Genomic DNA, 55,348 nt, shown 5'->3' with positions numbered 1-55,348 from the left:
TGGGCTCGGCGGCGTGGGCGGGAAGGTGCAGCAGCGCGGCGGCACTCAACAGGGCGATCAGTCTCATGGCGGTTCCTCGTAGGTTGGAAAGGGGCGGGATTGCTCCAGGCAACTGTACGCCGCCGTAGCCGGGCGGGGATTGCGATGCCGCAAGTTCTGGCCGTGTGGCAACTGTGTACCTCTGTCTGCGTCAAGGAAAAATTTATTTCCATGCGTCAGTTGATTTGCGGCAATCGGAATGTTGGAGGGGGAGCTAGCATGCAATTCCCACCCCTCCTTTTATTGCGATAGGAACCTGTGATGACCACTACCCCGATAGCGTCCTGGAACAGCGCCGGCGCACTAGCGCCCAAGTTCAAGCCCTTCATCCGCCAGACCATAGCCAATTCGCGCCAATGGGAATGGATACCGCCCGACCTGCAGGAAGCGGTGCAGGTGGTGTCGCATGTGCTGCCGTTCCGCACCAACGAATACGTGATGGACCACCTGATCGACTGGAGCAACATCCCCGACGATCCGATCTACCGCCTGACCTTCCCGCACCGCGACATGCTGGCGCCGGACGACTACGCGCAGCTGCGCGAGCTGGTGCTGGGCCGCGCCAACCAGCAGGCGCTGACGGAGCTGGTGCGGCGCATCCGCATGCGCATGAATCCGCACCCGGCCGGGCAGATGACGCACAACGTGCCGCGCGTGAACGACGCGCCGCTCAAAGGCTTGCAGCACAAGTACAAGGAGACGGTGCTGTTCTTCCCCAGCGCCGGCCAGACCTGCCACGCCTACTGCACCTTCTGCTTCCGCTGGCCGCAGTTCGTCGGCATGGACGACATGAAGTTCGACGCCAAGGAATCGCACGAGCTGGCGTCCTATCTGCGCATGCATCCGGAAGTGACCGATGTGCTGATCACCGGCGGCGACCCGCTGATCATGAACACGCGCTCGCTGGAGGCCTACATCGAACCGCTGCTGGCGCCGGACCTGGCGCACATCCAGAACATCCGCATCGGCACCAAGTCGGTGGCGTACTGGCCGCAGCGCTTCGTCACCGACCGCGACGCCGACGACCTGCTGCGCCTGTTCGAACGGGTGGTCGACAGCGGCAAGAACATGGCCATCATGGGCCACTACAACCACGCGGTCGAGCTGCGGCCGGACATCGCGCAGCAGGCGGTCAAGCGCATCGTCGGCACCGGCGCCACCTTGCGCATGCAGGGCCCGCTGATCCGCCACATCAACGAAGACCCGCGCAGCTGGGCCGAGCTGTGGCAGACCGGCGTGCGGCTGGGCGCCATCCCCTACTACATGTTCGTCGAGCGCGACACCGGCCCGCGCGAGTACTTCCAGCTGCCGCTGGCGCGCGCGCACGAGATCTTCCAGCAGGCTTACCAGATGGTGTCCGGCCTGTCGCGCACGGTGCGCGGGCCGTCGATGAGCGCTTTCCCCGGCAAGGTGGTGATCGACGGTATCGCCAACATCGGCGGCGAGAAGGTGTTCGCCCTGCAGTTCCTGCAGGCGCGCAATGCGGACTGGGTGCGCAAGCCGTTCTACGCCAGGTTCGATCCGAAGGCGACCTGGATGGACGAGCTGAAGCCGGCCTTCGGCAAGGACAAGTTCTTCTTCGAAGAGGAGGGCGGCAGCCGCAGCGAATACGGCGCCGAGCCGCCGGGACAGCGCAAGGTGATTCCGCTGATCTCGGCGCGGCAGGACGAGGCGCTGCGCGGCGGCGGCACGGGCGGATCGGCTGCGGCGGCCGGCTGCGGCGCCCGCACTCCGGCCTAGGTGCCGCCATGTCCGGCCGCGCGGTGTTCCTGCTGGTGTTCCTGCCGTTCGCGCTGGGCCATTATCTATCGAGCCTGATCCGCACCGTGAACGCGACGCTGGCGCCGCAGCTGATGGCGGCGCTGGCGCTGACCCCCGGCCAGCTTGGCCTGCTGACCAGCGCCTTCTTCCTGGCGTTCGCGCTGGCGCAGCTGCCGGTCGGCATGGCGCTGGACCGCTGGGGCCCGGCGCGGGTGCAGCCGCCGATGCTGCTGCTGGCGGCGCTGGGTGCGCTGGCCTTCTCCGGCGGCCACGACTTCGCCCAACTGCTGGTGGCGCGCGCGCTGATCGGCCTGGGGCTGGGCGGCTGCTTCATGTCGGCGGTGAAGGCGCTGGCCACCTGGGTCGCGCCGGCGCGGCTGCCTTCGGTGCAGGGCTACCTGATCGCGGCCGGCGGCTTGGGCGCGGCGTCGGCCACGCTGCCGGTGCGGCTGGCGTTGCAGTACACGGACTGGCGCGGCCTGTTCGTCGGCCTGGCGGCGGCGGCGGTCGGCATCGGCCTGCTGATACGCGTGCTGGCGCCGGCCGCGCCGCCCGCCAGCATCCGGCCGGCCGCCGCCACGGCACCGTCGGCCGCGCTGGCGGTGCTGCGCGAAGTGATGCGCCATCCGGCCTTCCGCGAAGTGGCGCGGCTGGTGCTGGTGCCGCACATGGTGTTCTTCGGCATACAGGGCTTGTGGATCAGCCGCTGGCTGACCGACGTCGCCGGCTATACGGAGCAGGGCGTGGCTTATCTGCTGTACCTGGCCATGGCGGCGGTGATCTTCGGCGCCATCGCGGTCGGCATGCTGACCGAGTGGGCAGGGCGGCGCGGCATAGAGCCGATCCGCGTGGCGGCGGCCGGGGTGGCGCTGTTCGTGCTGGTGCAGCTGGGCTTTGTGCTCAACTGGCGGCCCAGCTACCAGCTGCTGTCGGTGCTGTTCACGCTGATCGGCACCATCACCGGCATCGAGTACGCCATCGTCGCGCAAAGCCTGCCGGCCACGCTGACGGGACGCGGCGCCACCTGCCTGAACCTGCTGATCTTCCTCGGCGCGTTCGCGGTGCAGGCGGGCTTCGGGCTGCTGGTGGGCTGCTGGCAGCCCAATGTGCTGCAGCAGTATCCGGCCCAGGCCTACCAGGTGGCGTTCGCGGTGCTGGTGCTGCTGCAGCTGCGGGGATTGTTGTTATTCGCGCGCGGACGCTGGGGCCGGGAGGCGCAATCCGGTAAAATCGAACACCAATCCGGCAGCCCGGCAACCAGCTCTTCGATCACACCATGACTTCTACACACTCGGTCTTCGTTTCCCTGCCATCCGCCTGGCAGGAGTGGATCATGGATAACCTGGACCGCGCCTGCAATCCGCTCGACATGGCCAACAGCATGGCCGGCTCCGGCCAGCACAGCATGGCGGTGGCGCGCGCCGCCATCGACGAGGCGCTGGCGATGCGCGCCGGCGCCGGTGCTGCTGCGCCGCAGGCCAGCGTGTTCGTGGCGCCGCAGCAGATGCCGTATATCGACCTCGAACGCAACCTGGTGGCGGCGCCCGACCGCGTGGCGGAAGTGCTGTTCGTGCTGAAGCAGCCGCAGATCATCCTGTTGGGGAATGTGCTCAGCGACGAGGAGTGCGACGCCATCATCGCCCATTGCGGCACGCGCTACACGCGCTCCACCGTCACCGGCGAGGCCGACGGATCGAGCATGGTGCACGAGGGCCGCACCAGCGAGATGGCCTTCATCCGGCGCGGCGAGGCCGAGGTGGCCGAGCGCATCGAACGGCGGCTGGCGGCGCTGGCGCACTGGCCGGCCGAGTGCAGCGAACCGTTCCAGCTGCAGAAGTACGACGCCACGCAGGAATACCGCCCGCACTACGACTGGCTGGACCCGGACAGCAGCGGCCACCGCAGCCACCTGGCGCGCGGCGGCCAGCGGCTGGCCACCTTCATCCTCTACCTGAGCGATGTGGAGCAGGGCGGCGGCACGGTGTTCCCCGGCCTGGGGCTGGAGGTGTATCCGAAGAAGGGCAGCGCGCTGTGGTTCCTCAACACCGACATCAACCACCAGCCGGACAAGCGCACGCTGCACGGCGGCGCTCCGGTGGTCAGTGGCACCAAGATCATCGCCAACAAATGGCTGCGGCAAGGGCGCTACGGTTAGAATGGCGGGCATCGGCATAAACATCGCCACCGCTTTTAACCAAGGAACCCCCATGAGACTCGTTCGTTACGGCCGTCCCGGCAAAGAAAAACCAGGCCTGATCGATGACGAAGGCAAGCTGCGCGACCTGTCCGGCGTGATCGCCGACATCGACGCGGCGCAGCTGGCGCCGAAGGCGCTGCGCAAGCTGGAGAAGATCCCGCACGCCTCGCTGCCGCTGGTGCGCGGCAATCCGCGCTACGGCGTGCCGGTCGCGCGCGTCGGCAAATTCATCGGCATCGGCCTCAATTATTCGGACCACGCGGCCGAGGCGGGCATGCCCATCCCGAAGGAGCCCATCGTCTTCATGAAGGCGATTTCCTGCCTGTCCGGCCCGGACGATCCCATCATGCTGCCGCAAGGCTCGAAGAAGACCGACTGGGAAGTGGAGCTGGGCGTGGTGATCGGCAGCCGCGCGCAGTACGTCAGCGAGGAGGATGCGCTCAAGTACGTGGCCGGCTATTGCGTGGTCAATGATGTGTCGGAGCGTTCGTTCCAGCTGGAGCGTGGCCCGCAGTGGGACAAGGGCAAGGGCTGCGACACCTTCGGCCCGGTCGGCCCGTGGCTGGTGACGCAGGAAGACATCTACGACGTGCAGCAGCTGGACCTGTACCTGGAGCTGAACGGCAAGCGCATGCAGACCGGCAGCACCGAGACGATGATTTTCTCGGTGGCGCAGATCGTCAGCTATCTGTCGAAGTTCATGACGCTGGAGCCGGGTGACGTGATCGCCACCGGCACGCCGCCGGGCGTGGGCCAGGGCCGCAAGCCGCAGCGCTTCCTCAAGAAAGGCGACGTCCTGCGGCTGGGCATCGCCGGTTTGGGCGAGCAGCAGCAGGACGTCATCGCCTGGACGGCGCCGAAATAATCAGGTCACGCTGGCCAGCGCCCGCGCCAGGGCGTCGGCCAGGCGGCTGGTGATCTCCGCCAGTTCCGCCTCGGTGGCGATGAAGGGCGGCGCCAGCAGGATATGGTCGCCGCGCCGGCCGTCGATGGTGCCGCCCATCGGATACACCATCAAGCCGCGCGCCATGGCCTGCTCCTTGACCGCCGCGTGCAGCTGGCCGGCCGGATCGAAGGGCTGCTTGCTGTCGCGGTCCCGCACCAGCTCCAGCGCCAGCAGCATGCCGCGCCCACGAATATCGCCCACATGCGGATGGTTGCCGAAGGCCTCGCGCAGCATGCGGCGGAAGGCGGCGCCGCGCACGGTGACTGCGCCCAGCAGACAATCCCTCTGTATCACCTTCTGCACCGCCAGCGCGGCCGCCGCCGCAACCGGATGGCCCATGTAGGTGTGGCCGTGCTGGAAGGCGCCGCTGCCCTCGCGCAGGCGCCGCACCACATGCTCGCGCGCCAGCACCGCGCCTATCGGTTGATAGCCCGCGCCCAGTCCCTTACCCAGCACCACCAGGTCCGGCAGCACGCCCTCCTGTTCGAAGGCGTACAGCGTACCGGTGCGGCCCATGCCGCACATGACTTCATCGAGTATCAGCAGCAGGCCGTATTGGTCGCACAAGCGGCGCACGCCACGGAAGTAGCCGGGCGTGGGCGGCAGCGCGCCGGCGGTCGCGCCGACCACGGTTTCGGCGACGAAGCCGATCAGGTTTTCCGGGCCTTGCTGGAGGATGGCCGCTTCCAGTTCGGCCAGCAGGGCGGCGGTGTAGTCTTCGGTGCTCTGGCCTTCTGCGCGGTCGCGGTATTCGTAGCAGGGGGCGACGCGCGGCACCTGGATCAGCAGCGGCTCGAACGGGCGGCGGCGCCATTCATTGCCGCCGATAGCCAGCGCGCCCAGGGTGTTGCCGTGATAGCTCTGGCGGCGCGCGATGAACAGGCTGCGCTTGGGCTGGCCCGCTTCGACGCAGTACTGGCGGGCCAGCTTGAGCGCGGTCTCCATCGCTTCCGAACCGCCCGAGACCAGGTAGACGTGATCGAGGTCGCCGGGGGCGTCGTTGGCCAGGCGGGTCGCCAGTTCCTCGGCGGCGTCGCAGCTGAAGAAGGCGGTGTGGGCGTAGGCGTTGCGGTCGATCTGGGCGTGCATGGCGGCCAGCACGTCGGGATGGGCGTGGCCCAGCGAGGAGACGGCGGCGCCGCCGCTGGCATCGAGATAGCTGCGGCCCTGGCTGTCGCGCACGGTCAGGCCGGCGGCGCTGACGGCCAGCGGCGGCGCGCGGCGGAGGTTGCGGTGGATGATGTGGCTCATGGCGTCCTTTCGGTCAGGGGTGACGAAGAGCAGACGATAGCCGCGATCGGCTTGTATTCTGTTGATCTATGCCGCACCATGAGCGAATAATTGAAAGGGATGCACACCATGACCGACCGTTTGGGAGCTATACCGTTTGCCGACATGAGCGCGGCGCAGCAGGTGGCCGCGCAAGCCGTGATCGACGGCCCGCGCGGAGCCTTGTACGGGCCGTTCGTGCCGCTGATTCGCAGCCCGGAGCTGATGGCGGCGGCGCAGCGCATGGGCGAGTACCTGCGCTACCGCAGCGCCATCGGCACGCGGCTGACGGAGCTGGCGATCCTGGTGACGGCGCGGCAGTGGAGCCAGCAGGTGGAATGGGCGATCCACGAGCCGATCGCGCGCCAGTACGGCATTGCGGACGACGTGATCGCGGCGGTGGCGGCGCGGCGCCGGCCCGAGGGCATGGCGGATGACGAGGCGCTGGTGCACGACTTCTGCGTGCAGCTGCACCGGCAGCAGCGGGTGGACGACGCCACCTATGCGGCGGCGCTGGCTGCCTTCGGCGAACACGGGGTGGTCGACCTGATGGGCATCAACGGCTACTACACCTTCCTGGCGATGGTGATGAACGCGGCGCAGACGGCGGTGCCAGCATCGCCGGCCGCGCCGCTGCCGGAATGACGATGGAGCGGAATCGGATGGACCCATTGAGCGACTATTTTCTGCGTCAGCAGGCGGCGCTGCCAGCCGATGGCCCAGGCTTCAGCGCGGTGGTGCTGCGCGATGGCGAGGTGACGTTCGAGCTGCATCACGGGCTGGCGTCGCTGGAGCTGGCGGTGCCGCTGTCGGCGCGTTCGGCGTACTATCTGGCGTCGGAGTCCAAGCAGTTCACGGCGGCGGCGGTGCTGGCGCTGGTGCGCGCCGGGAAGATCGGATTGGACGACGATGTCTGCGCGCTGCTGCCGGAGCTGGCCGAATTCGAGCAGCCGTTCGCCTTGCGCAGCCTGCTCAATCACAGCAGCGGCATACCGGACTACTTCCAGTTCCTGCGCTGCCAGCCGGGCCGACACGAGGCGGATTACTTCAACAATGCCGACATCCTGCGCATCATCGCGCGCATGGACACAGTCGAACGCGGTGCGGGCCACCGCTACAGCAACAGCAATTACATCCTGCTGGCGGCGCTGATCGAGCGCGTGAGCGGCATGCCGGCCGCGCGCTTCCTGCGCGAGACGCTGCTGCTGCCGCTGGGGATTACGCACATGGGCTTCGACGACGACCGCCAGAACGTGCTGCCGCACCGGGTCTTCAGCTACGAGGTCGATGCGGCGCGGCCGGGTGGCTACCGTCAGCACCTGGGCAACGCCAACACGGTGGGCGATGGCGGGGTGTATACCAGCACGCAGGAGCTGGTGCAGTGGGAGCGCGAATGGCACCGCCAGTGGGCGCAGCCGGACAGCCTGCTGCAAGCGATGCTGCAGCCGTCGCCGCTGGAAGACGGCTCGGTGCCGGACTATCGCTTCGGGCTGGAATGGGTGCAGCGCCAGGGACACGACGTGGTGTTCCATGGCGGCGGCCTGTGGGGTTTCAATACGCTGATCGTGCGCCTGCCGCAGCGGCGCATGTCGGTGATCCAGCTGGCCAATTCGGATGCCACGCAGCCGGATATGGAGCAGCTGGTCGCGGCGGCGTTGGCCTAGGCCAGTACTTTTTTCAGCCAGGCGCTGATGTGGACGACTTCTTCCTGACACAGCGAGTGCTGCATCGGGTAGTCGTGCCATTCGACGCTGTAGCCCAGTTGCTTGAGCAGGTCGCGCGACTGTTCGGCGCGGGCCACCGGGATCACCGGGTCCATGCGGCCGTGCACCATGAAGATCGGCGTGGCCAGGCTGGCCGGCGTGTGTTCGGCCGCGGCCTTGTCGGCGATCGGCACGTAGCCGGACAGGCACATCAGGCCTGCCAGTTTTTCCTTCTGGCGCATGCCGGTTTGCAGCGTCATCGCGCAGCCCTGCGAGAAGCCGGCCAGGATGATGCGCTCGGCCGGGATGCCGCGTGCTTTCTCGCGCTCGATCAGCGCTTCGACCTTGGCTTGCGAGGCGCGCAGGCCGGCTTCGTCTTCCTGGCGACCGAGGTCGGTGGCGACGATGTCGTACCACGCCCGCATCACGTAGCCGCCGTTGATGGTCACGGGCATGGTGTCGGCGTTGGGGAACACGAAGCGGATAGCCGGCAGGCCGCGCAAGTCCAGCTCGTGCAGCATGGGCACGAAGTCGTTGGCGTCGGCGCCCAGGCCGTGCATCCAGATGATGGCCACGCTCGGGTTGGCGCCGGTTTCTTTTTCGATGGTTTGCAGCAGGGTGCTCATGGGCGTCCTCAGGGTTGGGGGCGTAGCGCGGATTTGGGGCGGAAGGCCTTGCAGACGGCCGGATCGGTTTCCATGTAGGGACCGCCGATCAGGTCGACGCAATACGGCACGGCGGCGAAGATGCCGCCCACCAGCGTGGCGCCGTCGGCGTCCTTCAGGCCGCCCAGCGTTTCGGCGATGGCCTTGGGCTGGCCCGGCAGGTTCAGGATCAGCGCAGCGTGGTCGGCGATTTCGCGCAATACGGCGGTCTGGCGCGACAGGATGGCGGTCGGCACGAAGTGCAGGCTGATCTGGCGCATCTGTTCGCCGAAGCCGGGCATTTCGCGGGTGCCGACGGCGATGGTCGCCTCGGGCGTGACATCGCGCCGGGCCGGGCCGGTGCCGCCGGTGGTCAGCACCAGGTGGCAGCGGGCGGTGTCGACCAGCTCGGTCAGGGTGGCTTCGATCTGCGCCTGCTCGTCGGCGATCAGGCGGGTTTCAAGGCGATAGGGGGTGGTCAGGGCGCGCGCCAGCCAGTCCTGCAGGGCGGGTACGCCCAGGTCCTGGTAGACGCCGCCGCTGGCGCGGTCCGAGACCGATACCAAGCCGATGACCAGCGTGTCGCTGTTACTCGTCATCGGACTCGCTGTCTTCGTCTTGCTCGTCGCCGTCGGCGGAAGGCTTGTTCTTCTTGGCGTCGACTTGCTTGAGGATCTGGAAGATCTCGCGGTAGGCTTTAGGCGGCTTGTTCTCTGCCTGCTCCTTGCGGGCGTTGCGGATCAGGGTGCGCAGCTGCTGCACGTCCAGTTCCGGGTTCTCTTCCAGCAGCGTGGTCAGGGCCTTGTCGTCGGTCAGCAGCTTGTCGCGGCGGCGTTCCAGCGCGTGCATGGCGGCCGTTTCCGACTTGGAAGCGCCTTTCCAGCTGTCGATGGTTTTCTGGATCACGGCCACTTCGGCCTCGTCGAGGGTGCGCATCTTCTTGCCGATGAATTGCATCTGGCGGCGGCGGCCCTCGTGGTTGGTGATGTTCTGGCAGTCGAGGATGGCATCCAGCACGTCCTCCGGCATCGGTACGCGCTTGACGCGGTCGCGCGGCGCCTCGACCAGGGTTTGCCCCATTTTTTGCAGGGCGTCGGATTGGCGTTTGAGCTCGGTTTTAGACGGACGCTCGTACTCTTGTTCGAATTCGGTGGAGCTGAAGCCGACGCCGCCGCTGCCGCGATTGGGATTTACCATAATATTAACTCTCTGTCAGGCGCGTGGCCGCACCTGTAAACTGTAAACGACTGCTATGATACCTGTTTTAGCGGCCACCCGAAGATTACAGCCCATGAGCGATACCCATTTTACCCACACCCAGGACCAGTTGAAGCAGCTCGCACGCGATGTGCTGGCGTTCGCCAAGGAGCAGGGCGGCACCGATTGCGCCGTCGAAATCAGCGAAGGCAGCGGCCTGTCGGTGTCGGTACGCAAGAGCAAGATCGAGACCATCGAGCAAAACAAGGACAAGGGCATGGGGGTGACGGTGTTCATCGGCCAGCGCCGGGGCAACGCCAGCACGTCGGACTTTTCGCCTGCCGCGCTGAAGGCGACGGTGGAGGCGGCCTACAACATCGCCCGCTTCACCTCGGACGACGATTGCGCCGGCCTGGCCGACGCCGACCAGCTGGAACTGGCGCCGCGCGACCTGAAACTGTTTTATCCGTGGGATATCAGCACCGCCGACGCGGTGGCGCTGGCCCAGCGCGCCGAGGCGGCCGGCTTTGAGGTCGACCCGCGCGTGACCAATTCCGAAGGCGCAGGCGTGCACGTGCAGCAGTCGCACTTCGTCTCGGCCAACTCGCGCGGCTTCATCGGCGGCTATCCGTACTCGCGCCACACGCTGTCGGTGGCCATGATCGCCGGCAAGGGTTCGAAGATGCAGCGCGACGACTGGTACACCTCGGTGCGCGACGCCAAGAGCATGTCGTCGCCGGAAGCGATCGGCCGCTACGCCGCCGAGCGCGCGCTGGCCCGTCTGAACGCGCGCACCATCGACACCCGCACCTGCCCGGTGCTGTTCGAAGCGCCGCTGGCGGCCGGCCTGCTGGGCGCCTTCGTACAGGCGACTTCGGGTGGCGCGTTGTACCGCAAGTCCAGCTTCCTGCTGGACTCGCTGGGCAAGCAGGTGCTGCCGAAACATATCCAGATCAAGGAAGACCCGCATGTGGTCGGCGGCGTCGGCTCGGCGCCGTTCGACGAAGAAGGCGTGCGCACCGTCAAGCGCGACGTGGTCAAGGATGGCGTGGTGCAGGGCTATTTCCTGTCGACCTATTCGGCCCGCAAGCTGGGCATGAAGACCACCGGCAACGCCGGCGGCTCGCACAACCTGTCGCTGACCTCGTCGCTGACCAAGAAGAGCGACGACTTCGCCGCCATGCTGCGCAAGATGGGCACCGGCCTGCTGGTGACTGAGCTGATGGGCCAGGGCACCAACTACGTGACCGGCGATTACTCGCGCGGCGCGTCGGGCTACTGGGTCGAGAACGGCGTGATCCAGTATCCGGTGGAAGAGATCACCATCGCAGGCAATATGAAGGACATGCTGGCGCAGATCGTCGCCGTCGGCGCGGACGTGCTGGTGCGCGGCACCAAGCAGACCGGCTCCATCCTGATCGAGAACATGGTGGTGGCCGGCGGCTAAGTCCCGCCGCGCTGTCCATGCCTGCCGCAACGGCCGCCCTCGGGCGGCCGTTGTTGTTTGCGCGCCTTCATTTGCAAAGCGGGCTCGACGGCACGCCGCAGGAGATCAGGCGGCCGACGTCGGGGTTGGCGAGGTAGTTCTCGTGGGCGTAGTCGGGGCGCTCCAGCAGGCCGAAGTAGGTGGGCGCGTTGGAGACCAGGATGTTGTAGACCGTGACGCCCTGGCCCGCATATTTTTCCGTCTGCAGCGTGTACGACAGCAGGTCGTTGGGATCGGTGAAGGCCACCAGCGTCAGACGCTGGTCGACTGCCGGCGCTTCCCTGCGTGCCAGGCGCTGTTGCAGCAGCAGTTGCAGGCTGTCCGGTGCTGCAGGCGCCAGCAACGACGTGGCGATCTGCTGGTCGGCCAGCGACAGCAAGGGAATCTGGTTGGCCGTCATCACCAGCAGGCGCATGCGGTCCACCGCCTGTTGCGCGACCGGCGCCGCGCGCGAGCCGGGCGCTTCCGCCGTCATGCGCAGCAGGGTGTCGAACAGGATCTTGCTGCCCATGCTGTCGGAAATGACCACCAGCGGCACGCCGGGCGCGGTGTCGGCGGCGCCCAGCACCTGCAGGATGGCGTCGCGCATGCGGCGCTGCATGTCGTCGCGCGCCACGCCCTGGTAGACCAGCGCATCGGACAGGCAGTCGTCGAGCAGGCCATCCTTGAAGCGGGCGTTGAGGCTGGCGCGGGTGGGCGTGAACGGCGGCGCACCGTCGCAGATGGACGACTTGTTGGTCTGGTCGTAGCACAGCTGGCGCTTGAGTTCGGTGGTCAGCGGCGACCAGATCAGCGCATCGAAACGCAGGCGGCCGGCCGGCGTGTCGGCGGTGGACGAGACGATCTGCACCTGCGGGCCGGCGGCGGCCTTGAGCGCTGCCGGCCCGGCGGCGACGCCCAGCGATTGCATCAGCTGGCCGACCACCGCGCCGGCCCAGCTGGCGTCGTGCGTGCAGATGCCGTGCACCAGCAGCACGTCGGCGGTCTTGCCGTTGGCGCGGGCGGCCAGGTCGATCAGGCCGGGGAAGGTGGTGCCCGCGTCCAGCAGCTGCGGCGGGCGATAGGGCGTGCTACAGGCGCACAACATCAGCACAATCAGCAACAGTGCGCGGCGTATCCAAGTCAGGGTATTCATGCTGAACCTCCAGAAGCGGCGCGTGGATGCGCCGGTGAGGTCCAGTGTATTTTTCCCTGCGGCGGCGACCTTGTCGCGCCGCAGGGAAGGGCTCAGCTTATTGCTGTGCCAGCAGCGATTGCAGAACCGGCTGCAACACTGCCTTGCCCAGCTCGGCGCTGCGGGCGCCGTTCCAGCCGGTGTCCGGGTCCGGATCGTTGGCGTTGTCCTTGAACGGCATCTCCAGCGTCAGCGACAGGCAGCCGAAGGCGTGGGTGATGTGCGGCGAGCCCATGGTCAGGGTTTCGTCGGTGTACGGCGTTTCGCCGTAGCCGTAGTCGTCCTGGAAGTCCGGGCTGGCGATCAGGAAATTGTCGATGAAGTATTGCTGCGCCTCTTCCTGGTCCGGCGTGAAGGTCGGCAGCGATTCGCTGCCCGCCACGAACACGTACGGCAAGCCTTCGTCGCCGTGGATGTCCAGGCACAGGTCGCAGCCGATTTCCAGCATCTTGTTCTTGACCAGGAACACTTCCGGGCTGCGTTCCATGGTTGGGTTCAGCCATTCGCGGTTCAGGTTGGCGCCGGCGGCGTTGGTGCGCAGGTTGCCGCGCACCGAGCCGTCCGGGTTCATGTTCGGCACGACGTAGAACACGGCTTCCTTCAGGCACTGGCGGCCGAAAGGATTGGCCGGGTCCAGCAGCGCTTCGACCATGCCTTCGACAAACCATTCAGCCATCGTCTCGCCTGGGTGCTGGCGGGCGATGACCCAGACTTTCTGTTCCGCTTCAGGGTCGCCGATCACCAGCATGTTCAGGTCGCGGCCGTCGATGGTGCTGCCCAGGTCGACCAGCTTGACCAGCGGCGACAGTTGGGCGTTGTCCAGCAGCGACAGGTGGCGTTCCCACGAGTACGGCTCGAAATAGGCGTAGTAGACGCTGTCGTATTCCGGCGTGTGGTTGATGGTCATCACCTTGCCGTCGTAGGTGGTCGGCACGCGGAACCAGTTGTCGCGGTCGTAGCTGGCGACGGCCTGGTAATCCTTCCAGCCGTCCGGGTAGGCGGCGGTGCCGGCGTTCAGGAAGCGCAGCGCCAGCGGCGTGCCTTGCGCGCCCTGGACGCGGAAGTAAAACCATTGGGTGATGTCGGCGTGCGAATCCTTGCGGATGTTCAGGTCGATGGCGGCCGGATCGTCGGCACGCAAGACCTCGATGGCGCCGGCGTCGAATTGCTGGCTGATTTTGATAGACATGGCGGAATCCCGGTAAATTCTATGTAAGAAGTTGGTGTGCACTTGTGGCGCAGTGCCGACATGATACAGGCTCGCGCCAACCCCGGGGTCAAGTCTGACATTTGGACACGCTCTCAGCCGTAGCAGCCGCTACGGCTGAGAGCGTGTCCAAATGTCAGACTTGACCCCACCTTAGGTCAGGCCGCCGAAGCGGTCGAAGAAGGCGGGTTCGGCGGCGGGGGCGGCGGGGTCTTCGCGGCGCAGGGTGGCGTCGATGTGTTGTTCTGCCGCGGCGTAGACGGCCAGGTAGATGCTGCGTGCCAGCTCGTAGGCCAGCGCGCCCGGCCACGGCGTCGGCAGCAGCTCGACCGGCAGTTGCGGATCGTGCAGCTGCACCCGGCGGTAGGCATGGATCAACAGCGTGCGCACCACGAAGGCTTGCTGCGGCGTCAATGCCTTTGCCGCGTCATCGGTCGCAGCGGCCGACTTCAGCGCCGCCAGCAGCGGTTCGAACTGCGCGATGAACTGGTCATAGCCCTGGGCCACGCCGCTCAAATCCCAGCCGTCGGCCACCAGCTCGCTCAGCGGCCGCCCGCTCACCTGGCGCATGGCCTTGCCCTGCACCACGAACAGCTTGCCCGCCACGCCCAGCCGCTTGAGTAGCTCGTCCAGCGCCGGCCCGTCGGCCGCCGGATGGCCCATGATGCCGGGCGCGATCACGCTGTAACCTTCCCACAGCAACTCCTTGCGCACCGCGCTGCGCTCGGCCGCGTCGAGCGCGCCGTCGCCGTTGAGGATCAGCGTCCAGCTGCCGTCCCAGTGCACATTGAGCGGCGCGTAGATGCGGCGGTAAGCGTGCACGAAGCGCGCCATCGCCGGCGCGGTGATCGCATACGAACTGCGGCGACCGTCGCGCTGGGCGCCCAGCCATCCTTCCTGCGCCAGCCGGAACACGGCGGTGCGCAGCAGCCGGTCGTTGACGCCGAACGGCGCCAGCAACTCGATCAGGCTGCCCAGCCACACCATGCCGCCGTGCGGCACGATGGCGTCGCCGAAGATCGTCACCACCAGCGACTTCGAACGGGGCGGGTCGCTGGCCAGGAAATCGGCTATCCAGTCGTTGCAATTCATGAGCAGGAATCTCTCTTTCTATACACACACAAACAAGAGTTTACTTTGCCTGACCATCGGCGCAGCATTTATTTCTTGGCTCTTGCTGATAGGATACTGTTTTGTGATTTGAGTCAAAAAAAACGTAGTCAAACAAAAATATGTATCGTATTATCCATCTACTAGCGATGAGGAGACAGCGATGTATGCACAAATGGTGGACACGGGCCTGAGCACGGTCCGCACGGCGGACGACATGGCCGCCGACGAGCGCGCCTTCCAGGCCCGCATCGATGAGGGCGTCAAGATCGAGGCCAAGGACTGGATGCCGGACGCCTATCGCAAGACGCTGATACGGCAGATCTCCCAGCACGCCCACTCGGAAATCGTCGGCCAGCTGCCCGAGGGTAACTGGGTGACGCGCGCGCCTACGCTCAAGCGCAAATCCATCCTGCTGGCCAAGATCCAGGACGAGGCCGGCCACGGCCTCTACCTGTACAGCGCCGCCGAAACGCTGGGCGTGTCGCGCGACGAGCTGCTGGCCGCCCTGCACAGCGGCAAGGCCAAGTACTCCAGCATCTTCAACTACCCGACGTTGTCGTGGGCCGACATGGGCGCGATCGGCTGGCTGGTGGACGGCTCGGCCATCATCAACCAGATCCCGCTGTGCCGCTGCTCCTACGGCCCGTACGCGCGCGCCATGATCCGCGTGTGCAAGGAAGAATCCTTCCACGCCCGCCAGGGCTACGACATCATGATGTCGCTGGCCAAGGGCACGCCCGAGCAGAAGGCCATGGCCCAGGATGCGCTGAACCGCTGGTGGTGGCCATCGCTGATGATGTTCGGCCCGTCCGACGCCGAATCGGTCAACAGCGCGCAGTCGGCGCAATGGCGCATCAAGCTGTTCTCCAACGACGAACTGCGCCAGCGCATGGTCGACCAGACCGTGCCCCAGGCCGAGTACCTGGGCCTGACCGTGCCCGACCCGGATTTGAAATTCAACGCAGAAACCGGCCACTACGAATTCGGCGCCATCGACTGGAGCGAATTCCACAACGTATTGAAGGGCAACGGCCCGTGCAACCGCGAGCGCCTGCGCACCCGCGTCAAGGCCTGGGAAGACGGCGCCTGGTTCCGCGAAGCGCTGGTCGCGCATGCCGACAAACACGCCACCGCCAAGGCAGCATAAGGAGATCAAGATGAGCAAAGAATGGCCACTGTGGGAAGTCTTCATCCGCAGCCAGCACGGGCTGGCGCACAAACACGTCGGCAGCCTGCACGCGCCGGACGCCGAGATGGCGGTCAACAACGCGCGCGATGTCTACACCCGCCGCAATGAAGGCGTCAGCATCTGGGTGGTGCGCGCGGCGGACATCGTCGCCAGCAGCCCGGGCGACAAGGGTGCGCTGTTCGAGCCAGCCAACAGCAAGGTGTATCGCCACCCGACCTTCTTCCCGATGCCGGAAGAAGTCAAGAACCTGTAAGCGGAGCACACCGTGCAAAACAAGGTAAATTATTTACTGCGCCTGGGCGACAACGCCCTGATCCTGAGCCAGCAGCTGTCGCAGCTGTGCGGCAAAGGCCCGGCGCTGGAAGAGGACATGGCGCTGACCAACGTCGCGCTGGACCTGCTCGGCCAGACCCGCCTGTGGTACGAGTACGCGGGCGAACTGGAAGGCGCAGGCCGCGACGAGGACAAGCTGGCCTACCATCGCGACGCCCACGACTTCAAGAACTGCCTGCTGATGGAGCAACCGAACGGCAACTACGCCGACACCATGGTGCGCCAGTTCTTCTTCGACGCCTGGCACTACTTCCTGATCGTCGGCCTGACGCGCAGCAGTGATGCCCGCATCGCCGCCATCGCCGAGAAATCGCTGAAGGAAGTGACCTATCACCTGCGCCGCAGCGGCGATCTTGTAGTGCGTCTGGGCGACGGCACGGAAGTCAGCCACGCCAAGACCCAGGCCGCCGTCAACGAGCTGTGGATGTACAGCGGCGAAGTGTTCGCCTACGACGCGGTCGACGAGGCGATGGTGGCCGAAGGCGTGGCCCCGGCCGCCGACGGCCTGCGCGCGCAATGGCTGGCGCATGTGGCCGAGATCCTGGGCGAAGCCACGCTGGCCATGCCGCCGGCCGACGCCTGGATGCAGAAGGGCGGCAAGCAAGGCCGCCACAGCGAGCACCTGGGCTACATCCTGGCCGAGATGCAGTTCCTGCAGCGCGCCTATCCCGGCGCCACCTGGTAACAGCGAGCCGATCATGACAGCCGCCGCCATCGACCGCACCGCAGTCGCTCCCGCGAAAGCGGGAGCCCATGCCGAGCAAATCTGGGCCTGGCTCGCCGAGGTCTCCGACCCCGAAATCCCGGTCATCTCCATCGTCGACCTGGGCATCGTGCGCGACGTGCAGCTGGCTGCCGATGGCGCGTGCACCGTCACCATCACGCCGACCTATTCCGGCTGCCCGGCCATGCAGGTCATCGCCGACGCCATCACCGACGCGCTGCACGCACACGGCCTGCAAGACGTACGCCTGCAAAACCAGCTCTCCCCAGCCTGGACCACAGACTGGATGAGCGAAGCGGGCAAGGCCAAGCTGCAAGGCTACGGCATCGCCCCGCCGGCGCAGCAGGTGATCGACATCAGCGGCCTGCGGGCCGGCGTTGGCGCGGACGGCGCACTGGCCGCCATCTCCCGTCGCGCCCAACCGCGCCTGACGGTGGCATGTCCCAACTGCGGCTCGCGCCACACCGAAATCACCAGCCAGTTCGGCTCCACGCCCTGCAAGGCCTTGTACAAATGCCTGGATTGCCGCGAGCCCTTCGACTACTTCAAGTGCCACTAAAAAGATCATGAGCAAATTCCACCCGCTGACCGTCTCGCAAGTGCGCAACGAAACGCGCGACACCATCGCCGTCACCTTCGCCGTGCCGCCCGAGCTGCAAGACAGCTTCAAGTTCCAGCAAGGCCAGCACCTGACGCTGCGCGCGCACATCGCCGACGAAGACGTGCGCCGCTCGTACTCGATCTGCTCCGCCGTGCAGGACGGCGCGCTGCGCGTGGCCATCAAGCGCACGCAGGGCGGCCTGTTCTCCAGCTGGGCCAACGACACCATCAAACCCGGCGTCACGCTGGAGGTGATGCCGCCGATGGGCCACTTCAACGTGCCGCTGGACGCCGCCAACCGCAAGCACTACCTGGCCTTCGCCGCCGGCAGCGGCATCACGCCCATCCTGTCCATCATCAAGACCACGCTGGCGGCCGAGCCGCACAGCCGCTTCACGCTCTTCTACGGCAACCGCGCCTCGTCGTCGGTGATCTTCAAGGACGAACTGTCCGACCTGAAGGACACCTACATGGAGCGCCTCAAGCTGGCCTACGTGATGAGCCGCGAGCAGCAGGACATTGAGCTGTTCAACGGCCGCATCACCAAGGACAAGGCAGCGCAGTTCCTCAAGTACTGGGTGCGCCCGGAGGACATCGACGTCGCCTTCATCTGCGGCCCGGAAGACATGATGCACGGCGTCTCCGAAGCGTTGCAGGAAGCCGGCGTGGCGAAATCGCAGATCAAGATCGAGCTGTTCGCCGCCAGCATTCCCAAGCACCAGCACAAGCCACGCGCCATCGATCCGCAGGCGGGCCGCCACGAAACCGAAGTCACCGTCATCATGGACGGCAACGCCACCAGCTTCACCATGGACCAGGACAAGGAATCGCTGCTCGACGCCGGCCTCAAAGCCGGCATCGACATGCGCTACTCCTGCAAAGGCGGCGTATGCTCCACCTGCCGCTGCAAGCTGCTCGAAGGCCAGGTCGACATGGACGTCAACTACGCACTGGAAGACTACGAAATCGCGCGCGGCTATGTGCTGAGCTGCCAGAGCTTCCCCATCACCGACAAGGTCGTCATCGACTTCGACCAGGCCGAATAAAAAACATCCCACCGGAGACGCCATGAACTACGAGAACATCCTCTTCGACATCACCGACGGCGTCGCCACGCTGACGCTGAACCGCCCCGATAAACTCAACAGCTTCACCCAGGCCATGCACGAGGAAGTGCGCCACGCCATGCACAAGATCAGCCACGACAAGAGCGTGCGCGTGATGGTGCTGACCGGCGCGGGCCGCGGCTTCTGCGCCGGCCAGGATCTGTCGGACCGCGCGGTGGAGCCGGGCGCGCGTCCGGTCGACCTGGGCGACTCGGTGGAAAAGAACTACGCGCCGCTGGTGCTGGCGCTGCGTGCTTTGCCGATGCCGGTGATCTGCGCCGTCAACGGCGTGGCCGCAGGCGCGGGCGCCAACATCGCGCTGGCCTGCGACATCGTGCTGGCCGCTAAATCCGCATCCTTCGTTGAAGTGTTCTGCAAACTGGGCCTGATCCCCGACACCGGCGGCACCTACTTCCTGCCACGCCTGGTCGGCAGCGCCCGCGCCATGGGCCTGGCCATGTTGGGCGATAAGCTCAGCGCCGAGAAGGCCGAGTCCTGGGGCCTGATCTGGAAAGCCGTGCCCGACGAAGAACTGGCCGCCGAAACGCAAGCCATGGCGCGCCACTTCGCCACCGCGCCGACCAAGGGCCTGGCCTTCACCAAACAAGCCTTGCATTGCAGCCCGCACCATTCGCTGCAACAGCAGCTGGCGCTGGAGTGCGAAATGATGAGCGAGCTGGGTCGCAGCGACGACTACCGCGAAGGCGTGGCCGCGTTCATGGAAAAACGCGTACCGCAGTTCAAGGGGAAATAAGATGGCCGCACTCCACACCGACCGCGCCATCGCTGTCATCGGCAGCGGCGCCATGGGCGCCGGCATCGCGCAGGTGGCAGCCGTCGCCGGCTACACCGTCAAGCTGTTCGACACGCGCCCGGAAGCCGTCGCCAAGGCCATCTCCGACATCGCCGCCGCGCTGAACAAGCTGGTGGCCAAGGAGCGCATGAGCGCCGTCGACTGCGCCGCCGCCATCGCCCGCTTGCAGGCTGCCGTCACGCTGAGCGACGTCGTCGATGCGGCGCTGGTGGTGGAAGCCATCGTCGAGAACCTCGACGTCAAGCGCGGCCTGTTCGCCGATCTGGAAACCATTGTGGCCGACGACTGCATCCTCGCCACCAATACCTCGTCGATCTCCGTCACCGCCATCGCCGCCAAGCTGCGCGTGCCGGCGCGGCTGGTCGGCATGCACTTCTTCAATCCAGTGCCTTTGATGGCGCTGGTGGAAGTGATCAGCGGCCTGGCCACCGACGCCGCCGTTGCGCAGACCGTGTACGACACCGCCGCCGCCTGGGGCAAGCAGCCGGTGCACGCCAAGTCCACGCCGGGCTTCATCGTCAACCGCGTGGCGCGGCCGTTCTACGCCGAAGGCTGGCGCCTGCTGAACGAGCAGGCCGCCGATGCTGCCACCATCGACGCCGTCATGCGCGACTGCGGCGGCTTCCGCATGGGGCCATTCGAGCTGATGGACCTGATCGGCCACGACGTCAATTTCTCTGTCACGCAATCGGTGTTCGGCGCGTACTTCAACGATCCGCGCTTTACGCCGTCGGTGCTGCAACAGGAGATGGTCAACGCCGGTTTCCTCGGCCGCAAATCGGGTCGTGGGTTTTACCGCTACGACGATGCCGCAGCCGCCGCGCCGCAGGCGCAAGCCGAAGCGGTGCAGCCGAAGCCTGAATTCGTCAGCTACACCATTGAGCCGGGTGCTGCGGTCGGGCCGTCGCACGCCATCGGAGGCGTCGTCAGCGATGCGCTGGCGGCACGCCTGCGCGCATCCGGCATCAACGTCTCGCATCGCAAAACGCCTGAAGCCCGCAGCCACGCTCCCGGCAACGACGATGCGCCGGCCTTCCACTGCAACGGCGCGGCTGTCTACCTGACCGATGGCCGCAGCGCCACCCAGCGCGCGTTGGACAGCCACCATCCGGACACAGTGCTGTTCGATCTGGCGCTGGACTACGCCACCGCAAAACGGATTGCCATCAGCCGTTCGGACCAGTGCTCGGATGATGCATACAACTCAGTGGTCGGCCTGTTCCAGTCGGCCGGCTTCACCGTCACCCGCCTGGACGACGTGCCTGGCATGGCTGTCATGCGTACCGTCGCCATGCTGGCCAACGAGGCGGCGGACGCCGTCAATCAAGGCGTTTGCAGCGCGGCCGGTGCGGACCTCGCCATGCAGAAGGGCGTCAACTATCCGCGTGGGCCGCTGGCTTGGGCCGACGCGGTCGGCATCGGCCAGATCGTCGCCGTGCTGTCCAACCTGGCCGCAGGCTATGGCGAGGACCGCTACCGCGTGTCGCCGCTGCTGCGCCGCAAGCTGGCAGCGGGAGGGCGCTTCCATGAGTAAGGTCGACGCGTTGGCGCTGGCGCAAGCCGTCGGCGCGGCCATGTACGCGAACGACCCAGCCTCGCAAGGCCTGGGCATCAAGATCGACGCCATCGCGCCCGGCTACGCCAGCATGTCGATGCCGGTGCGCGCGGACATGTTGAACGGCCATGGCAGCTGCCACGGCGGCTTCATCTTCGCGCTGGCGGACAGCGCCTTCGCCTTCGCCTGCAACAGCCACAATCTGACCACCGTGGGCGCCGGCTGCACCATCGACTACCTCGCGCCCGGCCGCCTGCACGACGTGTTGACCGCCGTCGCGCAGGAGCAGGCGCTGGCTGGCAAGAGTGGTATCTACGACGTCAAGGTCAGCAACCAGGAAGGCCGCGTGGTCGCCCTGTTCCGAGGTAAGTCGCACCGCGTCAGCGGCCATATCGTACCGCCGCAAGCCGAGTAAAGAGGAGACACCGATGGTCCAACGCATCCCGGAGCCGTCCGATCTGGAGCCGATCGAACGCGCCAGCAAGGACGAACTGCAAGCACTGCAACTGCAACGCATGAAATGGTCGCTCAAGCACGCCTACGACAACGTGCCGCACTACCGCGCCGCTTTCGACGCCGCCGGTGTTCATCCCGACGACCTGCACACGCTGGCCGACCTGGCCAAGTTCCCCTTCACCGGCAAGAAGGAACTGCGCGACAACTACCCGTTTGGCATGTTCGCCGTGCCGCAGGACCGCGTGGTGCGCGTGCACGCATCCAGCGGTACCACCGGCAAACCCACCGTGGTGGGCTACACGCAGAACGACATTGACACCTGGGCCAACGTGGTCGCGCGCTCGATCCGCGCCGCCGGCGGCCGTCGTGGCGACATGGTCCACATCTCCTACGGCTACGGCCTGTTCACCGGCGGCCTCGGTGCGCACTACGGCGCCGAGCGTTTGGGCTGCACGGTGATCCCGATGTCCGGCGGCCAGACCGAGAAACAGGTGCAGCTGATCCAGGACTTCAAGCCGTCCATCATCATGGTCACGCCGTCGTACATGTTGAACATCATCGAGGAATTCCAGCGCCAGGGCCTGGACCCTGCCGCCAGCTCGCTCAAGGTCGGCATCTTCGGCGCAGAACCGTGGACCGACGCCATGCGCAAGGAAATCGAACAGCGCGCCGGCATCGACGCAGTCGATATCTACGGCCTGTCCGAAGTGATGGGGCCTGGCGTCGCCAGCGAGTGCATCGAGAGCAAGGACGGCCCGGTGATCTGGGAAGACCATTTCTACCCCGAGATCATCGACCCAGACACCGGCGAAGTGCTGCCCGACGGCGAAGAGGGCGAGCTGGTATTCACCTCGCTGAGCAAGGAAGCGCTGCCCATCATCCGCTACCGCACGCGTGACCTCACGCGGCTGCTGCCCGCCACGTCGCGCTCCATGCGCCGCATCGGCAAGATCACCGGCCGCTCGGACGACATGTTGATCATCCGCGGCGTGAACGTCTTCCCGACCCAGATCGAAGAATTGATCTGCAAGATGCCCAAGCTGGCGCCGCAATATCAGCTTGTCATTTCACGCGACGGCCATCTCGACAAGCTGGACGTGCTGGCCGAGCTGCGGCCCGAAACGCCGGCCAGCGAAACCGAGGCACTGGCACGCGAACTGGAACACCACATCAAAACCTATGTCGGCGTCACCACCAAGGTGCGCCTGCTGGCCCCCAACGGCATCGAGCGCACATTGACGGGCAAGGCCCGCCGTGTGGTGGACCAGCGCCCTAAAACTTAAGGAGATTTCGTGAACGACGCTTTCATCTGTGACGCCATCCGCACCCCATTCGGCCGCTACGGCGGCGCCCTCGGCGGCGTGCGCGCCGACGACCTGGCCGCGCTGCCCATCGCCGCGCTGATCGCCCGCAATCCCGGCGTCGACTGGGCCAAGGTCGATGACGTCTACTACGGCTGCGCCAACGGCGCCGGTGAAGACAACCGCAACGTCGGCCGTATGGCGGCGCTGCTGGCCGGCCTGCCGGTCGACGTCCCCGCCAACACCATCAACCGCCTGTGCGGCTCTAGCCTGGACGCGGTCGGCATTGCCGCGCGCTCCATCAAGGCCGGCGAAGCGCAGCTGGTGATTGCAGGCGGCGTCGAAAGCATGACGCGCGCTCCCTTCGTCATGGGCAAGGCCGACAGCGCCTTCTCGCGTGCCGCCAAGATCGAGGACACCACCATCGGCTGGCGCTTCGTCAACCCGCTGATGAAAGCCAAGTACGGCATCGACAGCATGCCGGAGACTGCCGAAAACGTCGCGCAGGAATTCGGCATCAGCCGCGCCGACCAGGATGCGTTCGCGGTGCGCAGCCAGCAGCGCTGGGCCGCAGCCCATGCGGCCGGCGTGTTCAAGGATGAAATCGTGCCGGTCACGCTGGTGCAGAAAAAAGGTGATCCGAAGATCGTCGATACCGACGAGCATCCGCGTCCGGATACCACGGTCGAGATGCTGGCCAAGCTGAAAGGCGTAGTCAAGCCGGATGGCAGCGTCACCGCCGGTAACGCCTCGGGCGTCAACGACGGCGCGTGCGCGATCCTGCTGGCGTCGGCCGCCGCCGCCGAGCAGTACGGCCTGCGCAAGCGCGCCCGCGTGCTGGGCATGGCGACCGCCGGTCTGGCGCCGCGCATCATGGGCTTCGGTCCATCGCCGGCGTCGAAGAAGGTGCTGGCGCAGGTTGGCCTGACCATCGAGCAGATGGATGTGATCGAATTGAACGAAGCCTTTGCGGCACAGGGACTGGCCGTCACGCGTGATCTCGGCCTGGCCGACGATGCTGCGCACGTCAACCCGAACGGCGGCGCCATCGCCATCGGCCATCCGCTGGGCGCATCCGGCGCGCGGCTGGTGCTGGCGGCGTTGAACCAGCTGGAACGCACCGGCGGCCGCTACGCGCTGTGCACCATGTGCATCGGCGTAGGACAAGGCATCGCGTTGGTGATCGAACGCGTATAACCGTCGTTGCTCTCCCAGAGCAACGACCTCCCGCGCAGGCGGGAGTCCATGCTGAGTATAGATTCCCGCCTGCGCGGGAATGACTCCGACGAGGAACGAAGATGGTCAAGGTCTACGAAATCAACGGCGTCACCCCGGTGGTCCATCCGACCGCCTACGTGCATCCCAGTGCGGTGCTGATCGGCGACGTCATCGTCGGCCCGCGCTGCTATATCGGCCCGCTGGCCGCGCTGCGCGGCGACTTCGGCCGGCTGATCCTGGAGGAGGGCGCCAACCTGCAGGACACCTGCGTCATGCACGGCTTCCCCGGCGCCGACACGGTGGTCGAACGCGACGGCCATATCGGCCATGGCGCCGTGCTGCATGGCTGCCGCATCGGCCGCAACGCGCTGGTCGGCATGAACAGCGTGGTGATGGACAATGCCGTCATCGGCGCCGACAGCATCGTCGCCGCGATGAGCTTCGTCCGCGCCGGCATGGAAGTACCGCCGCGCAGCCTGGTGGTTGGCACGCCGGCCAAGGTGGCGCGCGAACTGCGCGACGACGAGATCAAATGGAAGACCGAGGGCACCGGCCAGTACCAGGAGCTGGCGGTGCGCTCCATGAACACCATGCGCGAAGTGGAAGCGCTGACCGCAGTGGAGCCGGACCGCAAGCGCGTCGAGTGGGAAAGCTCGCTGCCGCTGCACCTGCATAAAAACGCCCAAGCATAGACAATCGAACGGAGATAAAGATGGCATCAACCCTGCAAAGCTGGATCGGCGGCCGATGGATAGGCGCCGAAGCATCGGCGCCGCTGCACAGCGCCTTGAACAACTCGGTGATCTACCACACCCACGCCGAGAAGATCGACTTCGACGAAGCCGTCACCTACGCCCGCAAGACCGGCGTGCCGGCGCTGATGAAGCTGGACTTCCAGCAGCGCGCCGCGCGTCTGAAGGCGCTGGCGCTGTACCTGGCCAGCCGCAAGGAAGAGCTGTACGCGATCTCGCACCTGACCGGCGCCACCCGCGCCGACAGCTGGGTCGACATCGAAGGCGGCACCGGCACGCTGTTCGCCTACGCCAGCATGGGCAGCCGCGAGCTGCCGTCGTCCAACGTGCTGCACGAAGGCCCGGCCATGGCGCTGGGTAAGAACGGCGGCTTCTCCGGCACCCACATCCTGGTGCCGCGCGGCGGCCTGGCAGTGCACATCAATGCCTTCAACTTCCCGATCTGGGGCCTGCTGGAGAAATTCGCACCGAGCTTCCTGGCTGCCATGCCGTGCATCGGCAAACCCGCCTCCGCCACCAGCTACCTGACCGAAGCCGTGGTACGCATGATGCATGATTCCGGCCTGCTGCCGGAAGGGGCGCTGCAACTGGTCATCGGCAGTACCGGCGACCTGCTGGACCGCCTGGGTGGCGCCGACGTCGTCACCTTCACCGGTTCCGCCGACACCGCCGCCAAGCTGCGCACCAACCGCAACCTGATCGCCAATTCGGTGCCGTTCACCGCCGAAGCGGACTCGCTCAACTGCGCCATCCTGGCGCCGGATGTCACGCCGGACGATGTCGAATTCGACCTGTTCGTCAAGGAAGTGGCGCGCGAGATGACCGGCAAGGCCGGCCAGAAATGTACCGCCATCCGCCGTATCATCGTGCCGGAAAATATGGTGGACGCCGTCGGCACGCGCTTGCGCGAGCGCCTGGCCAAGGTCAGCGTCGGCGATCCGTCGGTGGAGGGCGTGCGCATGGGCGCACTGGCCTCCAAGGACCAGCAGCGCGATGTGGCGGAGCGGGTCGAACTGCTCGCACGCGGCAACGAGGTGCTGTTCAGTGAGCGCGACGGCTTTAAGCTCGTTGGCGACGGCGTCGCCAACGGCTCCTTCTTCTCGCCGACGCTGCTGCTGTGCCGCGACGGCATGCGCAACGACGCCGTGCACGACATCGAAGCCTTCGGACCGGTCAGCACCATCATCAGCTACAACGGCATCGACGAAGCGCTGGCCCTGGCCGCGCGCGGCAAAGGCTCGCTGGTTTCCACTCTGGTGACGAAGGATCCGGCCACCGCCGCCTACGCGGTGCCGATGGCGGCCGCCTCGCATGGCCGCGTGCTGATACTGGAGCGCGAAGCTTCGGTCGACTCCACCGGCCATGGCTCGCCGCTGCCGCAGCTGAAGCACGGTGGCCCTGGCCGTGCAGGCGGCGGCGAAGAACTGGGCGGCATCCGCGCGGTGCGCCACTTCCTGCAGCGCGCTGCGGTGCAAGGCTCGCCGACGATGCTGGCCGCCGTCACCGGCGAGTACGTGCGCGGCGCCAAGGTGCAGGAGAGCGAAGTGCACCCGTTCCGCCGCTACTTCGAGGATCTGAAGATGGGCGACTCGCTGCTGACGCACCGCCGCACCGTGACCGAAGCGGACATCGTCAACTTCGGCGGCGTCTCGGGCGATTACTTCTACATGCACTTCGACGACATCGCCGCCAAGGACACGCAGTTCGGCAAGCGCATCGCGCACGGCTACTTCGTGCTGTCGGCGGCGGCGGGGCTGTTTGTTTCGCCTGCGCCTGGTCCGGTGCTGGCCAACTACGGTCTGGACAACCTGCGCTTCATCACGCCGGTGGCCATTGGCGACACCATCCGCGCGCGCCTGACCTGCAAGCGCAAGGTGGACCGCAACCGCACCGACGACAAAGGCGTCGGCCAGGGCGTGGTCGCATGGGATGTGCAAGTGACCAACCAGAACGACGAACTGGTGGCCAGCTACGACATCCTGACGCTGGTGATGAAGCGCGCCTGAAAGTAGTCTCTGGCGGTTACTGGTTCGCCGGTTCCAGCGCCGCCAGCAGTTTAATCAGCCCACTGTCCAGCAGCGCGAGTTCCGCCGGGTTCAGGGGCGACAGTATCGTGCGTTCGTTGTCGACGTGCGCGGCCACCGCGCGCTCGATCAGTTCCAGCCCGGCCGGGGTTAGCCGCACCAGCAGGCTGCGGGCGTCGGCGGGGTTGGGCATCCGCTCGACCAGCGCGCTCGCCTCCAGCCGCTGCAGCCGGTGAGTCATCGTGCCGGAGGTGATCATCATCGCCGAAAACAGCGCGGTCGGCGCCAAGCAGTAGGGCGCACCGGATCGCCTGAGCGTCGCCAGCACATCGAATTCCCACGCACCCATTCCAAATTCGGCAAAGGTCGCGTCCAGCCTGCGTTGCAGCAGCGCGGCGCAGCGCTTCAGCCGTCCTATCGTCGCCATGCTCGCCACGTCCAGGTCGGGACGCTCCTGGCGCCATTGCGCCACGATGGTGTCCACGGCATCCATCGCTCTTTCATTCGACATCGCACACTCCAATTTATCTTGACATCAAGATTGTTTTTGATCAGACTTTCATTTTATCTTGAAGTCGAGACAAACGCCATGAACGAGAAAAGCACGACATCGTCCTTGATCACCACACTGACCACCGCGCTGGCGCCGGCCATCTGGGGATCGACCTATATCGTCACCACCCAGCTACTGCCGCCGGACCGGCCTTTCATCGCGGCGCTGCTGCGCACCCTGCCGGCCGGCGTTCTGCTGCTGATTTTTGTGGGGCGCCTGCCGCAGCGTGCCGAATGGGGCCGGCTGGTAGTCCTGTCGGCGTTGAATATCGGCTTTTTCCAGGCGCTGTTGTTCATCGCGGCCTACCGTCTGCCGGGTGGCTTGGCGGCGGTGGTCGGCGCGATCCAGCCGCTGCTGGTCATGGGCCTGGCCTGGCTGCTGGAGCGGCGTCCGCCAGCGCGGCTGGCCGTGGGCGCCGGCGTGCTGGGCGTGCTGGGGATGGCGGTGCTGCTGCTCTCGCCCGGTGCGGTCTGGGATGCGGCCGGCATTGCGGCGGCGCTGGCCGGTGCAGCCTGCATGGCTGCCGGCACTTATCTGACGCGCCGCTGGCGCAGCGAACTGCCTGTGCTGGCCTTGACCGGCTGGCAATTGCTGCTTGGTGGCCTGATGCTCGCGCCGCTGGCCGTGCTGGTTGATCCACCGCTGCCGGCGCTCGACGCGGTTCAGGTGCTGGGCTATGCCTACCTGTCGTTGGCCGGTGCCCTGCTGGCCTATGCCTTGTGGTTCCGCGGGATCGCCCGCTTGTCGCCGGTGGCGGTGTCCTCGCTGGGTTTGTTGAGCCCCTTGGTCGCGGTGGTGCTGGGCTGGGCCCTGCTCGGGCAGGCGATGAGCGGTCTGTCGCTGGCCGGGCTGGCCACGGTGCTGGCTAGCATCCTGGCGGTACAGCGGGGTTCCGCGCAGCGCCGCTGATACGCACACTTCAATCAACCATAGAGAGTATCAAATGAACGTCAAACACCTGATCGAATCGCGCATCTCCGCCAATCGCTTCGATACGGGCCGCGCGCTGAGCGACGCCGACATCTCAGAGCTGGTGCGCATGGCGACGCTGGCACCGTCGGCCTACAATTTTCAGAACTGGAAATTCATTGCGGTGCGCACGCCGCAGGCGAAGGAACGCCTGAAGGCGGTCGCCTTCGCCCAGCAGAAGGTGGCCGATGCGCCAGTCACCTTCATCATCGTCGGCACACTGGCCGCGCACGAAGGCCTGTCGCAGGCATTGAAGCCGTCGGTCGACGCCGGGATCATGCCGCAGAAGGTCGCCGATGTGTGGGTCGGTATGGCGCAAGATACGCACCCCGGCAATCCGCAGTTGCAGCGGGACGAAGCGCTGCGTTCCGGTTCGCTGGCGGCGATGACGATGATGCTGGCCGCCGAGGGCATGGGCCTGGCCAGCAGCGCCATGAGCGGATTCGATGCCGCCGGAGTGAAACGCGAATTCAAGCTGGGCGAGGCCGACGTGCCGGTCATGCTGCTGTCGATCGGCTACGCCGCCGCCGGCAACTGGCCGCAGAAAGTGCGCAAGCCGCTGCGGGAAGTGATGGAGTTCGCCTGAAGCGCAACGGCGCCGGGGACTGGATTTTCCCAGCGCGTCAGAGCAAAATGCTGACTACTTCCTCACGACAGGCAGCAAACATGGCGCAGACGTTTCACAAGCAGTCGATTGGCTTCAATCCCTTACTGAGCACGCGCGACTGGACGGTGTGGGGCTGCATACTGGCCGGATGTCTGGCGGCCGGCCTGCTGTTGAACCGATGGATGCCGAACGAGATGGTGCGGGATATACTCATCGGCAGCGTCATTGGGCAACTGCCGTCGCTGCTGACGTGCCTTCCGGTGCGCGGCACCGTGAATGCGGCGGGCGAGACGGCCTTCATGGGCCGCGTGCAGCAGTTCGGTTTCGTCCCGTCCGGTGAAACCGACGAAGGACGCATCTTCAACCACAAGGGGCCACGCTGGCTGCGCTGGGACTCCAACCGCATCGTGATCCGCTCCGCCGGCGACGTCCTGCACGTCACCGCGCCGCTGTACTTCTACCGGCAGCTCAAGCGCGTGCAGAAATAGGGAATCGCTCAATCTCCCGTTTCTGCCTCCAGCGCCGCCTGTAGCCTGGCCATGGCGTCTTCCGTCACTTCCGCAGGCGTGTCCTCGACGAACCTGGCCTTGCGCGCAGCATAGTCGAGAAAGCGCGCCTGGTTGACGATCGCCGCACCTTGTGTTCTGGTGCCTGTACCCATCAAGCTGGTCGCCCATCCACGAACCCTGTCGATGTTGGCGCCTTGGGTAATCGGCGCCATCAAAACGCGGCCCTGTTTGTTCGATTCAGAGTTAGACAGGACCAGTGCCGGCCGCATGCCATGGATCTCCGTTCCTACCGTCGGGTCCATGGAAATCATATAGATTTCGCCCTGCCTGGGGCAGCGCCGCTTCATCGTTCGGAACCTGCTGGACGCATGTTTTCCCATGCCTGAAGATCGTCGGGCATAGGCGCTTTGAGATTGCACTGGGCATTGAGTTCCGCAGCCGTCGGGCGCGTGCGTTTTGCCTTGATGAGCAAGCCGTCCGGCGTCGCCTGCAGTGATACGGTCTGACCCACGGAGAAGCCCATGAGGCGCAATATGGCCGGCGGCAGAGCTACTCCAACGGAATTTCCCTGTCGGCGTATGGTCGCTTCTGTCTCCATGATTCCTCCAATCAAAGTAATACCATGTAAGACTAGGCCGTTGAAAAGCAGCCGTCAAACATAGTATTACCTTGCTTGCGAAGGATCAAGCGTGCAAGCCGAATGGATCGTCGATGCTGTGCGCCGGTTCGGTGAACCATTTCGGGCCGTTCTCTGTCATGTAGAAATGGTCTTCGTGGCGCACGCCGAATTCGCCGGGGATGCAGATCATCGGCTCGTTCGAGAAGCACATGCCCACGTCCAGCGGCGTCTTGTCGCCGCCGACCAGATACGGCCACTCGTGAATATCCAGACCGATGCCGTGGCCGGTGCGATGCGGCAGGCCTGGCAGCTTGTAGCCGGGACCGAAACCGTCTGCCTCCAGCGAACGGCGCGCGGCCATGTCCACCTGCTCGCACGGCACGCCCAGCTGCGCCGCTTCGAACGCCGCCAACTGCGCCGCCTTCTCGCTGTTCCACACCGAACGCTGACGCGCGCTGATTTCGCCGTACACATAGGTGCGCGTGATGTCGGAAATGTAGTTGTGCAGTTTGCAGCCTGTGTCGATCAGCACAGTGTCGCCAGCTTGCAACGTTTGCACATAGCTCACGCCATGCGGATAGGCGGTCGCTTCGCCGAACAGCACGATCACGAAGTACGAACCGGACGCGCCGACCTTGCGGTGCGCGCGGTTGATGAACTCTTCCACTTCGACCGTGGTGATCCCCTCGCGCAGCATGCTGGCGGTGGCCACGTGCACGGCCAGCGTCATGTCCTTGGCGCGCTGCATCAGCGCGATTTCGTTGGCGGACTTGCGGGTGCGGCAGTGCGCCGTGACTTGGCGCGCGTTCTCCAGCGCATAGCCATCGGCCAGCGGACGGATGCCGTCGTAGATAAAGAAGGCCGCGCTTTCGCAGATGCCGATGCGCGGCGCCGTACCGCCCGCCGCAGCAGGCGCGATCCCCATGCGCTTGAGCGTATCGACGAACAGCTGGTATGGGCTCTCGTGCTCATGCCAGGTGTTGACGCTGCCCTCGACCACCATGAAGTCCTTCAGCGTGCTCTCTTCGAAAGCAGGGGCGATGTACTCCACCGCGCCGCTGGCCGGCAGGATGGCGCCGACCATGCGTTCGCTGGCGTGCCACTTGGTGCCGGTGAAGTAGGTCAGGTTGGAACCGGCGTTGACGTAGATGGCGGCGATGCCCTGGTCGCGCATGTAGGCCTGTGCGCGCGCCAGGCGCTGGAGATGCTCGTCCTTGCCGATAGGGACCGCGCCTGCGGTCATGTTGGACAAGGAGGCCAATGCCTCTTCTATGGTTTTTCCGCCAATAGTCATTTTTATATCCCTGGATTGATTTGCGTGGCCGCACGGATCTTTTGTCTGCGCTAGCCAACGATCATAACAGTTTTGACCGCGCGGCCAAGTCATAGACAGGTAATACGCCAATGCTAGTGTGCCGAATTCCGCATCCACTTTCAGGACTCGTTTATCATGCCGCTTGCCCTCATTTCTCGCCCTCGTCAATTGCTGATTCCAACTGCCATTGCCATTCTGCTGACCGCTGTCGCCTGCGGCGGCGACCAGCCCGCAGCGGTCGTCGTGCCTCCTGTACCGAGTGGCCGCTGGATCGCCGGCGACCTGCACACCCACACCACGCAGTCGCCGGACACGGATGTCACGCAGACGCTGGACAAGGTGCTGACCAAGGCCTTCACCACCTATGGCCTGGACTGGATGGCCGTCAGCAATCACCTGCGCCTGTCGTCGCGCGACGAGAAGGGCGCGGCGCTGCCGGCGGCGATTCCGCTGTCGACCGGCGTCGAACGTTATGAAATCCCACGCGTGCAGGCCTTGCAGGCCGCCGGCACCTACGCCGACAAACTGATTTTCTCCGGCTTCGAATGGGATATGCCGACCCACGACCATATCGGCATCGGCCTGTTCGAAGGCAGCGACAAGCTGGCCTCCAGCACCAAGGGCATGAAGGAATTCGAGTACCTGTTCACCACCCGCGACCCGGCGCTGTTCGACGCCGCCGATGTCGCCGCATGGAAGTCCAAGTACGGAACCACCCGCTACAACGCCACGGCCGACGACGCGCTGAAGGCGATCAGCTGGTTGAAGGACAACTACCCGGACACCAGCTACGCCGTAGTCAACCACCCATCGCGCAACAAGGGCAGCTACACCGTCGACGACTTCCGCCGCTTCAACGACATCGCACCGAACATCGTCTTCGCCATCGAAGGCATGGTCGGCAACCAGATGGAACCGGATCGCGGCGGCTACACGGCTGCCTACACGCCGGAGAACGCACCGCTGCGCGCCTACGGCGGCGTCGATTACGTTGTCGCCAAGGTCGGCGGCGTGTGGGACGCGCTGCTCGGCGAAGGCCGCCGCATCTGGAACCTGACCGATTCGGATACTCACTTCAAGATCGTCGGCAACAGCAGCAGCGGTTACTTCCCCGGCGAGTATGCGAAGAACTATGTCTTCAACGGCGCACAGGGCAAGCCCGCAGCGAAGGATCTGCTGCAAGGCCTGCGCTCCGGCAAAATGTTTTCGGTCTACGGGGATCTGATCAACGCGCTGGACTTCAACCTGGCCAGCAAGGACGACCGCAAGGAGATGGGCGGGGAGCTGAAGGTCGTCAGCGGCGACAAGGTGACGATCACGATCCGCTTCAAGTCGCCGACCAGGAACAACTACGAGAAGCCGGTGGACAGCGGCACCGCCGCCAACGTCAAGCCGGTGGTCGATCACGTCGACCTGATCGTCGGCGACGTGGCCGCCAAGGCCACGCCGGGCAGCGCCGCCTACAGCGTCGCCACCAACGCCAGCACGCGCGTGGTGAAGCGCTTCACCAGCGCGGACTGGAAGGTCGATGCGGACGGCTACTTCAGCATCAGCTACGAAACCACCGTCAGCAAGAACCAGTACTACCGCCTGCGCGGCACCAACCTGGGCACCGATGTCGCCGGCCTGACCCAGGATGGCGAACCGCTGGCCGACCAGCGCACCGGCACCGCAGACAACACGGCGCGCTTCAACGACATCAACGACCGCAACTACCGCAGCCTGTGGTTCTATTCGAACCCGGTGTTCGTCAGCCTGCGCTGACCTCCATCGCCTACTGGGCGATCAGGCTGACGTTGTCGAGAACGAAGGAGGTCTGCTTGCTGCGGTCCTCCCGCATGACGAACGACAGGGTCACCGTCCGACCCTTGTAGGCGGACAGGTCGAAGGTGCGGATCTGGTAGCCGTCGGCGGCATCCAGGTTGGTGTACGTCGCCAGCGTACGCAGCACCGAGCCGGTGCTGCTTCTCACCGTCACCGTCAGCTTATCGTAGGGGAAGGGCTTGACCTCATCGGTGTCGATATGCAGCGCGTAGGCCAGCGTTGCCGACGCTGCGCCCGCAGGGATGGTCACGGACTGGGTCAGGGTCTCGATCGCAATGCGGCCGTTACCACCGAGCCAGGCGTAGCGCGTGCCTTCGTAAGGTGACTGCCCTTCGAAGTCGCCGATCACGCCGGTGGTGCCATGCCAGCCGGTGGTGCCGTTCTCGAAGCCGCCGTTGGTGACAAGGTCGGTGCCGCCGCCGCTCCTGACGGTCAGCATCGCCTTGGCCGACGTGGCGCTCTTCACCGGCGACGATGCGTCGCTGACGACGGCATTGAACGTCGCGCCGTTGTCGGAGGTCTGCGCGGTCAGCGAGTAGGCTGGCGCGTTGGCGCCGGCGATTTCCGATCCGTCGCGGAACCACTTGTAGCTGTAGGGCTGCGTGCCGCCGCTGGCGCCTACGTTGAACGACGCGGTGGCGCCTGGCGCGACGGTGACGTTGGCCGGTTGCGTGGTGATCGTCACGTCGCCGCCGGTGGTGGATTCATCGATGTCCGCGCCGACGTTGATCGCCGCATAAGCGCGCGTGACGGCGATGACTTCTTTCGAACCTGCGCCGTACAGCTCCTGCGCCGACGCCAGCACCTTGGCGCGCGCATCGGCGTAGTTGGTCGACGAGGTGAACTTGGTGGTCAAGGATTTGAACCAGATGCGGTAAGCCTTGTCGTTGCCGATGCCCGTCATCGCGGCGGGACTCTTCACCAGGTATTTGCTGTAGTAGTCGGAGGCCGGATCGCTGCTGGAACCCTGCGACAGGAAGTAGAACATGCGGTTATTGGGTCCGCTGGAATAGTGCACGTCCAGGTATTTGATGGAACTGCTCCACGCATCGGGGCTGCGGCCATCCTTGCTCGGCTTGTACAGCCAGCGCAGCGGCTGGCCGGATTTGCTGATCTCCTTGCCCATCATCCAGTCGTTGCCGCTGGCCGGGATCGTGGTGCCGGTGCCGCCGTTGCGCGCGTAGGCTTCCACCATCTCGCCGCCGATGTCGGAGTTCGATTCGTTCAAACCGCCGGATTCGCCGGAGTAGGTCAGGTCCGCCGTCGACGCGGTGACGCCGTGCGACATCTCGTGTCCGATTACGTCGATGGAGCCCAGGCTGTAGAAGCTGTCGCCGTCGCCGATGTACATGCACTTGCAGCTGTCGTCGTAGAAGGCGTTGTCGTACTGGGTGTCGACGTGGGCGGCGATGTAGGTGGAGGTGTTGTTACCGTCCAGTGAATGCCAGCCCAGCGCGTTCTTGTTGGCGTCGTAGGTGTTCATCAGGCCCCACAGCGCGTTGACTGCGGCGGTCTGGCCGTTGGCGTTGGTGGTGCTGCCGCCGTTGATGTACTGCTGGCCGTCGCCCCAGGTGTTGGTGCTGTTGGTGTAGATGTTGCCCGGGTCGGGATTGTTGGCCGAGCTGTGGTTGGCGTTGGTGATCGCCATGCCGCCGTACTTGCCGCCTATGCCGCGCGTATCGTCCAGCATCTGATAGACGCCGCCGGACTGCGAGGTATTGATCGGCACCACGCCGTTGTACTGGCTGTTACCCGTGCCGACCACCGTTTTCAGCGCCTGCCACTGCGCGATGATGTTGCCGTTCTTGGCGTTGACGACGGTGTCGTAGTAGAGCGGCTTGCCGTCCAGCGCCAGGCGCAGCTTGACGTAGTAGGCCAGTTCGTAGCGCTCCACCACTTCCTGCAGGTCCAGCGCATTGAGCTCGGATTCCGGCTTGCCGGCGGCCGATGGCACCCGCTCCGTTTTCACGATGGGGTAGAGCAGTAGTTCCGCGCTGGGTTCCCAGCGATATGTGCCGCGAGGCGCGATGGAGTTGACCGCTACGGTGATGGCGTCGCCGGCGCTCAGCGTCGGCACGAGGTCGGAGACGGCGGAGGGGGCGAGGCCGGTCCCCAGTTTGTTGCGCCGGTCGGATGCGGAGACACTGACAATGCTGCCGGCGGCGTTGGTGACGATCACCGACTCCGAGCCGAACACGCGCAAGCCTTTGTAGGTATGCTGGGCGCGGACGATCTTCTGTCCCACCACGCCCGGATGCAGGCTGCTGAGGCGGAAGCTCAGCTCCGGCGCCAGGCCGCGCGCGGCATCCATCGCCGTCAGCGTGGCCACCAGTCCGGAGCTCTGTTGCGGCGAGAGCGTATTGACCGGTGGGGCCATCAGTTTGTCTGCCGCGAGCGTCGCGGTGGCGGCCATCATCGACGTCGCGGCGGCGACGGCGGTGGTGACGGTTAGCAGGCGTGTACGCAGGATCATATCGTCCTCCCAATTTCGATCATTCCAGCTGGCATCGAATGATGTCGCCGATTCCGCGTGGCGGATGAATCACGCTAGAGCGTGGAAGGGCGGGAGGTTCTGTCTTATATCAACAAGTCGGCAACAAGTCAGCGTTTCGCTTCGGCGGTCAGCTGCACCGTGAACAGGTCGTACGGGTAGGTGAACACCCAGTCGGCGTAGCGGGTCTTCTTTGCCAGGCCGGTGTCGTCGTCGTCGAAGTTGTTCTGCTTGACGGGCCGCTGCGTGGAGGCCGAGCGGATGCCGACGATGCGGCCCTGCTGCCGCACCAGCACCCAATCCGGCTTGCCGGTGACGGGGTCGTTGTACAGCCGGCGCAGATGGCGCTTGGCGGCTGGGAAGCGCGGGTCTTTCAGCAGCTCGTCCAGCGTCAGCGGATACTGGCCGGCGCCATTGGCCTTGGTGTAGCTCTCCAGCGCGTGACGGAACTCGTGGCCGATGAACAGCAGCTCGCGCTCCTTGTCGCGCCGCATGGCGGTCGTGTACAGGCCTGCGGCGATGGTCAGGCCCACGCCCATGAAGGCCACCAGCATCAGTGTCCACAGGTAGGCGAAGCCGCGCTGACGCCTAGAGCTGTTCGAACGGGATGCCATCGCGGGTCTTTCCTTTGGCGCCGCTGCGGATGTCGGCCACGCCGGGCTTCTCGGCGTCGGCGGAAGGCAGCAACTGCCAGGTGGTTGCCGATTCCGTCACCGGGTCCAGCGGCACTTTGCGGAAGTAGCGCTGCGCGACCAGGTCCGCCAGCGCTGCCGGGTACTCGCCCTTGTCGGCGTAGTATTTGTCGATGCCGCTGCGGAGCACTTGCAGGTTCTCCCTCAGCGCGACTTCCTTCGATTTGTCGACCGAGCTGAAATAGCGCGGCAGCGCGATGGTGAGCAGCAGCGAAATTATCGCCAGCACCACCAGCAGTTCGACCAGCGTGAATCCCTTGTTGTGCTTCATGGCGTCACCATTGTTTGAGGGGGATGCCGTTCAGCCCCAGTATTCCGGAGCGGGAGCTGACATCGAATACGTCTTCGCCTTCGGATGGATTGTCCGGTGGCGATGCATAGGAGCGCATGGCCCAGCTACCGTCGGCCGGCGCGAACGGGTCGCGAGGGATGCGGCGCAGGAAGTACATATTCTGCTTGCGCGGGCTGCGCTGGTCCGGCACGCCGGCGACGAGGTCTTCCAGTTTTTTCGGATAGCCCGAATCGCCCATCGCCAGCTTGATGCGGCCATTGTCGGCGGCGCGCTTGTAGGCGTCGATGGCTTCGCGGATTTCGATCAGCGCGGCGCGCAGTTGGTGTTCCTTCTCGCGCTGCAGCGCTACCTGCGCCATCGGCGCCGCCACCATCGCCAGCGTGGCGAGGATGGACAGCGTGATCATCAGCTCGATGAAGGTGAATCCGCCTTGGGCCTTGCGCAGCATGATTACTGGCCTTTCTTCGGCGGCGTGTAAGGCTGCGGGTTGACCGGTTCAGGCTTGGTGGATGGCGCGGGCGGCGTGCCGCCGCCGGTCATGCCCGAGCCACCTGTCATGCCCGAACCGCCTTCCATCGACGGCGCTGCGGGCGCCAGAGCCGGCGCGGTGTCGCGTGGCGAGGGCGCCATGTCGGCCGCCGTGTCGGGCACCACCGCCAGCGTCGTGCCGATCTGGCTGCGGCCGCCGATGTCTGTCTCGGTGCCGGAGTTGAACTCCGCCGCCGACAGCTCCGGCCTGCGGATCGAACGCAGCACGCGCGGCGTGATCGACAGCACGATCTCGCTGCGGGTCGAATCGTCCTTCTGGTTGCCGAACAGGCGGTTCAGCATCGGCAGGTCGCCCACGCCGGGTATCTTGTTGGCGGTGGTGCGGTCCTCGTCGCTGATCAGGCCTGCCAGCACCTGCGTCTCTCCGTCCTTCAGCCGCAGCACGGTGGCCGCGCTGCGCGTGCCGATCTGGTAAGCCTTGGTGCCGGATTTGCTTTCGATTTCCTTGACCACGCTGCTGACCTCCAGGTTGATCTTGATCGCCACCTCGTCGTCCAGGTAGACGTTGGGTTCCACGTCCAGCTTCAGGCCCACGTCCACGTAGTTCACGCTGTCCGAGCTGACGCCGTTGTTGGTGGTGACGGTGATCACCGGCACGCGGTCGCCGATCAGCACCTTGGCCTTGTCCTTGTTGCGCACGCGGATGCGCGGGTTGGCCAGGATATTGCTGTCGGTGTCGTTCTTGTTGGCGTTGATGGTGACTTTGCCTAAACCCAGGCCGATATTGGCGCCGTTGATCTTGCGCAGGTCGCCCACGTTCAGCGTGCCGTACGCGCCGCTGCCCAGCAGGGTCAGGCCGACGCTGTCCGGCCAGCTGACGCCCAGCTCCTGGATGCGCGAACGCTTCACTTCCAGCACTTCCACCTCCAGCATCACCTCGGGGTCGGCCACGTCCTGCACGGCGATGATGCGTTCGGCCATGCGTATCATCTCCGGCGTGTCGCGCATGATGATGGTGCCGATGCGTTCGTCGGTGACGATGTCGCGCGCCTTCAGCAGCGTCTTGAGCGAGAACGCCACCGTCTTCACGTCGGAGTTCGCCAGGAAGAAGCTGCGCACCAGCAGCTGCTGGTAGTCCTTCTGCTTCTGCGGGTTGTTCGGGTAGATGGTGATGGAGCGGTCGCCGGTGATGCTTTGCTCCAGCTGGCTGGCGCTCAGCAGCATGCCGATGGCTTCTTCGATGCTGGTGTCGCGCACCGAGATGGTGGCGCGCAGGTTGGGGTCGACGTCGCGGTCGAAGACGAAGTTCAGGCCCGATACCTTGCTGATGAAATCGAAAACGGCGCGCATGGGGGCGTCGCGGAACTCCAGCGTTACCGGCTTGCGGTAGGCCGCCGCCAGGCGTCCTGCGGCGGGTCGCAGGCGGGTCTGGGCGTCGCTGACCTGGGTCTTGAGCCGCAGCAGTTCGCGTTGATTCGGGCGCTCCACCAGCAGTGGGCGCAGCAGCTCCTGCGCCTGCGCCAGGTTCGCCTCACCGCCGCGCTGGAGCAGGGCCTCGGCCTCGCCCATGGTTTTCTGGTGGCGTTGGTCCTGCGCCAGCGCCGTGAGGCCCTGGCGCGCTATCTGGTTGGCGGGATCGATGGCCAGCGCCTGCTCGTACTGTGCACCGGCTTCGGTGGCCTGGCCTTTCAGGCGCAGCGCGTCGGCACGGCTGTTCATCGCGCTGACCAGTTTGAGTTTTCGGTTCAGCAGCACGATGCGGTACTCGGCGTTGTGCGGATCTTCACGCGATGCCTGTTCCAGCTTGGCCAGGCCCAGGTCGACCTGGCCTGCATCCAGCAGGGCGTTGCCTTCCTTGAAGGTCTGGCTGCCGGCGCAGGCGGTCAGCAGCAGCGTGACGGCCAGGATGTGCAGGCGGTGTGCGGTGGATTTCAATTGATGTCCCCTACGACTAAGGTTTGTTTCTGATTGAGCGGCAGATAGACGAAGTTCATCGCATTGCCGCTGACGCTGTCGAGCAGGTAGCTGTCGTTGACCTTTTCGCCGGGACGGGCGACGACGTTCTGACCGTCGATTTGCAGGAAGTAAGCGGTCTGGCCTTCGTCCGTGAAGCGGCCGAGGAACTGGAAGGGCAGGGCTGGCGGGCCGGGTGGTGCGCTGGCCTGTTGCGCCACTTGCTGCGCCTGCGCCTGTTCCTGCATGACTTTCTTCGGCGCTTCCGGCGCCCAGCTTTGTTTGGCGAAGATGTTGCCCATCTCGTCGTCGGCGACGCGGGGATGGATTTGCAGGTCGATGCCGTCTGCGCTGGCCGTTGAGGCGGAGGCGGAGGCTGCGGCAATGGTGACGGGAGCGGCCACCGGTGCTGCGGGCGTTGCGGGCGCAGGACCGGCTTCGCGCGTGGTGGCGGCTGCGGGGCCGACCACGCCGCCGTCCTGGTCGGGCGCGAACCACGCGGCGATCAGCGTGGCGACGGCGGCGGCGCCGATGACGATTTTTCTCATCGACGCTTCTCCTGCCGCACCAGCAGCACGAACTGGATGCGGGCTTCGATGTCGCCGGATTCGATCTGGTCGCGCTTGAAAGCGACCGAGTCGAGCGTCAGCGTCGGCAGCGCTTGGAGCGCACCGATGATGAAGCCCTGCACGCTCGCATAGTCGGATTTGACGGGCAGCGTGATGTGGTAGCGCAGGAAGCCGGCCTTGCCGTCCATCTCGGGCTTGTACTCGGCCTTGTTCAGCGCGATGCCGCTTTGCTCCGCCACCCGCACCAGTTCCTTGAGCTGGTCGGGAATCAGGTCGTGCGCGGGCAGGTAGGCGTAGAAGGCAGCCACGCCGCCGGCGGCGGTCGGCGCCACTGGATGTGGTATGGCTGCCGCGCGCGCGGCGGCGTTGAGCTGACGCGTCAGCACTGCCTGGCGTTGGTCGAGCTGCGTCGCGTGCCATTGCGCCAGCACGGCCAGCAGCGCGCAGGCGATGCCGGCCACCGCACCGGGACCGGTCTGCCGCAGCAGGCGGCGCGTTTGCCACGCCAGCCTGGGGACGAGGTTGGGCGCGAGCTTCAGCTTGGGCAGCGCGCCGGATTTCATTGCCGCCATTGGGCCTCCAGCTGAAAGTGATAGGGCCGCTCACCGGCGCCTGCCGCCATCTCGTGCTTGACCAGGTACACGGAGCGGAACATCGGCTGCTGGTTGAGGAAGGCCAGGTAGTTGATCATGTCTTGCGCGGTCTCCGCTTCGGCCGCGATTTTCAGTGCGCCGGAGGGCGTGGTGGTTTCGGCGTTCTCCTGCGGCGGTTGGCCGTTGAGGTCCAGGGCCAGCAGGGCGACGCGCACGTCGGCCGGTGCGACGATGGCTTTGATCAGCCGCGTCACCGGCAGGTTGAGCTGGCGGACGGCTTCGGCTACCGCCTTCACTTGCAAGTCCTGCTCGTGCTGTTGTGCCGGTGCCAGCGTGGGGCGCGTCAGTCGTGCGGGTTGCGTGGCGGCCGATTGCGCGTCCAGCCGCGCTTCCAGGCGGCTTACGGTTTGCAGCTGCGAGATCCAGTTGCCTGCGGCCGGCAGCAGCATCAGCACGCCGATGGCCAGCAGGGCCAGACGCCAGCCGGTGGGCTGCGCGGCGCGCGGCAGGAAGTTCAGACGCGTCATGCCGCCACCTCCGGCGTTGCTGCGGGCGCGGGCTGCTGCGCTGCTGATCCGGTGACGGTGGCGCGCTCGCCGAACGGATTGGCGCTCAGCACGAAGCGCGATGGCAGCGCCTCCGGCACCAGATGCAGCGCGGCGGACGGCGCCAGTGCCAAGGCTGGCGACAGCGCGCTGAGGTCCGTCACTGCGACCGTCGCGATGCCCGCCAGTTCCGGTGCGCGCAAGGTCCAGCGCTGCCAGGCTTGCGTCAGTTCGAGCCGCCATGCTTCGCTGGCGGGCTGCGACTGGATTGCGACGATGCGCTTGTCGCGCAGCGCCGCCATGGTGATGCGGCCCGGCTCGACCAGCGCCAGTGCTCCGCACGGCGCATCTGCCTCCATCGTGCGCAGCGCTGTGCCCAGCAGCGGCTCGATCACGCGGCACGCATGGCCGCATTCGGCCGCTACGTCCTTCAGGGCTTGCAGCAGTGTGCTGTCGACGCCGCAAACGAGGCGCGTGTGGCCGTAGGGCGCGTCGTCGCCGACCACGCTCCAGCCGCGCGCATTGTCGCCATACAGGGCCGCCAGCTGCGTTTGCAGGAAGCGGCCGGCCGATGGTTCTGATAGCAGCGCGTCGCTCCACGGTGCCAGCACCAGCTGGCTCCAGCGACCCGACAGGCTGATTTCCAGCGGCAGCCTGGCCGCTGCGATGGCGGGCTGCTGTAGCAGCTCGCGCAACGCATCGACGCTGGCCTGCCAATGGCTGCCCGCGCCGGCAACGGCGATCTGCTGCGCGCTGCCTTCGACCAGCCGCGTGCCGTGGCGGACCACGCACAGCAACTGCTGCGGCGACAGCAGCACGCGCAGGCGGCGCCGCATCAAGGGGAACAGACGTTCAGTAAGTGACACGGTTCAGCTCCAGTAAAGTCGTTTCTCCCTGCCGCACCAGATCCAGCCCGGCGCTGCGCGCCAGCCGGAAGCCCATGGTCGCGGCTTCTTCCTTCATTCGGCTCACCGGCGCACGGGTGCAGATCATTTCGCGCATCGCGTCGTTCAGCATCAGCACTTCGGCCACGGCCTTGCGGCCTTTGTAGCCGGTGCCCCGGCAATGGCCGCAGCCGCTGCCTGCCTTGAAGCGCCAGTCGCGCACGGCGTCGGCGGTCAGGCCGCTGTCGGCCAGGTCTTGCGGATCGGGCGCCACGTCCACCGCGCAGTGCTCGCAGTTGAGGCGCAGCAGGCGCTGGGCCACGATGCCGTTCAGCGCCGCCGCAAAGCTGTACGGGTCCACGCCCATGTGCAGGAAACGGCCCACCACGTCGAACACATTGTTGGCGTGGACGGTGGTGAACACCAGGTGGCCCGTCAGCGAAGCCTGCACTGCAATCTGCGCGGTTTCGTCGTCGCGGATTTCGCCGATCATGATCTTGTCCGGATCGTGGCGCAGGATGGAGCGCAGCCCACGCGCAAAGGTCAGCCCCTTCTTTTCGTTGACGGGGATTTGCAGCACGCGTGGCAGCCGGTACTCGACCGGGTCTTCGATGGTGACGATCTTGTCGCGGCCCGTGTTGATCTCGGTGATGGCGGCGTACAGCGTGGTGGTCTTGCCGGAGCCGGTGGGGCCGGTGACGAGCAGCATGCCGTGCGGCTTGGCGGCCAGCCGGCGTATCTGCACGATGGCGTCGTCGTTCAGGCCCAGGCTTTCCAGCCGTAGCGCGGCGGCGGCCTCGGTCAGCGCGCGCCGGTCCAGCAGGCGCAGCACCGCGTCCTCGCCGAAGATGTTGGGCATGATCGAAACGCGGAAGTCGATCTCGCTGCCTTTCACTCGTACCTTGAAGCGGCCGTCCTGCGGCACGCGGCGCTCGGCGATGTCCAGCTCCGCCAGCACCTTGATGCGCGAGATGATCTGCTCCGCCATCTGCAGGCCCTGCACCGTGCCGGCCTGCACCAGCACGCCGTCCACGCGGTACTTGATGACCAGGCTGGCGGCGTCGCATTCCAGGTGGATGTCGCTGGCCTGGAACTTCAGCGCGTCGTAGATGGTGGAGTTGACCAGCTTGACCACCGGGCTGCTGTCTTCGCTGATGCGTATCAGCGAGATGTCCTCGATGGTCTGGTCCAGGTCCGCCAGCTCGCCGTGGCTGCCGTCCTCCATCATGTCCTGCATGGCTTGCTGCACGCTCTCCTGCTGCACCAGGTAGGCGGTCAGGTCGTCGGGATGCGCCAGCGCCACCGTGTAGGCGCAGCCGATCGCGTAGCCGGCCCATTGCAGCGTATCCTCGGCGAAGGGATTGCCGATGACCAGCACCGCAGTACCGGCGCCGGCGCCGTCGGCCTCGCGCAGCAGCACGCAGTCGCGCTGCGCGCAGTCGGTGTAGGACAGCAGGTCGAAGGCCGGCAGCGCCGCCTGCAGTTTGCTCATCGGCCAGGCCGGATAGCAGAACAGGGTAGCCAGCTGGCGCGTCAGCTCTTCCGGCGTCAGGCCGCTGGCCTCCTGCAGCACCGCCATCGTCGGGCGGCCCTGCGCCAGCGCGGCGCTGCGCGCGCCGTGCAGCATCTCGGGGCTGAGCACAGCCGGTTCGCGTGCGTTCATGACAGGCTCCCCGCCAATTCGAAAATCGGCATGTACATCAATACGACAACGCCGCCGATCACTACGCCGATCAGCGTCATCAACACAGGTTCGAGCAGGCGCGAGGCCCAGTCCACCCAGCGGGCGAATTCCTCGTCGTGGAACTTGGCCGAGCGCTCCAGCATGTCGCCCAGGCGGCCGGTGTTCTCGCCGACCTTGAGCAGCGACTGCGCCACCGGCGTGGCCAGCGCGTTCTGTTCCAGCGCGGTGGAAAACGGCAGGCCCTGTTCGACCGCGCGGCGCGTCTGCACCAGCTGCACCTGCTGCTCGGGCAGCAGCATGGCGTTGGTCATCGCCAGCGCCTTCGACAGTGGTATGCCCGCGTGCAGCAGCAGCGACAGCGCGCGGTAGAAGCGCGCCAGGCGGAATTCGGCGGCCTTGGCCGACAGCACCGGCAGGCGCAGGATGGCCAGCACCAGCTTGCGGCGCATGGCGGCGTTGCCCAGGCCGAGCACCACGCCCAGCACCACCGCGCCCAGCGCGCCGGCGCACAGCCACGGATGCGCGGCCAGCGTCTGGCCGAAGGACAGCAGCATCTGCGAGGCCCACGGGATTTCGCGCCCCGAGCTTTCGTACACCACGCTGAACTTGGGCACCACGTAGCCCATCAGGAACAGCGTCACCAGCGTGCCCACCACCAGCAGCATGGTCGGATAGATGGCGGCCGAGACCAGCTTCTTGCGGATGGCGTCGAACTGCAGCTGGTAGCCGACGAAGCGCGCCAGCGCCTCCGGCAGATTGCCCGAGCGCTCGGCCGCGTGCACGGTGGCGACATACAGGTCGGGGAAGACGGCCGGGAAGTCGGCCAGCGTATCGGAGAAGCTTTTCCCCTGTTGCAGCGAGCGCTGGATGGCGGCCAGCGTGGCGCGCGCGCCGCTGCGGGTTTCCTTGTTCAGCAAGGTGGCGGTGGCTTCGCTCAGGTTCAGGCCTGCTTCGAGCAGGGCCAGTAGCTCCTGGCTGAATTGCAGCAGCGGGAAGGGCTGCTTGCTCAGGCGCGCAGGCGCGCTCGCCCCCGCACCGGTGGATTCGGTACTGCCGATGGCCAGCACGCGCCAGCCGTTGCGCGCCGCCTGGCGGATCGCCTCGGCCTCGCTGGCGGCATCGATCGCTATGGTTTGCGGGCCGGATGGCCCGCCCTGCACTTGGAGATGGAACTGCATTGCATGCGTACTGCCTTAAACATTCGATCAGCCAAAAAAAACGAGGCGGCAACCGGGCTGCCGCCCCCGTAAAAATCAGCCCCGTCGGGTCAGGCGGGGCTGTGTCACCTCACTTACTGGGTGATCAGGCTGACCTTGTCCACCACGAACGAGGTTTGCAGGCTGGAGTCTTCCGTCATCGCGAACGACAGGGTGACGGTCTGGCCTTTGTACGCGCTCAGGTTGAAGGTGCGCACCTGATAGCCGCTGGCGGCGTTGACGTTGCTGTACGTGGCCAGGGTGCTCAGCACCGAACCGGCGCTGTTCTTCACCGTGACAACCAGCTTGTCGTAAGCCGTAGGGTCGGTTTCAGCGGTGTCGATGTGCAGCGCGAAGGTCAGCGTGGCCGAGGTCACGGTCGAAGGAATCGTCACCGCCTGGGTGATGGTTTCGCTCGCGGTGGTGCCGTTACCGCCCAGCCAGGCGAAGTTGCTGCCTTCGTAGGCGGTCTGGCCGCTGTAGTTGCCGATCACGCCGGTGGTGCCGCTCCAGCCGGTGGTGCCCGACTCGAAGCCGCCGTTGGTCACGCGCTCGGTGGTGCCGCCGGTGGAGCCGACGGTCAGCGTGGCGTTGCCCGAAGTCGCGGTCTTGACCGGCGACGACGAGTCGCTGACCACGGCGTTGAACACCGCGCCGTTGTCGGCGGTTTGCGCCGTCAGCGAGTAGGTGGCCGAGGTGGCGCCGGAGATGGCGGCGCCGTTGCGGTACCACTTGTAGCTGTACGGTGCGGTGCCGCCGGTGGCGCCGACGGTGAACGACGCGGTGGCGCCGGCAGTCACGCTGACGTTGGCCGGCTGGGTCGTGATCGACACGCCGCCCGGTGCGGTCGCTTCGTCGATGTCGGCGCCGACGTTGATCGCCGCGTAGGCGCGCTGCACGGCGATGGCTTCTTTCGAACCGGCGCCATACAACTCGGTCGCTGCGGCCAGCACCTTGGTGCGGGCGTCGGCGTAGTTGGTCGACGAGGTGAACTTGGTGGTGTTTGCCTTGAACCAGATGCGGAACGCCTTGTCGTTGCCGATACCGGTCATGGCGGCCGGGCTCTTGACCAGGTATTTCGAGTAGTAGTCGCTCGTCGAGCTGGAGTTCGAACCCTGCGACAGGAAGTAGAACATGCGGTTGTTAGGGCCGCTGGAGTAGTGCACGTCGAGGTTCTTGATCGTGCTGCTCCAGGCGTCCGGGCTGCCGCCGTCCTTGCTCGGCTTGTACATCCAGCGCAGCGGCTGGCCGGATTTGCTGATCTCCTTGCCCATCATCCAGTCGTTGCCCGATGCCGGGATCACGTTGCCGGTGCCGCCGTTGCGGGCGTAGGCTTCCACCATCTCGCCGCCGATGTCCGAGTTCGATTCGTTCAAGCCGCCCGATTCGCCGGAGTAGGTCAGGTTGGAGGTGGCGTCGGTGACGCCGTGCGACATCTCGTGGCCGATCACGTCGATCGAACCGAGGCTGTAGAAGCTGGAGCCGTCGCCGATGTACATGCACTTGCAGCCAGGTTCGAAGAAGGCGTTGTCGTACTGGGTGTCGACGTGGGCGGCGATATAGGTGGCGGTGTTGTTACCGTCCAGCGACTGCCAGCCCAGCACGTTTTTCAGCGCGTCGTAGGTGTTCATCAAGCCCCACAGCGCGTTGACCGCGGCGGTCTGGCCGTTGGCGTTGGTGGTGCTGCCGCCGTTGATGTACTGCTGGCCGTCGCCCCAGGTGTTGGTGGTGTTGGTGTAGATGCTGCCGGCGTTCGGATTGTTGGCCGAGCTGTGGTTGGCGTTGGTGATCGCCATGCCGCCGTAGGTGCCGCCGGTGCCACGCGTGGAGTCCAGCATTTTGTAGGTGCTGCCCGACTGCGAGGTCTGGATAGGCACGGCGCCGTTGTACTGGCTGTTGCCGGTGCCGACCACGGTCTGCAGCGCTTTCCACTGGGCGATCACGGCGCCGGTCTTGGCGTTGACCATGGTGTCGAAGTAGACCAGCTTGCCCTTGTCGGCCATGCGGGTCTGCACGTAGTAGGCCAGCTCGTAGTGGTCGACCACTTCTTCCAGGTCCATGGCGTTGAGCGCCGATTCGGACTTGTTCAGGGCCGAAGCGATGCGCACCGATTTCATCACCGGATAGATCAGCAGCTCTGCTTTCGGTTCCCAGCGGTGGGTGCCGCTCGGCGCGACGGCCTTGACCACCTGCGCGATGGCGTCGGTGGTGCTCAGCGTCGGGGTCCAGTCGGCCGGGGCGACGGCGGCGGTGCGGCCGCCACCCGATGCGGCAGGGGCGTCCAGCTTGGCGCGGCGGTCCGACACCGATTCGCTGACGATGTCGCCGGCGTCGTTGGTGACGACCACCGATTCCGAACCGAACACGCGCAAGCCTTTGTACGTGTGGTTGGCGCGGGTGATCTTCTCACCGACCACGCCAGGGTGCTGGCTGGCGATGCGGAAGCTGTGGTCTGCGCTCAGGCCGCGCTGGTTGTCCAGTGCGGCGAGCTTGGCCACCAGCCCGGCGCTCTCTTGTGGAGAGGCCTGGGCCACCGGTGCGGACATCAGCTGTGCCGCCGCTTGGGCTGCGTTGGACGCCATCATCGGCAGTGCGGCGACGATGGAAGCAGCAAGTAGGGTCTTACGTAAAGTCATCTCTTCTCCATGGGGTCTGTGTGTGTTTTCGCGTGGTGCAGCCTTGGCCGGGATAGTGGCCAACCCGGCGTTCCCAGCGCCGTGCCGGCGGTGGCCGGACAGCGTTTTTTTTGAGGCAAAACGGCGAGTAGGGGCGACACTATTCCTGTCGAGATCACGAAGTCAAAAAACTTGGAAAATTAGTCACAGAATTAAAAAATGTCCGAAATTAGACAATTCCACGAAGCACCGAACGATGCGCAAGGGGAGTAAAAAACGCAGCGCCATACCAGATGCGCGCGGCTACAACGCGCACGATAGACAGGGTTTGTCTTATATCAACAACGAAGTAGATGCCGAGCTCTATTTTCGGTGGCTATGCAACACAATGCCCAAAAATTCAGCAAATCGTGGTTGCAGAGTTCTAATATTGCGAATTAAACTAGTTGACGCCAGCGCAAATAACGTTCGTGACTGGCATATAAAAAGCGCAGGGCACGACCCTTGGTAATAAGCGCAACGGGAACCACAGGAAGAAGAAAATGACCGCACACCCAACGCATAACGTCAGTTCCGCCCGCGCGCTGCGCGCCGCTCACACCACGGCGCCGCCCCCGCTATAGCCTAGCCTCCATTTAACACCGCTTGCCGCATCCAGCCGGTCGTAGCGCCTCCACCCGAGGCGCCGGCTGAGGGATTGCGTCGCCGCGCCGCCGCCGACCACGGTGCGCTGCACGGCCCAGCGCCTGCTATCTGTTTTGTTTTTGTCCGCCGGCGCGCGGACAGGGGAGCTTGTATGCTGTCGATTGCTACCAAAGTAGAACGCATCGTCATGGAGTCGTCCTTTCTCACGGAAGGGTTGCGGCGCAATTTGATCAACCTGTCGGAACTGGCCCGCCAGCTGCAGCCGCAGCTTGAAAGCGATATGTGGAAGCCGGTCGGCCAGGCGGCGGTGGTGATGGCGCTGCGCCGCGTGGCCGAGCGCCTGCCGGAGGTGAGCCGCCACGAAATGGCGCTGGCGCAGAAGACCGGCGAGCTGACCACGCGCACCGAGCTGACCGAGTACACCTACCGCTATTCGGACAGCATCAACGAATGCCACCGCCAGCTGCTGGCCAAGGCGGAGCCGATGCGCGGCGCCTTCGTCACGGTCACGCGCGGCGTCAACGAGGTGATGGTGATCTGCAGCCGGGTGCTGACGGGGATGGTGGAGGAGGTGTTTGCCAACGAGCGGCTGCTGGCGCGGCAGGACAACCTGAACGCGGTGACGCTGCATCTGAATCCGGACACCAGCCGCACGCCCGGCATCTACCACGCGATACTCAAGCAGCTGGCGTGGGACAAGATCAACCTGGTCAACATGATCTGCACCTACACCGAGCTGACCATCCTGCTGGAGCAGAACCAGACCGGCGCGGCGTTCACGGTGCTATCGAAGATCGTGACCCAGTAGGCCGCAGGGCTCAGGCCATCCAGAAGAAAACTGCGGTCATGCGCTTGTCGTCATGGTCGCAGCCGAAGTAGCCGCTGGCCGAGTGCACCATGTTGGCGCGGTACAGCAGCATGCGGTTGAAGCGGTTGTCGACCCGGTGTTCTTCGTGCCAGGCCTGCGGCGGCAGGCTGGTGACGCCCAGCGCCTCGCGCAGGTTGGCGTGCGGCGGGCTGCAGTAATTGCCGCCCAGCGTGCCGTCCGGATAGCGCAGGCGGTAGAACGAGGTGCCGGCTTCCGGCAGCGGCTCGGGCGACAGGTAGATCACCGCCGCGTAGCGGCACAGCTTGAGTGAATCGGTATGCGGACGCGGGCCGGACTCGATGCCGCCCACCAGCTGCACGTAGTTGTGATTGAGCGTGCTGCCCGTCGGCGTGGCTTCCTGCCACAGCTTCTTCGCGCCGGTGACTTTCCTGACCCAGGCTTCCACCTGCGCCAGTTCGTCCGGCAGCAGCGCGCCCTTGCTGCGCATGCCGGGCCATGGTTCCGGGCGGTGCGGCGCACCGAGCTCCCAGTCCTCGCGGGCGAAGCAGCGCCTGGCCACTTCCTGCGCGTTCGGCAGGATGTTATCCATGACCCAGTAGTCGCGCCCCAGCTGCGGTTTGCGATAGGTGAGCGTAGGGCGCGTCATGCTTACTTGGCGAGTTGCGCGCGCACGCGGGCGATGGCCTTGCGCACCTGGTTGGGCGCGGTGCCGCCGACGTGGTCGCGCGCGGCGACCGAGCCTTCCAGCGTCAGCACGGCGAACACGTCCTGCTCGATCAGCGTCGAGTAGGCGCGCAGCTGGTCCAGCGACATCTCGGCCAGGTCGATCTTCAGGTCGTCGCAGGCGCGCACGGCGTGGGCCACGGCTTCGTGGGCGTCGCGGAACGGCAAGCCTTTCTTGACCAGGTAGTCGGCCAGGTCGGTCGCGGTGGCGTAGCCTTGCAGCGCGGCGGCGCGCATCGCTTCCGGCTTGACGCTGATGCCGCCGGCCATGTCGGCGAAGATGCGCAGCGTGTCGACCACGGTGTCGACGGTGTCGAACAGCGGTTCCTTGTCTTCCTGGTTGTCCTTGTTGTAGGCCAGCGGCTGGCCTTTCATCAGGGTCAGGAGGCCCATCAGGTGGCCGTACACGCGGCCGGTCTTGCCGCGCGCCAGTTCCGGCACGTCCGGGTTTTTCTTTTGCGGCATGATCGACGAGCCGGTGCAGAAGCGGTCGGCGATGTCGATGAAGCCCACGCGTGGGCTCATCCAGATCACCAGTTCTTCCGACATGCGCGACACGTGGGTCATGATCAGCGAGGCGGCGGCGGTGAATTCGATGGCGAAGTCGCGGTCGGAGACGGCGTCCAGCGAGTTGTGGCAGACGTCGTCGAAGCCCAGCGTTTTGGCGACGCGTTCGCGGTCGATCGGGAAGGTGGTGCCGGCCAGCGCGGCGGCGCCCAGCGGCAGGCGGTTGACGCGCTTGCGGCAGTCGGCCATGCGCTCGGCGTCGCGGCCGAACATTTCGACGTAGGCCAGCATGTGGTGGCCGAAGGTGATCGGCTGCGCCACCTGCATGTGGGTGAAGCCCGGCATGATGGTGTCGGCGTTTTTCTCGGCCAGGTCGGTCAGGGCGCCGCGCAGGGCGCCCAGCAGTTCGACCACGTCGTCGATGGCGGCGCGCACGTAGAGGCGGATGTCGGTGGCCACCTGGTCGTTGCGGGAGCGGCCGGTGTGCAGGCGCTTGCCGGCGTCGCCTACCAGTTCGGTCAGGCGTTTTTCGATATTCAGGTGCACATCTTCCAGGTCCAGCAGCCATTCGAACTGGCCGGCTTCGATCTCGGACGAGATCTGCGCCATGCCGCGCTCGATCTCGGCGCGGTCGGCGGCGCTGATGATGCCTTGCGCGGCCAGCATTTCGGCGTGGGCCAGCGAGCCCTGGATGTCGGCCTTGGCCAGGCGCTTGTCGAAGAAGACGGAGGCGGTGTAGCGTTTGACCAGGTCCGAGACGGGTTCGTTAAAACGGGCCGACCAGGCTTCGCTTTTTTTGGAAAGTTGTGCAGTCATAGTGGGGAAGGCTTGTGCGCGTGAGTGATATGAGTAATGTCAGCAGCGATTATAAACCGCAAGCTGCTCAAAAATATGTCAACATTGGCTTTTTGATTATCGAAATCATGACGACTCTGCACATCAGCACCAACAAGGCGGATCTGGACGTGCCGCTGATTCATCAATTTATCAGCGAGCAGTCGACATGGGCGATCGGCATGCCGCTGCCGGTGCTGGAGCGGGCGATCGACAATTCGCTGTGCTTCGGCGCGTATCTGGACGGGCGGCAGATCGGTTTTGCGCGCGTGGTGACGGATTGCGCCACCTTCGCCAACCTGGTCGACGTGTTCGTGCTGCCGGAGTTTCGCGGCCGGGGCTACAGCAAGCAGCTGATGGAGACGGTGCTGGCGCATCCCGATTTGCAGGGCCTGCGCCGCTTCACGCTGGCGACCGGCGACGCGCACGGCCTGTACGAAAAATTCGGCTTCACGCCGCCATCGCGGCCGACCACGCTGATGGAGCGCTACTTCCCGAATATTTACGCTAACTGACCGCTGTCACTCCTGCGCAGGCGGGAGTCCATGGAGTGCTGGCTCAGTATGGACTCCCGCTTTCGCGGGAGCGACGTTATTGCCAGTTCATCAGGCAGGGCGGCACCAGCAGGGCCAGCGCCAGCACGGCGTAGATCAGCTGCAGCGGCACCATCCACTTGGCCCAGGTGATCCAGGGGATGCGCGCCAGCGCGAGCACGCCGACGGTGATGCCGGAGGTCGGGATCATCGGCGTGGTGAACTCGCCGAACTGGAAGGCCAGGATCGCGGTCTGGCGCGTCACGCCCACCAGGTCCGCCAGCGGCGCCATGATCGGCATGGTCAGCGCGGCCTGGCCGCTGCCGGAGTGGATGAAGAAGTTGATCACGGTCTGGATGCCGAACATCTTCCACGCCGCGAACACGGGGCTGGACGACTGCACCAGCGGCATCAGCGCGTGCAGCATGGTGTCGATGATGTGGGCGTCGCGCGCCAGGATCATGGTGCCGCGCGCCAGCGCGATCACCAGCGCCGTGCCCACCAGGTCGCGCGCGCCCTGGATGAAGGCTTCGACGATCTGCGTCGAATCGAGCTTGCCCACCAGGCCGATGACGATGCCCATCGTCAGGAACAGCGCGGCGATTTCGTCGATGTACCAGTCGTAGCCGACCACGCCGCCCACCATGATGGCCAGCGAGCCGACGAAGATCGCCAGCACCAGCTTGTGGTTGTCCGTCATGCCGTGGAACTCGCCCAGGCCGTGCGGCTGTTCGCGGCGTTTTTCCAGGTCCAGCGCGTAGGTCGGGCTCAGCTCCGGGGTCTTCTTCACGCGTGCGGCGTACCACATCAGGAACGCGATGGTGATGGCGGTGGCGATGAACCACACGATCAGCCGGTAGGCCCAGCCGGAGAACACCGGCACGCCGGCGATGCCCTGGGCGATGCCGACGTTGAAGGGGTTGAGGAACGCGGCCGAGAAGCCGACCTGCGAGCCGAGGAAGGGAATCGACACGCCGGTGACGGTGTCGTAGCCCAGGGCCAGCGCCAGCGGCACGAAAATCAATATAAACGGTATGGCTTCTTCATTCATGCCGAAGGTGGCGCCGCCGATCGAGAACATGGTGACGAACACCGGGATCAGCGCCTTCTGGATGAACACCGAGCTGTCGTGCGCGCGCGCCAGCGACTTGATCATCGCGTCGACCGCTTCGGTCTTCTGCAGCACGGAGAAGGCGCCGCCGACGATCAGCACGAAGCCGATGATCAGCGCGGCGTCGACGAAGCCCTTGATCGGCGCCTTCATCAGCGCCGTCACGCCCTGCGGCGCGCTGGCGATGTAGTGGAAGCTGGACGGATCGATCAGCTGCTTGCCGTTGACCAGGTGGGTGTCGTACTTGCCGCCGGGGACCAGCCAGGTGGCCGCCGCGATCAATGCCAGGATGATGAACAGCAGGACGAAGGTGTGCGGCAGCTTGAATTTTTTAGTGGTCATGGGATGCGATGTCATTGGCTCAGCAGGTCGCCGGCACGGTATGCCTGGGCGCCGGCGACTTTGCCGACGTTCATGCCACGGATCACGTGGCGGTGCGCGCTGCGGGCGAAGAATACGCCGGCCACGCCGGCGCGTATGGTCGTGGTCTCGCCGCTGACCGGGTCGATCAGGTCGGCCACGGCGTCGCCTGGCGCCACGTGCGCGCCCAGCTCGCGGGTGTAGACCAGGATGCCGGCGTGCGGCGCGTACAGCGGCTCGACGCCTTCCAGCGGCGTGGCCGCGCACAGCGGCGCGGGCAGCACGGCGGCCGCCGCTGCGGCCGCGGCGTCTTCCGCCTGCAGCACGCCGTTCAGCGTCAGGAACTGGATCAGGCCTGCGGCGTCGCGCTCGGCCAGCGCGTAGCTCACTTCCATTTCGCCGCGCAGTTCGATGGTGGTCGACAGGCAGGCGGCGGGTATCGGATAGCGGCCTTCGAAGTGCTGGTCCAGGTCCCACCACAGGCGGCTGCAGGCTTCGTCGAACGGTTCGCCGCCGGCCTGGTAGGCCAGCAGCAGCGCATGCGCGCCCATGATGGCCGACAGCGGCGCGATGCCTTCGGCCAGCGGCGTGCCGGCGTAGATGTGCAGCACGGCCTCGTTGTCGCAGTGCAGATCGAGCACGATGTCGGCGTCGACCGCCAGCGTCATCAAGGTTTTCTTCAGCGTGTCGGCGTCGGTGGACGGCTGCCAGGCGGCGATCGAGGCGCGCGCGTGTTCGCGGATCAGGCGCACGTTGGCGTCGGCGTCCTGCCCCAGCAGACCGGCCAGCGATTTTTTCAGGTCGTCCGCCACGTGCTTGTACGAGCGGTTGAAGTTGATGCCGGTGGTGAGGTCGAAGCGGCCGAAGGCGGCGCCGTGGATGGCCTGCGCCAGGCCGATCGGGTTCGCGGCCGGCACCAGTATCACTTCGCCGGCGATGCGGCCGGCCGCATCGAGCGCCGTCAGCGTCTTGCGCAGATACTGCGCCACCAGCATGCCGGGCACTTCGTCGGCGTGCAGCGAGGCCTGGATGTAGACCTTCTTGCCGGCGCCCGGGGCGCCGAAGTGGAGGCTGGTCAGTTCGAAGGCGGCGTTGCTGTGCGGGCCGGAGATGGGATGTTTGTGTACTTGCATGGCGGGGCGGACTTTTTCGACAAAGATTGAGTATGTAGCACTATTTTCACAAAGTAAATCGCTGGGCGGCGAAAGGGGGGCCGGTTTCTTGAGTTTTCGCGGCGATGTGCGTACAGTTAGTTTAATAGAATTATTTACATAACCGCCAGAGAGAAAATTATGGGTGAAGTACACAGCATGCGGGTAACGACGATGACACAGTCGGTGCGACTGGCCTTGAGCGTGGGCGCGGTGACGGGTTTGCTGGCGCTGGTCCAGCCGGCAGTGGCGCAGGATGCGCCGGCCGCCACCAGCGCCGCGCCGATTCCCAAGGTGGAGATCACCGGCTCGGCGATCCGCCGCATCGAATCGGAAACCGCATTGCCGGTGCAGGTCATCACCCGCGAGGAGATCGAGAAGGCCGGCGTCACCACCGCTTCGGAACTGATGGCGCGCGTGTCGGCCAACGTCGGCGGCCTGACCGACGGCGCCAGCATCACCGACGGCCATGACCAGCGCGGCTTCAACAGCGCCAACCTGCGCGGCATCGGCACCTCGTCCACGCTGGTGCTGCTCAACGGCCGCCGCATGGCCAACTTCGCCTCGCCCGGCGACGACACCGGCGTCGACTTGAACAACATCCCGGCCGCCGCCATCCAGCGCGTGGAAGTGCTGCTGGACGGCGCCTCGGCGCTGTACGGCACCGACGCCATCGGCGGCGTGATCAACTTCATCACCCGCAAGGACTTCCAGGGCGTGGAGCTGAACGCCTACGGCAGCAAGACCAAGGAGGGCGGCGCCGGCAAGCGCACCGCCACGCTGACCGCCGGCACCGGCGACGTGGCCAAGGACGGCTACAATGTCTTCATGGTGGCGGACCTGCAGCGCACCGACGCGCTGAGCACCTCGCAGCGCAAGTTCATCGACAACCTGCACATCCCCGAGCGTCTGCCGCACCTGCTGTCCGGCTACACGTCGCCGGCCAATATCCGCCTGACCGGCGCCCAGCGCGACTACCTGAACGACAACGGCTTCACCATCAACGGCAAGCCGCTGACCAACCGCACCATCAATCCGTCGGTGCCGGGATGCTCGGCGCCGGCCAACCTGTATCTGCCGGCCGGCATCGGCGGCGTCGATGCCTGCACCTACAACTACATGGGCGACACGGAGCTGTATCCGAAGTCGGACAAGGCCAACCTGCTGAGCCGCGGCGTGCTGCAGCTGAACGCCAACAACCAGCTGTTCGCCGAGGTGGCGCTGAGCCGCTCGAAGACTACCTATGTGGCCTCGTCGGCGCGGGTGCGGGCGAACATCAATTACAAGAAGATTCCGGCGCTGGCCAAGTACAACCTGGATTCGGACGAGGCCAGTGCCGACGACGACGTGGTCGGCGATGTCGAGCTGCGCATCCGCCTCAACGACGGCGGCCGCCGCACCAGCGAGTTGACCAGCGAAAGCCAGCGCTACGTGGTGGGCCTGACCGG

At 65.7% G+C, this 55,348-nt stretch carries 54 protein-coding genes (2 of these 54 cut by a window edge); 26 read left to right on the top strand and 28 right to left on the bottom strand.

The window, feature by feature from the left end; all coding sequences use genetic code 11:
* Window positions 1–67, bottom strand: partial view of a cache domain-containing protein gene (locus GEV01_RS18310; protein WP_152806940.1) — the beginning only. It extends 383 nt beyond the left edge of the window; the window shows 67 of its 450 coding nt (coding positions 1–67); the start codon lies at window positions 65–67; its stop codon lies off the left edge, out of view.
* A gap of 233 nt (window positions 68–300) precedes the next feature.
* Here GEV01_RS18310 and GEV01_RS18305 point away from each other — a divergent pair, with 233 nt between their 5' ends.
* Genes GEV01_RS18305 through GEV01_RS18290 form a run of 4 tightly spaced genes read left to right on the top strand, consistent with a single transcriptional unit; the run spans window position 301 to window position 4,862 of the window.
* The gene (locus GEV01_RS18305) at window positions 301–1,779 is read left to right on the top strand and encodes a KamA family radical SAM protein (RefSeq protein ID WP_152806938.1); all 1,479 of its coding nucleotides are present in this window, start codon (window positions 301–303) and stop codon (window positions 1,777–1,779) included.
* A gap of 8 nt (window positions 1,780–1,787) precedes the next feature.
* Window positions 1,788–3,080 carry an MFS transporter gene (locus GEV01_RS18300; RefSeq protein ID WP_152806936.1) on the top strand — a complete coding sequence of 431 codons (1,293 nt, stop codon included), beginning with the start codon at window positions 1,788–1,790 and terminating at the stop codon, window positions 3,078–3,080.
* The gene (locus GEV01_RS18295) at window positions 3,077–3,955 is read left to right on the top strand and encodes a 2OG-Fe(II) oxygenase (protein ID WP_235914410.1); all 879 of its coding nucleotides are present in this window, start codon (window positions 3,077–3,079) and stop codon (window positions 3,953–3,955) included. The genes GEV01_RS18300 and GEV01_RS18295 overlap by 4 nt, the downstream gene beginning before the upstream one ends.
* 52 nt (window positions 3,956–4,007) lie before the next feature.
* A complete protein-coding gene (locus tag GEV01_RS18290; protein ID WP_152806934.1) occupies window positions 4,008–4,862 on the top strand; it encodes a fumarylacetoacetate hydrolase family protein in 855 nt (284 codons plus the stop codon).
* Here the strand turns inward: GEV01_RS18290 and GEV01_RS18285 are convergent, their stop codons facing one another.
* Window positions 4,863–6,194: an aspartate aminotransferase family protein gene (locus GEV01_RS18285; protein WP_152806932.1), complete on the bottom strand. Its 1,332-nt coding sequence runs from the start codon at window positions 6,192–6,194 to the stop codon at window positions 4,863–4,865.
* Between the two features lie 108 nt (window positions 6,195–6,302).
* Between GEV01_RS18285 and GEV01_RS18280 the strand changes: the two genes are divergently transcribed.
* Together GEV01_RS18280 and GEV01_RS18275 are read left to right on the top strand one after the other, a co-directional pair.
* Window positions 6,303–6,857 carry a carboxymuconolactone decarboxylase family protein gene (locus GEV01_RS18280; RefSeq protein ID WP_152806930.1) on the top strand — a complete coding sequence of 185 codons (555 nt, stop codon included), beginning with the start codon at window positions 6,303–6,305 and terminating at the stop codon, window positions 6,855–6,857.
* Between the two features lie 17 nt (window positions 6,858–6,874).
* A complete protein-coding gene (locus tag GEV01_RS18275) occupies window positions 6,875–7,876 on the top strand; it encodes a serine hydrolase domain-containing protein (RefSeq protein ID WP_152806928.1) in 1,002 nt (333 codons plus the stop codon).
* Here the strand turns inward: GEV01_RS18275 and GEV01_RS18270 are convergent.
* The 3 genes from GEV01_RS18270 to yjgA are packed head-to-tail and all read right to left on the bottom strand — an operon-like array spanning window position 7,873 to window position 9,756.
* A complete protein-coding gene (locus GEV01_RS18270) occupies window positions 7,873–8,541 on the bottom strand; it encodes an alpha/beta hydrolase (RefSeq protein WP_152806926.1) in 669 nt (222 codons plus the stop codon). The genes GEV01_RS18275 and GEV01_RS18270 overlap by 4 nt on opposite strands.
* Window positions 8,542–8,549: 8 nt before the next feature.
* Window positions 8,550–9,158 (bottom strand): molybdopterin adenylyltransferase, encoded by a 609-nt coding sequence (mog, locus tag GEV01_RS18265; RefSeq protein ID WP_152806924.1) that lies wholly within the window; start codon window positions 9,156–9,158, stop codon window positions 8,550–8,552.
* Complete coding sequence (gene yjgA / locus GEV01_RS18260; protein WP_152806922.1) at window positions 9,148–9,756, bottom strand: ribosome biogenesis factor YjgA; 609 nt, start codon at window positions 9,754–9,756, stop codon at window positions 9,148–9,150. Before yjgA ends, mog begins: the two co-directional genes overlap by 11 nt.
* Window positions 9,757–9,850: 94 nt before the next feature.
* On the opposite strand from yjgA, the gene pmbA reads away from it, so the two are divergent.
* Entirely contained in the window at window positions 9,851–11,203 is a 1,353-nt protein-coding gene (gene pmbA / locus GEV01_RS18255) for a metalloprotease PmbA (protein ID WP_152806921.1), read from the top strand.
* Between the two features lie 67 nt (window positions 11,204–11,270).
* Here pmbA and GEV01_RS18250 read toward each other — a convergent pair whose 3' ends face one another.
* From GEV01_RS18250 to paaX, 3 genes are all read right to left on the bottom strand, one after another.
* Window positions 11,271–12,377, bottom strand: coding sequence for a hypothetical protein (locus tag GEV01_RS18250; RefSeq protein ID WP_152806919.1), 1,107 nt, complete (start codon window positions 12,375–12,377; stop codon window positions 11,271–11,273).
* 97 nt (window positions 12,378–12,474) lie between these two features.
* The gene (locus GEV01_RS18245) at window positions 12,475–13,605 is read right to left on the bottom strand and encodes a M14 family metallopeptidase (protein ID WP_152806917.1); all 1,131 of its coding nucleotides are present in this window, start codon (window positions 13,603–13,605) and stop codon (window positions 12,475–12,477) included.
* A 171-nt stretch (window positions 13,606–13,776) separates the two neighbouring features.
* A complete protein-coding gene (gene paaX / locus GEV01_RS18240) occupies window positions 13,777–14,715 on the bottom strand; it encodes a phenylacetic acid degradation operon negative regulatory protein PaaX (RefSeq protein ID WP_152806915.1) in 939 nt (312 codons plus the stop codon).
* Between the two features lie 181 nt (window positions 14,716–14,896).
* On the opposite strand from paaX, the gene paaA reads away from it, so the two are divergent.
* The 12 genes from paaA to paaZ all read left to right on the top strand — a co-directional run bounded on the left by paaA (window position 14,897) and on the right by paaZ (window position 26,790).
* Window positions 14,897–15,883 (top strand): 1,2-phenylacetyl-CoA epoxidase subunit PaaA, encoded by a 987-nt coding sequence (gene paaA, locus GEV01_RS18235; RefSeq protein WP_008452290.1) that lies wholly within the window; start codon window positions 14,897–14,899, stop codon window positions 15,881–15,883.
* Between the two features lie 10 nt (window positions 15,884–15,893).
* A complete protein-coding gene (gene paaB / locus GEV01_RS18230; protein WP_008452288.1) occupies window positions 15,894–16,178 on the top strand; it encodes a 1,2-phenylacetyl-CoA epoxidase subunit PaaB in 285 nt (94 codons plus the stop codon).
* A gap of 12 nt (window positions 16,179–16,190) precedes the next feature.
* On the top strand, window positions 16,191–16,943 hold the full coding sequence (gene paaC, locus GEV01_RS18225) for a 1,2-phenylacetyl-CoA epoxidase subunit PaaC (protein ID WP_328595548.1): 753 nt from the start codon (window positions 16,191–16,193) through the stop codon (window positions 16,941–16,943).
* Window positions 16,944–16,956: 13 nt separating this feature from the next.
* On the top strand, window positions 16,957–17,541 hold the full coding sequence (gene paaD / locus GEV01_RS18220) for a 1,2-phenylacetyl-CoA epoxidase subunit PaaD (RefSeq protein ID WP_152806913.1): 585 nt from the start codon (window positions 16,957–16,959) through the stop codon (window positions 17,539–17,541).
* Window positions 17,542–17,548: 7 nt separating this feature from the next.
* The gene (paaE, locus tag GEV01_RS18215; RefSeq protein WP_152806911.1) at window positions 17,549–18,628 is read left to right on the top strand and encodes a 1,2-phenylacetyl-CoA epoxidase subunit PaaE; all 1,080 of its coding nucleotides are present in this window, start codon (window positions 17,549–17,551) and stop codon (window positions 18,626–18,628) included.
* 22 nt (window positions 18,629–18,650) lie between these two features.
* A complete protein-coding gene (paaG, locus tag GEV01_RS18210) occupies window positions 18,651–19,442 on the top strand; it encodes a 2-(1,2-epoxy-1,2-dihydrophenyl)acetyl-CoA isomerase PaaG (RefSeq protein ID WP_152806909.1) in 792 nt (263 codons plus the stop codon).
* Between the two features lies 1 nt (window position 19,443).
* The gene (gene paaH, locus GEV01_RS18205; protein WP_152806907.1) at window positions 19,444–21,036 is read left to right on the top strand and encodes a 3-hydroxyacyl-CoA dehydrogenase PaaH; all 1,593 of its coding nucleotides are present in this window, start codon (window positions 19,444–19,446) and stop codon (window positions 21,034–21,036) included.
* A complete protein-coding gene (paaI, locus tag GEV01_RS18200; protein WP_152806905.1) occupies window positions 21,029–21,472 on the top strand; it encodes a hydroxyphenylacetyl-CoA thioesterase PaaI in 444 nt (147 codons plus the stop codon). The genes paaH and paaI overlap by 8 nt, the downstream gene beginning before the upstream one ends.
* Before the next feature lie 13 nt (window positions 21,473–21,485).
* Window positions 21,486–22,796: a phenylacetate--CoA ligase PaaK gene (paaK, locus tag GEV01_RS18195; RefSeq protein WP_152806903.1), complete on the top strand. Its 1,311-nt coding sequence runs from the start codon at window positions 21,486–21,488 to the stop codon at window positions 22,794–22,796.
* Window positions 22,797–22,805: 9 nt separating this feature from the next.
* Complete coding sequence (gene pcaF / locus GEV01_RS18190; protein ID WP_328595547.1) at window positions 22,806–24,011, top strand: 3-oxoadipyl-CoA thiolase; 1,206 nt, start codon at window positions 22,806–22,808, stop codon at window positions 24,009–24,011.
* Window positions 24,012–24,112: 101 nt separating this feature from the next.
* Complete coding sequence (gene paaY / locus GEV01_RS18185; protein ID WP_152806901.1) at window positions 24,113–24,724, top strand: phenylacetic acid degradation protein PaaY; 612 nt, start codon at window positions 24,113–24,115, stop codon at window positions 24,722–24,724.
* 20 nt (window positions 24,725–24,744) lie between these two features.
* Window positions 24,745–26,790 carry a phenylacetic acid degradation bifunctional protein PaaZ gene (paaZ, locus tag GEV01_RS18180; protein ID WP_152806899.1) on the top strand — a complete coding sequence of 682 codons (2,046 nt, stop codon included), beginning with the start codon at window positions 24,745–24,747 and terminating at the stop codon, window positions 26,788–26,790.
* A gap of 16 nt (window positions 26,791–26,806) precedes the next feature.
* Here the strand turns inward: paaZ and GEV01_RS18175 are convergent, their stop codons facing one another.
* Entirely contained in the window at window positions 26,807–27,319 is a 513-nt protein-coding gene (locus GEV01_RS18175; protein WP_152806896.1) for a MarR family winged helix-turn-helix transcriptional regulator, read from the bottom strand.
* A 78-nt stretch (window positions 27,320–27,397) separates the two neighbouring features.
* On the opposite strand from GEV01_RS18175, the gene GEV01_RS18170 reads away from it, so the two are divergent.
* The 3 genes from GEV01_RS18170 (at window position 27,398) to GEV01_RS18160 (ending at window position 29,425) form a co-directional block, all read left to right on the top strand.
* Window positions 27,398–28,270, top strand: a complete 873-nt coding sequence (locus GEV01_RS18170; RefSeq protein WP_152806894.1) for an EamA family transporter — start codon at window positions 27,398–27,400, stop codon at window positions 28,268–28,270.
* Window positions 28,271–28,304: 34 nt separating this feature from the next.
* Entirely contained in the window at window positions 28,305–28,916 is a 612-nt protein-coding gene (locus GEV01_RS18165; RefSeq protein WP_152806893.1) for a nitroreductase family protein, read from the top strand.
* A gap of 80 nt (window positions 28,917–28,996) precedes the next feature.
* Window positions 28,997–29,425 carry a hypothetical protein gene (locus GEV01_RS18160; protein WP_152806891.1) on the top strand — a complete coding sequence of 143 codons (429 nt, stop codon included), beginning with the start codon at window positions 28,997–28,999 and terminating at the stop codon, window positions 29,423–29,425.
* An 8-nt stretch (window positions 29,426–29,433) separates the two neighbouring features.
* Here the strand turns inward: GEV01_RS18160 and GEV01_RS18155 are convergent, their stop codons facing one another.
* From GEV01_RS18155 to GEV01_RS18145, 3 genes are all read right to left on the bottom strand, one after another.
* Window positions 29,434–29,793, bottom strand: coding sequence for a type II toxin-antitoxin system PemK/MazF family toxin (locus GEV01_RS18155; protein ID WP_152806889.1), 360 nt, complete (start codon window positions 29,791–29,793; stop codon window positions 29,434–29,436).
* Window positions 29,790–30,044 carry an AbrB/MazE/SpoVT family DNA-binding domain-containing protein gene (locus GEV01_RS18150; protein ID WP_152806887.1) on the bottom strand — a complete coding sequence of 85 codons (255 nt, stop codon included), beginning with the start codon at window positions 30,042–30,044 and terminating at the stop codon, window positions 29,790–29,792. Before GEV01_RS18150 ends, GEV01_RS18155 begins: the two co-directional genes overlap by 4 nt.
* 85 nt (window positions 30,045–30,129) lie before the next feature.
* Window positions 30,130–31,359 (bottom strand): M24 family metallopeptidase, encoded by a 1,230-nt coding sequence (locus GEV01_RS18145; RefSeq protein WP_152806885.1) that lies wholly within the window; start codon window positions 31,357–31,359, stop codon window positions 30,130–30,132.
* A 156-nt stretch (window positions 31,360–31,515) separates the two neighbouring features.
* Between GEV01_RS18145 and GEV01_RS18140 the strand changes: the two genes are divergently transcribed.
* The gene (locus GEV01_RS18140) at window positions 31,516–33,144 is read left to right on the top strand and encodes a CehA/McbA family metallohydrolase domain-containing protein (RefSeq protein WP_152806883.1); all 1,629 of its coding nucleotides are present in this window, start codon (window positions 31,516–31,518) and stop codon (window positions 33,142–33,144) included.
* 10 nt (window positions 33,145–33,154) lie between these two features.
* Here the strand turns inward: GEV01_RS18140 and GEV01_RS18135 are convergent, their stop codons facing one another.
* The 12 genes from GEV01_RS18135 to GEV01_RS18080 all read right to left on the bottom strand — a co-directional run bounded on the left by GEV01_RS18135 (window position 33,155) and on the right by GEV01_RS18080 (window position 47,228).
* Window positions 33,155–35,677: a M4 family metallopeptidase gene (locus GEV01_RS18135; RefSeq protein ID WP_152806881.1), complete on the bottom strand. Its 2,523-nt coding sequence runs from the start codon at window positions 35,675–35,677 to the stop codon at window positions 33,155–33,157.
* 128 nt (window positions 35,678–35,805) lie between these two features.
* A complete protein-coding gene (locus tag GEV01_RS18130) occupies window positions 35,806–36,309 on the bottom strand; it encodes a type II secretion system protein (RefSeq protein WP_152806879.1) in 504 nt (167 codons plus the stop codon).
* Window positions 36,284–36,658: a type II secretion system protein gene (locus GEV01_RS18125; RefSeq protein WP_070272447.1), complete on the bottom strand. Its 375-nt coding sequence runs from the start codon at window positions 36,656–36,658 to the stop codon at window positions 36,284–36,286. The genes GEV01_RS18130 and GEV01_RS18125 overlap by 26 nt, the downstream gene beginning before the upstream one ends.
* Window positions 36,659–36,662: 4 nt before the next feature.
* A complete protein-coding gene (locus GEV01_RS18120) occupies window positions 36,663–37,127 on the bottom strand; it encodes a type II secretion system protein (RefSeq protein WP_152806877.1) in 465 nt (154 codons plus the stop codon).
* 2 nt (window positions 37,128–37,129) lie between these two features.
* A complete protein-coding gene (locus GEV01_RS18115) occupies window positions 37,130–39,103 on the bottom strand; it encodes a secretin and TonB N-terminal domain-containing protein (protein WP_152806875.1) in 1,974 nt (657 codons plus the stop codon).
* Entirely contained in the window at window positions 39,100–39,669 is a 570-nt protein-coding gene (locus GEV01_RS18110; protein WP_152806873.1) for a hypothetical protein, read from the bottom strand. Before GEV01_RS18110 ends, GEV01_RS18115 begins: the two co-directional genes overlap by 4 nt.
* Window positions 39,666–40,262, bottom strand: coding sequence for a hypothetical protein (locus GEV01_RS18105; RefSeq protein WP_152806871.1), 597 nt, complete (start codon window positions 40,260–40,262; stop codon window positions 39,666–39,668). The genes GEV01_RS18110 and GEV01_RS18105 overlap by 4 nt, the downstream gene beginning before the upstream one ends.
* Window positions 40,250–40,810 carry a hypothetical protein gene (locus GEV01_RS18100; protein WP_152806869.1) on the bottom strand — a complete coding sequence of 187 codons (561 nt, stop codon included), beginning with the start codon at window positions 40,808–40,810 and terminating at the stop codon, window positions 40,250–40,252. Before GEV01_RS18100 ends, GEV01_RS18105 begins: the two co-directional genes overlap by 13 nt.
* The gene (locus GEV01_RS18095; protein WP_328595546.1) at window positions 40,807–41,694 is read right to left on the bottom strand and encodes a hypothetical protein; all 888 of its coding nucleotides are present in this window, start codon (window positions 41,692–41,694) and stop codon (window positions 40,807–40,809) included. The genes GEV01_RS18100 and GEV01_RS18095 overlap by 4 nt, the downstream gene beginning before the upstream one ends.
* On the bottom strand, window positions 41,681–43,375 hold the full coding sequence (locus GEV01_RS18090) for a GspE/PulE family protein (protein ID WP_152806867.1): 1,695 nt from the start codon (window positions 43,373–43,375) through the stop codon (window positions 41,681–41,683). The genes GEV01_RS18095 and GEV01_RS18090 overlap by 14 nt, the downstream gene beginning before the upstream one ends.
* The gene (locus GEV01_RS18085; RefSeq protein WP_152806865.1) at window positions 43,372–44,574 is read right to left on the bottom strand and encodes a type II secretion system F family protein; all 1,203 of its coding nucleotides are present in this window, start codon (window positions 44,572–44,574) and stop codon (window positions 43,372–43,374) included. Before GEV01_RS18085 ends, GEV01_RS18090 begins: the two co-directional genes overlap by 4 nt.
* 113 nt (window positions 44,575–44,687) lie before the next feature.
* Window positions 44,688–47,228, bottom strand: a complete 2,541-nt coding sequence (locus GEV01_RS18080; protein WP_152806863.1) for a M4 family metallopeptidase — start codon at window positions 47,226–47,228, stop codon at window positions 44,688–44,690.
* Window positions 47,229–48,003: 775 nt separating this feature from the next.
* On the opposite strand from GEV01_RS18080, the gene GEV01_RS18075 reads away from it, so the two are divergent.
* Complete coding sequence (locus GEV01_RS18075; protein WP_152806861.1) at window positions 48,004–48,660, top strand: hypothetical protein; 657 nt, start codon at window positions 48,004–48,006, stop codon at window positions 48,658–48,660.
* A gap of 10 nt (window positions 48,661–48,670) precedes the next feature.
* On the opposite strand, the gene GEV01_RS18070 is transcribed toward GEV01_RS18075, so the two are convergent.
* Both GEV01_RS18070 and argH read right to left on the bottom strand, forming a co-directional pair.
* Complete coding sequence (locus GEV01_RS18070) at window positions 48,671–49,327, bottom strand: DUF6445 family protein (protein ID WP_152806859.1); 657 nt, start codon at window positions 49,325–49,327, stop codon at window positions 48,671–48,673.
* Between the two features lie 2 nt (window positions 49,328–49,329).
* The gene (gene argH, locus GEV01_RS18065; RefSeq protein WP_152806857.1) at window positions 49,330–50,727 is read right to left on the bottom strand and encodes an argininosuccinate lyase; all 1,398 of its coding nucleotides are present in this window, start codon (window positions 50,725–50,727) and stop codon (window positions 49,330–49,332) included.
* A 107-nt stretch (window positions 50,728–50,834) separates the two neighbouring features.
* Here argH and GEV01_RS18060 point away from each other — a divergent pair, with 107 nt between their 5' ends.
* Entirely contained in the window at window positions 50,835–51,260 is a 426-nt protein-coding gene (locus GEV01_RS18060; protein ID WP_152806855.1) for a GNAT family N-acetyltransferase, read from the top strand.
* Between the two features lie 76 nt (window positions 51,261–51,336).
* On the opposite strand, the gene GEV01_RS18055 is transcribed toward GEV01_RS18060, so the two are convergent.
* Together GEV01_RS18055 and GEV01_RS18050 are read right to left on the bottom strand one after the other, a co-directional pair.
* Complete coding sequence (locus GEV01_RS18055) at window positions 51,337–52,731, bottom strand: YfcC family protein (RefSeq protein ID WP_235914409.1); 1,395 nt, start codon at window positions 52,729–52,731, stop codon at window positions 51,337–51,339.
* An 11-nt stretch (window positions 52,732–52,742) separates the two neighbouring features.
* The gene (locus tag GEV01_RS18050) at window positions 52,743–53,882 is read right to left on the bottom strand and encodes a succinylglutamate desuccinylase/aspartoacylase family protein (protein WP_152806851.1); all 1,140 of its coding nucleotides are present in this window, start codon (window positions 53,880–53,882) and stop codon (window positions 52,743–52,745) included.
* A 159-nt stretch (window positions 53,883–54,041) separates the two neighbouring features.
* Here GEV01_RS18050 and GEV01_RS18045 point away from each other — a divergent pair, with 159 nt between their 5' ends.
* Window positions 54,042–55,348, top strand: the 5' portion of a protein-coding gene (locus GEV01_RS18045; RefSeq protein ID WP_152806849.1) for a TonB-dependent receptor. The gene runs 1,462 nt beyond the window's last position; 1,307 of the gene's 2,769 nt are visible here — the first part of the coding sequence; the start codon lies at window positions 54,042–54,044; its stop codon lies off the right edge, out of view.

Source organism: Rugamonas rivuli (assembly GCF_009380165.1).
GTDB classification, from domain to species: domain Bacteria; phylum Pseudomonadota; class Gammaproteobacteria; order Burkholderiales; family Burkholderiaceae_D; genus Rugamonas; species Rugamonas rivuli.
This window is presented reverse-complemented; position numbering and strand designations above follow the sequence as displayed.

What these genes read in the sequence shown, in the direction of transcription:
- GEV01_RS18305 (WP_152806938.1), top strand. Translation starts at nt 301, where the DNA reads ATGACCACTACCCCGATAGCGTCCTGGAACAGCGCCGGCGCACTAGCG.
- GEV01_RS18300 (WP_152806936.1), top strand. Translation starts at nt 1,788, where the DNA reads ATGTCCGGCCGCGCGGTGTTCCTGCTGGTGTTCCTGCCGTTCGCGCTG.
- GEV01_RS18295 (WP_235914410.1), top strand. Translation starts at nt 3,077, where the DNA reads ATGACTTCTACACACTCGGTCTTCGTTTCCCTGCCATCCGCCTGGCAG.
- GEV01_RS18290 (WP_152806934.1), top strand. Translation starts at nt 4,008, where the DNA reads ATGAGACTCGTTCGTTACGGCCGTCCCGGCAAAGAAAAACCAGGCCTG.
- GEV01_RS18285 (WP_152806932.1), bottom strand. Translation starts at nt 6,194, where the DNA reads ATGAGCCACATCATCCACCGCAACCTCCGCCGCGCGCCGCCGCTGGCC.
- GEV01_RS18280 (WP_152806930.1), top strand. Translation starts at nt 6,303, where the DNA reads ATGACCGACCGTTTGGGAGCTATACCGTTTGCCGACATGAGCGCGGCG.
- GEV01_RS18275 (WP_152806928.1), top strand. Translation starts at nt 6,875, where the DNA reads ATGGACCCATTGAGCGACTATTTTCTGCGTCAGCAGGCGGCGCTGCCA.
- GEV01_RS18270 (WP_152806926.1), bottom strand. Translation starts at nt 8,541, where the DNA reads ATGAGCACCCTGCTGCAAACCATCGAAAAAGAAACCGGCGCCAACCCG.
- mog (WP_152806924.1), bottom strand. Translation starts at nt 9,158, where the DNA reads ATGACGAGTAACAGCGACACGCTGGTCATCGGCTTGGTATCGGTCTCG.
- yjgA (WP_152806922.1), bottom strand. Translation starts at nt 9,756, where the DNA reads ATGGTAAATCCCAATCGCGGCAGCGGCGGCGTCGGCTTCAGCTCCACC.
- pmbA (WP_152806921.1), top strand. Translation starts at nt 9,851, where the DNA reads ATGAGCGATACCCATTTTACCCACACCCAGGACCAGTTGAAGCAGCTC.
- GEV01_RS18250 (WP_152806919.1), bottom strand. Translation starts at nt 12,377, where the DNA reads ATGAATACCCTGACTTGGATACGCCGCGCACTGTTGCTGATTGTGCTG.
- GEV01_RS18245 (WP_152806917.1), bottom strand. Translation starts at nt 13,605, where the DNA reads ATGTCTATCAAAATCAGCCAGCAATTCGACGCCGGCGCCATCGAGGTC.
- paaX (WP_152806915.1), bottom strand. Translation starts at nt 14,715, where the DNA reads ATGAATTGCAACGACTGGATAGCCGATTTCCTGGCCAGCGACCCGCCC.
- paaA (WP_008452290.1), top strand. Translation starts at nt 14,897, where the DNA reads ATGTATGCACAAATGGTGGACACGGGCCTGAGCACGGTCCGCACGGCG.
- paaB (WP_008452288.1), top strand. Translation starts at nt 15,894, where the DNA reads ATGAGCAAAGAATGGCCACTGTGGGAAGTCTTCATCCGCAGCCAGCAC.
- paaD (WP_152806913.1), top strand. Translation starts at nt 16,957, where the DNA reads ATGACAGCCGCCGCCATCGACCGCACCGCAGTCGCTCCCGCGAAAGCG.
- paaE (WP_152806911.1), top strand. Translation starts at nt 17,549, where the DNA reads ATGAGCAAATTCCACCCGCTGACCGTCTCGCAAGTGCGCAACGAAACG.
- paaG (WP_152806909.1), top strand. Translation starts at nt 18,651, where the DNA reads ATGAACTACGAGAACATCCTCTTCGACATCACCGACGGCGTCGCCACG.
- paaH (WP_152806907.1), top strand. Translation starts at nt 19,444, where the DNA reads ATGGCCGCACTCCACACCGACCGCGCCATCGCTGTCATCGGCAGCGGC.
- paaI (WP_152806905.1), top strand. Translation starts at nt 21,029, where the DNA reads ATGAGTAAGGTCGACGCGTTGGCGCTGGCGCAAGCCGTCGGCGCGGCC.
- paaK (WP_152806903.1), top strand. Translation starts at nt 21,486, where the DNA reads ATGGTCCAACGCATCCCGGAGCCGTCCGATCTGGAGCCGATCGAACGC.
- paaY (WP_152806901.1), top strand. Translation starts at nt 24,113, where the DNA reads ATGGTCAAGGTCTACGAAATCAACGGCGTCACCCCGGTGGTCCATCCG.
- paaZ (WP_152806899.1), top strand. Translation starts at nt 24,745, where the DNA reads ATGGCATCAACCCTGCAAAGCTGGATCGGCGGCCGATGGATAGGCGCC.
- GEV01_RS18175 (WP_152806896.1), bottom strand. Translation starts at nt 27,319, where the DNA reads ATGTCGAATGAAAGAGCGATGGATGCCGTGGACACCATCGTGGCGCAA.
- GEV01_RS18170 (WP_152806894.1), top strand. Translation starts at nt 27,398, where the DNA reads ATGAACGAGAAAAGCACGACATCGTCCTTGATCACCACACTGACCACC.
- GEV01_RS18165 (WP_152806893.1), top strand. Translation starts at nt 28,305, where the DNA reads ATGAACGTCAAACACCTGATCGAATCGCGCATCTCCGCCAATCGCTTC.
- GEV01_RS18160 (WP_152806891.1), top strand. Translation starts at nt 28,997, where the DNA reads ATGGCGCAGACGTTTCACAAGCAGTCGATTGGCTTCAATCCCTTACTG.
- GEV01_RS18155 (WP_152806889.1), bottom strand. Translation starts at nt 29,793, where the DNA reads ATGAAGCGGCGCTGCCCCAGGCAGGGCGAAATCTATATGATTTCCATG.
- GEV01_RS18150 (WP_152806887.1), bottom strand. Translation starts at nt 30,044, where the DNA reads ATGGAGACAGAAGCGACCATACGCCGACAGGGAAATTCCGTTGGAGTA.
- GEV01_RS18145 (WP_152806885.1), bottom strand. Translation starts at nt 31,359, where the DNA reads ATGACTATTGGCGGAAAAACCATAGAAGAGGCATTGGCCTCCTTGTCC.
- GEV01_RS18140 (WP_152806883.1), top strand. Translation starts at nt 31,516, where the DNA reads ATGCCGCTTGCCCTCATTTCTCGCCCTCGTCAATTGCTGATTCCAACT.
- GEV01_RS18135 (WP_152806881.1), bottom strand. Translation starts at nt 35,677, where the DNA reads ATGATCCTGCGTACACGCCTGCTAACCGTCACCACCGCCGTCGCCGCC.
- GEV01_RS18130 (WP_152806879.1), bottom strand. Translation starts at nt 36,309, where the DNA reads ATGGCATCCCGTTCGAACAGCTCTAGGCGTCAGCGCGGCTTCGCCTAC.
- GEV01_RS18125 (WP_070272447.1), bottom strand. Translation starts at nt 36,658, where the DNA reads ATGAAGCACAACAAGGGATTCACGCTGGTCGAACTGCTGGTGGTGCTG.
- GEV01_RS18120 (WP_152806877.1), bottom strand. Translation starts at nt 37,127, where the DNA reads ATGCTGCGCAAGGCCCAAGGCGGATTCACCTTCATCGAGCTGATGATC.
- GEV01_RS18110 (WP_152806873.1), bottom strand. Translation starts at nt 39,669, where the DNA reads ATGAGAAAAATCGTCATCGGCGCCGCCGCCGTCGCCACGCTGATCGCC.
- GEV01_RS18105 (WP_152806871.1), bottom strand. Translation starts at nt 40,262, where the DNA reads ATGGCGGCAATGAAATCCGGCGCGCTGCCCAAGCTGAAGCTCGCGCCC.
- GEV01_RS18100 (WP_152806869.1), bottom strand. Translation starts at nt 40,810, where the DNA reads ATGACGCGTCTGAACTTCCTGCCGCGCGCCGCGCAGCCCACCGGCTGG.
- GEV01_RS18090 (WP_152806867.1), bottom strand. Translation starts at nt 43,375, where the DNA reads ATGAACGCACGCGAACCGGCTGTGCTCAGCCCCGAGATGCTGCACGGC.
- GEV01_RS18085 (WP_152806865.1), bottom strand. Translation starts at nt 44,574, where the DNA reads ATGCAGTTCCATCTCCAAGTGCAGGGCGGGCCATCCGGCCCGCAAACC.
- GEV01_RS18080 (WP_152806863.1), bottom strand. Translation starts at nt 47,228, where the DNA reads ATGACTTTACGTAAGACCCTACTTGCTGCTTCCATCGTCGCCGCACTG.
- GEV01_RS18075 (WP_152806861.1), top strand. Translation starts at nt 48,004, where the DNA reads ATGCTGTCGATTGCTACCAAAGTAGAACGCATCGTCATGGAGTCGTCC.
- GEV01_RS18070 (WP_152806859.1), bottom strand. Translation starts at nt 49,327, where the DNA reads ATGACGCGCCCTACGCTCACCTATCGCAAACCGCAGCTGGGGCGCGAC.
- argH (WP_152806857.1), bottom strand. Translation starts at nt 50,727, where the DNA reads ATGACTGCACAACTTTCCAAAAAAAGCGAAGCCTGGTCGGCCCGTTTT.
- GEV01_RS18060 (WP_152806855.1), top strand. Translation starts at nt 50,835, where the DNA reads ATGACGACTCTGCACATCAGCACCAACAAGGCGGATCTGGACGTGCCG.
- GEV01_RS18055 (WP_235914409.1), bottom strand. Translation starts at nt 52,731, where the DNA reads ATGACCACTAAAAAATTCAAGCTGCCGCACACCTTCGTCCTGCTGTTC.
- GEV01_RS18050 (WP_152806851.1), bottom strand. Translation starts at nt 53,882, where the DNA reads ATGCAAGTACACAAACATCCCATCTCCGGCCCGCACAGCAACGCCGCC.